This window comes from Rhizobium sp. ZPR4 (assembly GCF_040215725.1).
Taxonomy (GTDB): domain Bacteria; phylum Pseudomonadota; class Alphaproteobacteria; order Rhizobiales; family Rhizobiaceae; genus Rhizobium; species Rhizobium rhizogenes_D.
In genome coordinates, this window is sequence record NZ_CP157969.1 from 346,029 (window position 1) to 401,300 (window position 55,272).

A 55,272-nucleotide genomic window follows, 5' to 3' on the forward strand; every position below is an offset into this window, starting at 1 on the left:
TTCGTTCCTGCCTTCTTCGTCTTCGTTCTGAAGCTCTTCAGGACAAAGCGGCCGGCAGCCGAGGACGAGACGATCAAGTCGACACCTGCCGCAGTCCCCCACGGTATCACGCCTTGACTTCAAACCGACGGGCAACCCCACCCGTCGGCGACCCCATCCCTCTCCCTCGAATCTAGGGATGGGGTCATTTACTTTACGGCTCCGGCAACACGAAGCCTAAACGAAAGGACGACAATGATGGAAGCAATTGGGACAGACGATCCATTCGATCATATTCTTGAGGAACGCACGCTCAGACGCTCCGAGATTGCGCCGCTTGCCGCTACCGGATGCCGCGTGCGGATTGTACGGTGTGACCTCGAAGGGGCTGATCTGACCAGGTTGGCACTGCGGAGGTGGCGATTTGAGGATTGTCGGATGATGCGCACCGAATTTGACGGTAGCACACTCGAAGAGGCCGTCTTTCAATCATGCCGCGGCGGCTTTTCCAGTTTCGTGGGTGCCGATCTCGGGCAGCTCCTCATAGAAGGTGGAGACTTCAACAATGCCAACTTCCGGCGCGCGTCGCTGGGTCACGCACGTCTGGAAAGATGCAAGATGACTGGTGCGGACTTCACTGACACGAAGACGCTCGGTATCCATCTGGAAGAAGTTCTGCTGTCGCTCGCAAAGATGCCCAAAATATCCTTCCGAAAGGCGATCTTGAAGCGGGTGGATTTCAGCGACGCCGACCTTCACGACTGCGATTTCCGAAACGCTGTTTTCGAGGGATCCTCTCTCAGGGACGCGAACCTGGTCGATTGCCGCTTTGAGAACGCCGATCTCCGCGGAGCAGATCTAGGGGGCATTAAATTGAACGATGCCAAGCGCTTCAAGGGGGCAGTCATCTCGCGCACTCAGGCGGCGGACCTCGTCGCGCAGCTAGGCCTTCGAGTTTCCTAGACCACCGATCTTTTCCTGCATAGGCGCCGCGTCCTCAGCCCCGGCCCCTTCTTGTTCGTCCAAGGATCGCTCATCCGCTCCATCGCCAATAGTTCAGACGGATATGCGTCTGATCTCATACACCGATGCGGGAGGGATGTTGCACCACGTCGCGCCGATCCGAACAGCAGCAAGGCCCAGCCTTATCAGGGTCTCCTCCGGACAGAAAGAGCAACAAAAAAATCTTCAAACCGTGATTTTTAGGTCACGATATCAAATTGATAGACACATTTCCTGAAGCTGCCTTATTGCTCGTTTCCGGCTAAGATACCACCAGGATACCACCGAAATTCCGTTGAAGGCGCAGCACCATTATATTCGATAAGACTAATGCAATCTCATGTGGTTGGTAATACTCGCTGAGAAAGCACCACCGTTCGCAGTTTCTTCTAGCCCCGAAAGGGCGCTAGGCGCCATCAACCTAACGGCCTGCGGCTTGTGTGCATGATGAGGCGGCGGCGTTTCATGCACCCTTGGCAAGGGGTCAATGTGAATCGGCACAGTGATTAGAGGCAAATCGGCGTTACAAGGTGTTGATATCTAAAACATTGGCGGGGTCATTGCGCGACGCCGATTCACACTCAGTGCATAGCGGAAGCTCTGCTTGAACTCACGGACAACTATTTGGATACGGTCATAGGTGCCATCGAGATGGATTCGCCTTCGACACAATTGCATTGATCCGGTATCGGCGTTTCGGATCCAGGAACGTTATTCATCCGATAGCGGGATTGTAGTATCGCAGCAATTGCAAAGCGCCCTCAGGTTTCGACGAGCAAGGTGATGACGGCTACGCGGTTGCCCGACGAATCCTCAAGTTCCACTGGCGTGCTCGGAGGTGCTTTCGCGTTGAAGGCAAAGGTGGCTAGCGCCATGGCAACAGCTCTGCAGGCCGTCAATTGATCTTCCTCTTCAATGTGGCTTTTCGCCAAAATACGTTTCGCTTCATCCCGTACCTTGAAATTGTATCGCGCCATTGGCCACCAGAGTTGCGTCGTATCTCCGCAGATATATCGCATATTCTAATGTATTCAATGGTTGTGGCCATCTATTAAGTTGGGCAATATAAAGTGGTAGTCAATAATCGCCTATGCTCGAAGAATCAGGGCATCTTAAACAGCCGACCGCGCCTACGAAGCGCGTCCGCGCCCATCCTTTCGGGCAGCTTAACTAAACCCTCGGTAGATGACAGAGTGTTCTTCGCCGGTTTGGACGCCACCCCCAATTCGGCTCATGCAGTGTCCGACGGCGCTACGCCCCCAATCAAAGCGTCGTCGGACGCTTCAACATCCAATTTCCGCTGCGGCGGCTTTGCGATGCGTTGCACGTCATCGGCTGCCGCTTGCTCCACAATCCCATCGGCACTCCAACATTCACAGTATGGCGCGTAGCCCCGGAACGCGTCGAGCCAGCAATCCGACGACCAGAAAGCTGGCGACCACGCCGACGAGGCTTGCCATCAGGAATTTCCATTGCGGGGCAATGGTCCAATCGTGCATCACGCGGGTCACCGCGATGAGAACAGGGGCGTGCAGAACGTAAACGCCGAAGGCATTCCGGCTGAGGAACCTCGTCACCCGACCCTGATAGTCGAAGAGGTCACGATACAGCACAACTAATCCTAGGCTGAGCGAGGCACAAGTTGCCGATCGCCAAAAGTCCATGCCTGCCGCCTGCCAATGCCAACCACCGCCATAATCAGCCAGCCGACCCTCGAGGGCTCCTCCAAAGACGACGATCGCTGCCCACAGCGCGATGCTCGCAAGCAGCCCTCCTACCAACCAGCGCCGTCCCGCACCGCTCGAAATCTGTCGCAGCCAATCGCCACGCCACGCCGCAACCCCGGCGGCGAACATGAAGGGGTACTGCGGCGCGTCGTGAATGTCGATGTTGAGGATGGTGAGGCCCTCAGGCGCCAGCAGCCCAACCGCGAACGTCACCGTGCTCATCACGATGACAAAGCCTAGCACAGGAGCAAGGCCCGGTACCGACCGGATGGAGGGCTGGCCGATCTGTCGGAAGCAGCAAAACAGGGCAAAGCAGCAGGAAAACAGCAACAGCACCAGGCAGAACCAGAGCGGGCCGGAGCCGTCGAGAAGTTGGCCGTTGGAGAGGTGGTGCAGCCAGTCCTCTGCGAAACATCGGTGCGGCTGCGACCACCATGATCCCGCCACGTAATACTCTGTCAGCGGCCCAATCAGCCCGATGTATAGGAGGAGTGGTATGCCGAGACGATACAGCCGTTCCCGTATGAAGCCGACGACGCCGCGGCGGGCGACTATACCGGCGGCAAAGTATCCGGCGATGCCGAACAGCAGCCCCATCGAGACTGCGTGCTGAAACGACTGGTAGGCCGCAAAGGCCACCTTGGTAACCAAGCCCAGCGGCGGATGCTCGCGGTAGTACCAGCTTCCAAACGGCGAGTAGGTGACGGCGGCGTGCATGACCACAACCATGCTGATCGCCGACCAGCGCAGATTGTCGATATAAATGAGTCTGTGGGTTGTCGGTGAAGCGGGTTCCATCATATTCGCATCTCCTTTGCTGGAGGCGAATATGATGTCCGAGGCCGAACCGGTCGCGCCGAAAGTCGCGATCAGGATCGCCGAAATCTGCAAAATCTGGCCGTTTTCAACAATCGGTGCGTCAGACCGGCTCCGCAAGAGCCCGTTTAAGGGATTCGCTTGGCGTTTCTCCGGTTTGCACGTTGAATGCCCGATTGAACGGACCGATCGACTCGAAGCCGGTATCCACCGCAATCATCAAGAGCGAGAGGCCATACACGAACTGGCGATAGTCTATCGGGAAATGATTGGGAGTGATGATCCGACCGTATCCAGGTTTAATTTCGGCTCGAACGTTGGCGAAGCCGCCGGCCAGAAAGTGTTTCATGCCGATGTTCATCCGATCCCACATCGATCAGGGGAAGTTGAATTGCCACGCAGTCCCTCTGCCCTGTCGACCTCACACGGTACGGAACAGTGCGCCGAGGCGAGACTTGATGTACGTGATCGAGGATGCCACGTCTTTGGCGATACCGTCGGGAACGCCATTAAGGCCCTGCGATAAGGCTTGCATTTGCTGACCGATGAAGCTGCTTGCTTCAAGCGCTGCGCCGGTTGCGCCATTTTGCATATTTGCTGCAAACTCGAGTAGTGCTGCCTGCATTCCGTTTGGCGGTGCTATCCGCGCTTGAGCAACGTCGGCAGGCGACGCGCTGTAGGGTGTGGCATCGAGCCATTCCGGCCCCGGATTGTCTGGAGTCGCGAGGGTCAGAGCAATCGACAAGTCTGGCGCGATCGCATCGCGTTTCGTCAAAGGTAGTCCCAAATTGGGAAAGCGTTTACGCAACGTCGCGATGATGGATGTGTGATCAAAAGGCGTGTCGTTTTGCGGTCGCAGCACCGTACCCTCAGGAACGTAGGGCGAGACAATAACAGCGGGCACACGCACACCATACCGACTAAAATCGAATGCGGCCCCGGGTCGTCTTGGCTCCGGCGGTTGTGCCGGCGGAGGCGGAACGTGGTCATAGCATCCGCCATGTTCGTCATAGGTAATGATGAGAAGTGTTCGCGCCCACTCAGGGCCATTGCGAACCGCGTTATAAACGTCGGCAATCAGCTGCTCGCCAAGAGTTGCCACATGGGGTGGATGCTGATCGTTCGGCAATGATACGTCGGCGAAGTAGCGTGGCTCAATAAACGAGTAGGCAGGCAAATCTCCTGTTTTCGCGTCCGTCAGAAATTCGTCGAAAAGTCGAAAACGATTTAGTGAAAGCGAGAGCTTCTGAAGCGTGATCGATTGCGGCACGTCATGGAAGTAGATGTTCCAACCGCCGGGTAATTGCGCATCGTCGATGCGGTTGTAAATCGTCGGCATCTGGTATGGGAAGTGAACAGGGGAATTGTTCTCATAGCCATTAGCGGTAGCAGTATGCACGAAAAAGCGGTTCGGCCAGGTCTGGCACGGGGCGGAAGCAAACCAGCGATCACATACGGCGAACTGCCGCGCCAGTTTGCTGATCACGGGAACCTGCTCGGGCATGAAATAATGCATCACACTGGCGGGATCATAAACTCCGGGCGAGTGGGCTGCCTGAGCCTGATAATTCTTCACAAAGCCGCTCATATCAGGCTTCGCTCCGGGCCTTGGTAAGCTCATGCCGAACAGCTGCATATTGATGTCAGTCCAACTCTCCCCCGGATCGGGAGCAGGTATGGACATCGTCGCGTCGCTGGAGCCGGCTATATTGTGAACAGCGTATGCAACACCCGCTGCGTCGAGATTGGTTTCGGAACCTGACAAGCCATCAAAACCCGGTGATTTGGGATAGAGTTTGCCGAGCATGCTGTCGAAAGATCGGTTTTCCAGCATGAGAACGACGATATGCTCGATCTGATTGAGTGCGCTCATTGTATGGCCTTTGGACGATAAGGTTGGGAAGGCTATCTCCAGAGTTGCTGGCACGCGCCGGTTTCTCGCCGGTCCGGCGAATACTCATCAATTTAGCCGGAACGTCAAATCAGAACGGGGGCGCCGGGTCGCGAGCATCTTGTCCTGCTCATATGGCGGCACTTCACATTGTGTTTGCACCGCATCCGGGCGGAGCGCAGACTGCCTGGAATTGCCGCCCAGGTCGTCAACTGCGATGTGGTTGCGGTCGCGGAGTCGAACCGCCTGATCCAGCACAGTTGCCGACGAGCGCCCGGCGCTCCTAACCGCATCTCTCCCACTCTAGAAGTCAGTCCCTGAAATCTACTGCGGATACGACGGTTTTTCAGCTGTCTAAATGGCTAAACCACGTGCAACTTTCGTCCAGCCTTCTGCGGTGGGGTCTACGGCAGCGGTTGAGCGGCGATCCCGAGTTCATCAGACAATCGCAAGCCAGTACGCGACTATTTCATGAACGTGACGTTCCCCACGTTCCGCCTTTGGACACAAACTGTATAGTCAGCGACCTCGGCTCGCTCGGAACCTGAGCTACTCCTGGAAGTTATATCCCTGGAAGGAGAAGCTGCCATGATCCGCAAACTAAAATCGGGCGAATATCGTCTTTACTCGCGCAAGGTCGATCCCAAGACGCATAAGCGCAAAAACCTCGGAACCTTCAAGAGCCGAGAGGCGGCCGAGAAGCATGAGCGTGAGGTGCAGTATTTCAAGCACCACTAGCAGATCGGCAAATCCGCATATGGCCATCTGTGAAACAAAATTCGAGCTATCCGGTTTATTGAGTTGGAGAAAAGGAGAGTGGCTATGACGCAGCCTCGCAAATCCAAAATCCTGCCACGAGAAGAGGATTATCGCGACTATCAGGATCGCGACAATCGCGATGGCTGGCCGTATTCGGATGAGAGCGGTTTGAGTTCGCCCGATCCGGAAAAGCGGGGATATGGCACCACCCCGGCAAATTTTGACGAGGAACCCAATTCGGGCGTGATTGGGGATACCGCAGACGCGGACGGGCTCGAAGAAGATACGGCCCACACGATTGGGCCACTTCCACCCAGCCGCATCGATGACGATGAACTGGAAGCGACGATTACCGAGCGGCTCATTGAGAGCAAGGACATCGATGCAGACAGCATTGAGGTTCATGCAGATAGCGGTGTCGTAACATTAGAAGGCAGCGTCGAAACGCAGGCGGTTGCCGAACAGGCGGAAGCTCTCGGGCTGTCTACCCCTGGTGTCGTCAAGGTTCACAATAATCTCAAAACGATCAGCGTTGATTCCCATATTCCGCCAGATGTATGACATGCGGCCTCGCGTGTCATAGAAGTTCGGAAAAATGGTGCCTCCTTCTAGCCCAGCCACTTACTCAAATGTGGAATCGATTTGTGAGGCGGTTCCACATCACCGCAAAGCTTCGTCGGTGCCATTTCGCGTTCAAAAGCTGGCAGTCGAGTGCCTTACCGCTCTTGAAAAACCCAAGTTGTTAGGTTATTTTGGAGCATGGTCACCGTTCTCCGCGAAGCAGGAATGCGATTTGTCATTTACACGGATGACCACGAACCGGCGCACACCCATGTCTATGGAGATGGGGAAGCCCGCATCAATATCCTTGATCTCACCGTGTTATCGAACCGGGGAATGAAGAAGCGGGATTTGAGCGTCGCCCTTGCCATTGTCCAGGCGAACAAGCGCCTGTTCATCGAGAAATGGGAGAGCATCCATGGGTGAAGTTACCTTTGAAGATCGCCACTACCGAGACGCTACCCTGAAGGGGGAGGCGGAACGCGCCCGCGCGCCGATCCCGGCATCAGCCCGATTCGATGAAACATCCGGCCGCATCGTCGTGGATTTCACCAACGGCGCTGCGTTCATGGTGCCCGCCCGATCGATCCAGGGCTTGGAGAATGCGACCGTTGCGCAGTTGGCGGAGGTCGAGCTTCTCGGCGAGACCGGACTGCACTGGGAAAGCCTGGACGTGGATTTCACCATCGCCGGACTGATGAACGGCATCTTCGGGACCGCGAAGTTCATGGACGCGCAGCGCCGAGGCGGCCAATCCCGATCAGCCGCAAAGATCGAGGCAAGCCGTACTAACGGTGCCAAGGGCGGACGCCCCCGGAAGAACGGCTAGGGGCGCTTGCAGGTAAGTGGCTGGTCCTTGTAGCATCGCCATTCGATATCCATCTACTTTTGCGAGAACTACGGCTCCTCTCCTCCGTTGCACTGCAATGGCCGACTAGGCCTTAATCGCCCTGGTCCTTTAAGCGGTCCGTTCTTTGCCCTCCGTTCGATAATGTGACGGGCGTTTCCACTATCCGTTGACTTCAAGGCTGGCCCAAGGGCCGGCTGAGGAGATTCTATTGAACAAACCAAACCTAATTGCCGCGTCCGCGGCGGCGAAACCGCGTGAGCTCGGTGAGGCTGACAAGAGGCCTGACAGCAAAAACTGGAAGCCCTATCCCTGTTTGCTGACCCGCAGCGAGCTTCAAAAGCTGATCGCCGAGCAACTCGGTTGACGACCATCCACTTACCATTGGCGATAATAAGGAGAACAAGATGCTGGTTCTCGTAAGAGACAACAATGTAGAGCAGGCGCTCAAGGTGCTGAAACGAAAGATGCAGCGCGAGGGTCTGTTCCGGGAAATGAAGGAACGGCGCGCCTACGAAAAACCGTCGGAGCGACGTATTCGGGAAAAGGCGCAAGCTGTCAATAGACATCGCAAAGTCATGCGGAAAAGGATGGCGCGCGAGGGCCGCTGATAAGTCAGTCGGACCCCACATTTCTCAAACCGGAAAATTACGACGCAGTGGTTGATACCTGTCAAAGCGGTCTTCGCTGCGGTGAGACTAGCCCGGCATCAGCATGGCCTGATCCTTCTTCACATCAAACCGCACATCCAGCCGAGGATTGCTGTTCAGCAACGGCCTACCGACACCCACGGGACGCGAGCTAGGCCTTCCCTTTCCGACATTGCCGATGATCGGATTCACGGCGCTACCGGAGCAACGCGCCAAACCGTGTTACCGACGTCGTCGGCAATCAACAAAGCGCCGGCTTTCTCGACCGCCAGGCCTACCGGCCTGCCCCTCGCCTCGTTGTCGGCATTCAAAAAGCCGGTCACGACATCTTGCGGAAGGCCTTTGGGTCGACCCTCGGCGAATGGCACGAAGACGACCTTATAGCCGTTGAATTGCTGGCGATTCCAGCTCCCATGCTCCCCGACGAAGGCACCGCCGTGATATGCCTCTGGCAAACTGGTACCGGTATAGAAGGCCATGCCCAGAGGCGCGACATGCGAACTCAGCGCGTAATCCGGAACGATCGCCTTCGCAACCAGATCTGGTCGTTGCGGCATGACCCTCGGATCGACATTCTTGCCAAAATAGCTATAAGGCCAGCCGTAGAAACCGCCCTCCTTCACCGAAGTCATATAATCGGGCACGAGATTGGGACCTAGTTCATCGCGCTCGTTGACGACCGCCCAGAGGGCGTGCGTCTGCGGCTCGAAGGAAAGACCATTCGGATTTCTCAACCCATCTGCGAAGATGCGATGGCGACCCGTTTCTCTGTCAACCTCCCAGATGGAGGCACGGTCCATTTCGGCCTGTATGCCGTTTTCGGTGATATTGCTGTTCGATCCGACACCGACATAAAGCAGCGACCCATCGGGGCTCGCGACAAGGCTCTTGGTCCAATGGTGATCAATCGGACCACCTGGCAAATCGGTAAGTTTTGTTCCCGGATCGGGGATGCTCGTCTCCCCTGTCTTATACGGATAACGCACGATCTTGTCTGTCTCCGCGACATAAAGGTCGCTACCGACAAGAGCAACGCCGAAAGGGGAGTCGAGATGATCAAGAAAAACGCTCTTCGTTTCGGCAACCCCATCCCCATCGGCATCGCGCAACAAGGTTATGCGGTTGCTTCCTTCGTTGTTGCCGGCAGATGTCGCCATCGACTCGATCCAGCCCATGATCAGATCCTTGGGGCGTTTGAACGACGCCGCCGGCGGCGCTATGGATTCCACGGCAAGAACATCGCCGTTCGGCAGCACATAAACCGAACGCGGATGCTTCAATCCCGTCGCCAGCGCCTTGATCTGCAGCCCTTCTGCTACCTGCGGCTTTTCGCCGTTTTGCCAGCCGATCACCTTGGCGACATGCATTGGCGGGATGAGATATTGTGTCTGTGCCGGCAGTATTGGATTTGGTCCGACCTGATCCTTCGGATCCTGTTCGTTCTGACTGCAGCCAGAAAGCGTGAGGATTGTGCCGCAGATAAGCGCAGCGAAGGAGAGAGGCGCAGTTGGTTTACCTGTCCTGATGTTCATCTTTCAACTCCTGGACCTCTGCGGTAAATCAATGCCTGCCTTATCCAGCCGCTAAAAAGGACGAGCACGACCACCAGGGATGAAAGGATAAGGCCGGTCGGAACGACGGAAGTCCATGCATCCCTGCTGTGAACCAGCGCATTGAAGAACGACAGAACAAGGATAAAGGCATTAGAGATCGAATATAGCCAAACTGGCCCGCGCATCGGGGAAAGGCGCCGGCCGAGGGCATCGATGATCATGGCAATTATGGCAAAAAAACCGAACAGAAAGCCAACTGCAAGCAGCCAAGCGGAAGCGTCCGCCCACATCATTTCAGCCGTTCCCCAGTAAGCCAGGTCCGTTGCCAATGTCCCGAGGAAACAAACCATTGGGATTGGAATGATGAGCGAGTGAATGGGGCGATGTGGAAGCGGATCGATAGCCCGAAGATCTTGATCGACCATGTCGGCGTCTCCAATATTTATTCCTGCGAGAGAGCACCCGCCAAACATTTATTGATATGTTTTGTTCCGGGCGAACACCCGGAACGTTGGAGGCCACGGCGAATCCTGAACTCAAACTCCCGACGAGGAATCCAACGGGCCGCCGGTTCAAGCTGGCCCGGGCTGAATTGAGGCATCGGGATTCCGCTCGGCTTCGAAATGAGCGGAAACTCAACCCTAGCTCGCCTATTTGCCACCTTTGCGCTTGGGATCGTGGCTATGATGGCGATCCCGTTCGCCGCCTCCGCCCGAAACCTTGCTGCGGTCTCGCTTGTCGGGCTCGGCCGGCGGCTTAGAAATGTTCAAGGGCGCCTTGGCATTTTCATGGGATGCTCCGGGACCGCCCTGGCGAATGCTGGCTGGTGTTTTGGTCGACGTGGACATTGGCACCTCCCTATCGATCCTGTTGATGGCCCTGGTGGCTGGTGTTGATCCTGCTATTTCCCTGCTGACCCTTCTTGTCGGGATCGACGGACATGTCAGGCTTATGGGGATCGGATATCGATGGTTTGGCATGATCGCCGACACCCTTATCGCTTCGATTTTCCTCGGGAACCGGTGGTGGTCTGCTGTTCATCATTTCCTCCTGTCATCTTTTCGCTGGAAGCTATGGATGATCTACGTCATCAGCGAACCGACAGATCGAACCGCTTCCCGCCCGGAATGTTCCTGCAATGAGCACCTTGGCCGAAATCAAAGGATAGGCTTGCCTCCGGTGACGGCGATGGTGGCGCCGGAAACATAGCTGGAGAGCGGATCGGCGAGCATGACATAGGTCGTCGCCAGTTCAGCCGGTTGACCTGGTCGCTTCATCGGCACCTGTTTTCCAAAATTCTCGACCGCCTCCGACGTCATCGTAGACGGGATCAGTGGCGTCCAGATAGGTCCGGGCGCGACGGCATTGGCGCGAATGTGCTTTTCCGCGAGCAATTGCGCCAGCCCGGCGGTGAAATTCTGGATAGCCCCTTTCGTCGTGGCATAGGCGAGCAAAGTCGGGTTCGGAGTATCCGAGTTGATCGACGCCGTATTGATGATGGCGCTGCCCGGTTTCATGTGCGGTACGGCCGCCTTGGTCAGATAGAACATCGCATGGATATTGACCTTGAAGGTCAGTTCCCACTCCTCGTCAGTGATATCGCCGATATCGTGAAATGTCGCCTGATGCGCGGCATTGTTGACAAGAATGTCGATCCCTCCAAGTTCAGTCACCGCCTTTTCGATGATGTCTCGGCAATGGGTGGGCCCCTGAATATCCCCGGCCACCAATACAGCCTTGCGGCCGGCATCCTCGACCCATTTTTCGGTCTCGCGAGCATCGTCGTCCTCACTCAGATAAGCGATCAGGATATCGGCGCCCTCGCGCGCAAAGGCGATCGCGACCGCGCGGCCGATGCCGCTGTCACCGCCGGTGATGACAGCCTTCTTGCCAGCAAGCCTGCCCGATCCGCGATACGTCCTTTCGCCATGATCGGGCGTCGGGCGCATGGCAGCCGTACAGCCTGGCATGGGCTGCTGCTGTGACGAAAATGGCGGTTTCGGATATGTGGACATGCGTTTCCTCCTTGTCGGGTGGTTTCGCTCGGATCATTTGCCCTCTAACCTTCGCAAGGCCTCACGGTTCCTGTCGCAATGTAGAATTCTCGACCAAGAAGGCATTGTGTCACCCAGCGGAACCTTCGAGCCCCGACTTTGTTTCAACCCGTCGACCTTGCGATGCTTCCTGAGGTCGGCAAATGAATGTGCCGGGGCTGCCATCAACGGCAGGAGCAGCCTCGGCACGCGCAAATCGTGATAGCCAACATGGAGGCGATGCCATGCATCATAAGAAGATCGAACTTCAAAATGGGCAAAGGACCTATGTCGTCGTTCTCGACACGAATGAAGAGGCATTCTCCACGCTTGCCGCATTCGCAACCGAACAGGGTTTGACCGCGGCTTCGATCACCGCAATCGGTGCCTTTGAAAGGGCGACCGTCGGCTGGTTCGATTTTGCCGGTCGCAGCTACCGCAAGATCCCCGTTGCCGAGCAATGCGAGGTACTCAGCCTGATCGGTGATATTGCGATGGGCGATGATGGCAAGGCGAGCCTCCATCTCCATGCTGTCCTCGGCCTCAAGGATGGTTCAACGCTCGGCGGTCACTTCCTCGAAGGCATCGTGCACCCGACCTTGGAAGCAACCATCGTCGAAACGCCAGTTGAGCTGCATCGTCGACATCAAAGCGATCTCGGCATCGCACTGATCGAGCTTTGAGATTGCCGGTCGTCAACCTCCAGACAGCAGGAACATTACGGACCGGGAGAGGTTCGGTCAGCGGTTCCGGCGGCAAAAGGAGGATATCATGGCGACGGAAAAGCGCTTCGAAACTTCACGCGGCAGCGGCGGCGAGACACATCAGCACATCCCCGAAAGCGGTCCTCATGACGGCACGGAGCACCTGACGACCAATCAGGGCATCCGGGTTTCGGACAATCAGAACAGCCTGAAATCCGGTACACGCGGCCCGACGCTGCTTGAAGACTTCATCCTGCGTGAAAAGATCTTCCATTTCGACCACGAGCGCATTCCCGAAAGGATCGTGCATGCCCGCGGTTCGGCCGCGCATGGCTTCTTCGAGCTCTATGAGCCGCTTTCGGACATCACGAGCGCCGATCTTTTTCAGCGCAAAGGCGAAAAAACGCCGGTTTTCGTCCGTTTCTCCACCGTTGCCGGCGGCGCCGGCTCAGTGGACACACCGCGCGATGTCCGCGGCTTTGCGGTGAAGTTCTATACCAAGCACGGCAATTGGGACCTGGTCGGCAACAATATCCCAGTGTTCTTCATTCAGGATGCGATGAAGTTTCCAGACCTCGTCCATGCCGTGAAGATGGAAGCCGACAGAGCCTATCCGCAGGCGGCCTCTGCACATGACACCTTCTGGGACTGGGCGTCGTTGATGTCGGAATCCACACATATGCTGATGTGGGCGATGTCGGATCGCGCCATTCCCCGCTCGCTACGCATGATGCAAGGATTCGGCGTTCACACTTTTCGCTTCGTCAACGAAGCGGGCAAGTCGACATTTGTAAAGTTTCACTGGAGGCCGAAACTCGGGATTCAATCGCTGGTCTGGGACGAGGCGCTGAAGTTGCAGGCGGCCGACAATGACTATCATCGCCGCGATCTCTTCGAGGCGATCGCCGCCGGACATTTCCCGGAATGGGAATTGGGTCTGCAGCTATTCGATGAAGCCTTTGCCGAAAGCCTTCCCTACGATGTTCTGGACCCCACCAAGATCATTCCCGAAGAAGTTCTGCCGCTGAGAATGGTCGGGCGCCTCGTCCTTGATCGCAATCCCGACAATTTCTTTGCCGAGACCGAACAGGTGGCGTTCTGCCCGGCCAACATTGTGCCGGGGGTCGATTTCACCAACGATCCCCTGCTGCAGGGGCGTCTGTTCAGCTATCTCGATACGCAGAAATCCCGTCTCGGGACAGCCAATTTCCATCAGTTGCCGATCAACGCCCCCAAATGCCCCGTCATGAATTTCCAGCGCGATGGGCAGATGCAAATGCAGATCCCGAAAGGCCGCGCCAATTACGAACCGAACAGCCTTGGTGAGAACGGCGAAAACGGCGGACCGCGCGAATGTCCGGTGACGGGTTTCGGTACCTATGAGCATCAGGCAGATGAAAGTGAACACGGCGACAAGCTGCGCGTGCGCGCCGAACTCTTTGCCGATCATTACAGCCAAGCGCGTCTCTTTTGGAAATCTCAGACACCGTCCGAGCAGGCTCACATCGCATCAGCCTTCGTCTTCGAATTGTCAAAGGTACAATTGCAGCATGTGCCGCCACGCATGGTCGGAAACCTGATGAATGTTGACACCAGCCTCGCCGGTCGGGTTGCCGCGGGCCTGGGGCTTGTCGGGCCGACCAGGAACTCGCCGGCGCGCGAACCGATCGAACTCGATGCATCTATGGCCCTCTCCATTCACAGGAACATGAAAGAGACGTTGGAAGGGCGCGAGATCGGAATCCTGATCGCCGCGGGAAGCGACGCCAAGGCGATCTCCGATCTCGTCGTTGCCCTGAACGCTGCCAAGGCAAAACCCTTCATCGTGGCGCCGAAAGTCGGGGAAACGAAACTTTCCGACGGCAATACGATCCGCGCTGACGGTCAATTGCTCGGTTCGCCATCGCAACTTTTCGACGCAATCGCCGTCATCCTTTCCAAGGAAGGAGCAGCGTCCTTGATGAACGAGGGAGCGGCCATACAATGGGTGATGGACGCATTTGGGCACTTGAAGGCGATCGGCCATGACGCGGCAGCCAAACCGCTGTTCGATAAGGCCGGCATTCAACCTGATGCCGGCATCGTGGATCTCGGCTCCTTCATCGGGGCAGCTTCCAAGCGATATTGGGACCGCGAGCCCCGTATTCGAATGCTTGCTTGATTGCCGCGCATCCTTGATGTCGCCGATAATGCCTCCGTCGGCGACCAGGGCGACACCTGCCGAGCCCTCTGATCGGCAGGTGTCGTTCAGCTATGCGGAAGGACGCGGTCTGTCGTCCGGTTCTTGAGCCATCGGTGAACCCGAATTTCCTCCAAATCCATCCACTGCGAAAGCCGTTCGCTCCTTGTCCTAAACTTGAGGACATCACCAAGCACGCCCGCCCTGAAGTCTTCGAAGACCGCCGGGTGGATGTAGGAGGACTTGCAGACGGAACGGGTGTTGACGAGTCTTGAGGCCACCGCATCGGCCGCATCATTGATTTGGCGCGCTATCGCCCGCCCGGAGGCCTCGACGTCGAGGGGAGCCAAAATCGCGACAGCCATGCAGGTCGCGCCCCAGGTCCTGAACTGGCGCGAGCTGAAGTCAGTCCCAACTGTCTCCTGAATGTAGGCGTTGACGTCCTGTGACGAGATCTGGCGGCAGTCGTTTTCATCGCAGATATATTTGAAAAGCTGCTGTCCCGGCAGTTCCTGCAGGCATCGCACGACATTGGCGATGCGGCGGTCGTAGTGGACCAGATTCCATTCCTTGCCGGATTTGCCCTTAAAGCGAAATTTGACTGCTGAACCTTCCACCTGCACATGCCGGCTTTTGAGTGTGGTGAGCCCGTATGATCGATTTGCTTCGGCGTATGCCGCATTGCCGATCCGAATGTAAAGATTGTCCAGCATCCAGACGACGGTCGCCAGAGCCTTTTCCATAGTCAGACCTCGGGAGCGCAAATCTCTATCCACCCGCTGCCGGAGATCCGGAAGGCCGCCCGCGAAATCCACGAGACGGTCGAACTTCGCGCGGTCTCGTTCGGACTGCCAATCCGGATGATAGCGATATTGTTTGCGACCGCGCGCATCCGTTCCAATAGCCTGAAGATGGGACAGAGGATTCGTGGAAATCACGACGTCCGTATAGGCAGGAGGTATCGCCAATGCGTCCAAGCGCGCGACCTCGGAACGGCCCACAATCCGGCGACCGCCAGGCGAATAGTAGAGAAATCCATGCTTTCCCGGCTTTCTGGTAATGCCGACGTCAAGGCAGGGAATGTAAATCAAAGCGGACGTGAGCTTCGCTTCCGCCGCCGCCGCGGCAACACCGACTTTGGATAGCATCCGGTTCATGCTCGAATAACGCCGATTGATGAAGCGGGTTCCGTGGATGCGAAAAGCCCGCTGCGCGCCAACCGAGACAGTCTTTAGTTTGGCGCCTAGCCGCTGCTGCGATTCGGAGCAGCGTCTCTTCCGGCTTTTCGATTATTCAATAACTATCGGCACCCCGGAAGGAAGGCGCTGAGCGCTTGCCTCAAAGTACCTTTGACGACACCGCTCTCCTCGGGGTCTCCTTTCAACAAGGCAGCACTCAGATTGCGCATCTGCTCAAAGGTGATGTGCGGCGGCATCGGTGGCGCCTCCGGATCGGTCTTGACCTCGAGCACGACGGGCCGCTCCGAAGCGAGCGCCTCGTCCCACGCTGGCCCCAACGCCTCTGGTCGATCGACAAATATGCCATGCAGGCCGATCATATCGGCAAAGCGATGATAGGGAACGTCGGGAATACGCTGCGATGCTTCGAATTTAGGATCGCCTTCCATGACGCGTTGCTCCCATGTCACCTGATTGAGATCCTCGTTGTTGAAGACGCAGACGATCATTCGGGGATCGGGCCAGCTCCGCCAGTATTTCGTCACGGTGATCAGCTCCGCCATATTGTTCATCTGCATCGCCCCATCGCCAACGAGAGCGATGACGGCACGATCGGGATGGGCCACCTTGGCGGCGATCGCGTAAGGGACCGCCGCTCCCATGGACGCAAGGCCGCCGGAAAGCGACGCCATCATGCCACGCCGCAATCGAAGATCGCGGGCATACCAGTTGGCGCACGAGCCGGAATCACTGGTGACGATGACCCCGTCGGGAAGACGGGGTGACAGTTCCCAGACGACGCACTGCGGATTGACGGGATTGGCTTCGACATGGGCTCTCGCCTCCAGCGTCCGCCACCATTCGCCGACCCTTTCCTCGATCTCCTTGCGCCATGAAAGATCCTGCTTCTGCTCAAGGAGTGGCAGGAGAGCCTGCAAGGTTTCCCGCGCATCGCCGACAAGGTTCACGTCCATGGGATAGCGCAGCGAAAGCATGTCGGGCCGGATATCGATCTGAACGCCGTGTGCATCGCCTTCTTCCGGCAGGAATTCCGAATAGGGAAACCCGGAACCAACCATCAGCAGCGTATCGCAGTCCCGCATCAAATCCCAGGACGGTTCGGTGCCCAGAAGTCCGATTGAGCCGGTGACCCAGGCGAGATCATCCGGCAGGACCGCCTTGCCGAGCAGGGCTTTCGCCACCCCTGCCCCCAATCGATCGGCAACCGCGATCACCTCTTCGGTGGCACCGAGGGCGCCGGCACCAACGAGCATCGCAACCCTCTTTCCGGCATTCAAGACCGACGCGGCACGTTTCAGATCGATCTCATGTGGCACGGTTCTAGGCGCGACATAGCCAATGCCTGACATGACCGAGCCATGTTTGCGCGGCGGCGTCTCATAACGGATTTCCTGAAGGTCATTCGGCAGGATGACAGCGGTGACGGTTTTGTTTGCAAGGGCGATGCGTGCTGCCCGGTCGATCAGGTGACGCACCTGCGAGGGGGCAGACGCCTGATCGACGAAATCGCCCGCGACGTCCTTGAAAAGCGAGGCAAGATCCACCTCTTGCTGGTAGTGGCCGCCGATCGCGCGACGAGCCTGCTGGCCAACGAGCGCCAGCACGGGCTGATGATCCAGTCTTGCATCATAAAGGCCAGTCACCAGGTGAGTGGCGCCGGGCCCGGAGGTCGCGATGCATACGCCGAGCTCGCCCGAGAACTTGGCATAGGCCGATGCCATGAAGGCGGCCATTTCCTCATGACGGGCCTGAATGAACTCTATTTTGCCGTTGGCCCGGTTCAATGCGCCAAAGAGACCGTTGATGCCGTCTCCGGGATAACCGAAAATGCGCCGCACGCCCCAATCGTAAAGGCGCTGCACAATGAAATCGCCAACTGTCTTTGCCATGATCCATCTCCGCTTGTTGGGCGTCATCAGGACGCGTGGCGATCCAACAAGCAGATACGTTTTATGTTCCCGCTACCGTGCTCGACGATAGGGGAGCCCGGCAGCGGAGCAGCCAATACATCGACTCATTGCTAGAAATGCCGAAGCCGAATACGCTACTGCGATCTTTAGTCGTCACGATATATCTTCGAACCGGATTTTCTGACCGTCGAGGTAGCCATGCTCGTAAGCCTTGGCCTGTTCGCTATTCTCGGGATAAGGGTTCTTTCTGTTTTCCGCTTCGCATTTTCCAGCCTCGACTCCCTGTTCATACGCCTTCTTTTCGCTCTCTGAAGCCGGAAGACGTGGCGATTGCTCGGGATAGTATTGTATCGGATTCGGTAGCCCAAGCGCAGGTGCGAAGACTGAGCCTGTGATCGGCGTTTGCGGGCACATAATAAATTCCTCCTGACTTTGAAACGCTATTTGCGGTCGACGGTTCCCTGAACCATCACACAATCTGTCGACAGGACGCGTTCATCATTCGAACGGTGAAACTTTTTGAATTTTGGCCCGTTTTTGTGCTTATGACTGATGCTAAATCCAGTCCGAAATTGGCCGACGATACCAAGTCGGCTGATGTAGAGAGGTCGCCCCAAGAGAAGAGTTCGACTGCCGAGGTCGAGCTGCCGCCAGATATAGTCGAACCCGACCCCGATTTGACCCCCGAGGAAACCGAGCGGGCACGGAAAAGCTATCTTCTCACGCGTTTCTGGATCAGCGCGCGCGGCTATTGGAGCCGCCGTGGCGACCGCCTTGCCTGGCCTTGCTCGATCGGACTGCTTTCGTTAATCGCCCTCAACGTATGCTTTCAATATGGGATCAATATCTGGAACCGCTCGATTTTTGACGCCATCGAGCAGCGCAACGCTCATACGGTCTATTTCCTAAGTGTCGTGTTCCCACCGCTGGTGCTCGGCAGTGTCGCGCTCGTGACGATACAGGTCTACGTTCGCATGATGATCCAAAGACGATGGCGTTTCTGGCTCACGACCGCTCTCATCGCCAGATGGCTCGACAACGGCCGTTATTATCAACTGAATCTCATCGGCGGTGACGACCACAAGAACCCCGAGGCACGTCTCTCTGAGGATTTACGGATCGCCACGGAATCCCCGGTCGATTTCATCGCCGGCGTTATCTCCGCCTTCGTGTCAGCTACGACCTTCATCGTGGTGCTTTGGACCATCGGCGGCGCGCTGACCTTCCAGATCGCCGGTTCAGTTTTTACAATCCCAGGCTTTCTCGTCGTCACCGCGGTCCTCTACGCCGTCATCACGTCCACCTCGATGGCTGTCATCGGCCGCCATTTCGTCGAAGTTTCCGAGGTCAAGAACCAGGTGGAAGCCGAATTTCGCTACACGCTGACGCATGTCCGCGAAAACGGTGAGAGCATCGCATTGCTCGGCGGTGAAGAGGAGGAGCGCAATGACCTCGAGCGGACCTTCGGCAATGTCCTGAAACAGTGGGCGCTGCTCGCCCACCAATATATGCGCACGACCCTTGTGTCGCAGGTGTCCATGTTGATTGCACCTGTTGTGCCCATCCTGCTTTGCGCGCCGAAATTTCTCGAAGGCAGCATGACGCTCGGTCAGGTCATGCAGGCTGCCTCCGCCTTCGCCATCGTTCAGACCGCATTCGGATGGCTGGTCGACAACTATCCGCGCCTTGCCGACTGGAACGCGTCGGCGCACCGCGTCGCCTCGCTCATGACGTCGCTTGACGGATTGGAGCGCGCTGAAAAGAGCGATTCCCTCGGACGCATCAAACACGGTGAAACCGAAGGCGAAGCGATGCTACGCCTCAACGATCTCTCCGTAACGCTGGACGACGGCACCTCCGTGGTCAAGGAAACGGAGGTAGAGATCGATCCGGGCGAACGTGTTTTGGTTGCCGGAGAGTCTGGCACGGGCAAAAGCACGCTGATACGGGCAATTTCCGGTCTCTGGCCGTGGGGTCATGGCAACGTCAACGTCCATCCCGATAGCCGATTGTTCATGTTGCCCCAGCGGCCTTATATACCGTCGGGCACGCTTCGCCGGGCCGTCGCCTATCCACGTGCGGCCGAAGACTGGACGCTGGACGAGATCAAGTCCGCCGTTGAGAAGGTCGGTCTCGACTATCTGAACGATAAGATCGAGGAAGACGCGCCGTGGGACCAGACGCTGTCGGGTGGCGAAAAGCAAAGGCTCGCCTTTGCGCGTCTTCTGCTACACGATCCCGATATCATCGTGCTGGATGAGGCAACTTCAGCCCTCGATGAGAAGAGCCAGGACAAGATGATGGAGATGGTGATCCGCGAATTGCCCAAGGTCACCATTATCAGCGTCGCACATCGAGCCGAGTTGGAAGCTTTCCATAGCCGCAAGATTACGCTGGAGCGCCATGAAGGTGGCGCAAAGCTTGTCAGCGATATCGATCTTGTTCATCGCCAGAAAAAAGGGAACCTGCTTTTGCGGCTGTTGGAGGACAGTAGACCATACCGAAAGGCAACTTGACCTCTGATAAAGAGGGCGGCCCCAAGATCGGCCGATGTTGCGCTACTTGGCAATTGTGGAGCACCGTGAGCATGGGCGCCCTTTCGCGTAGTTTCCTGAATTCGTGGCCGGCGTCCAAATCACGCGCAGCAAAGCAGCAAAAGCCTGCTACTATCCGCTCATAGATCATATATGCGCGAACGACGATCTTGTGCTTGTTCGCACCGACGAAGCGCGTCTATCTATGACGATAGGGATCGCCGGGCTTTCGTTTGCCATGGCCTATGGCGGGAGGGACCAAATGCGCCGCTATCATCACCTTGTCGAGGGCATTCTTCGGCCAGAGGAAATCGACAGTCTACAAAGAATTTTCGATGTCGTGATCGCTCAGCCGTGGTTCAACTTCAACGAAGTGAACCGTGAAGCCTTTGCGGCGGAGCTTATCAAGCTTTACCGAAGCGGTGTGATCGACTTTGTCAAACTTCATCAGCTTGCCGCCGTAACCGCCATCGGCTCTTTTAGCCGTGACATGCCTGAGGAAGAACGGAGGGCTCTCAGCCTTTTTTATGAAGGGCAAATTGATTGGGCTGATGGCAAAGAGCCTTTTGCGCAGAGCGCAGCACCAAGAAAGATCAACGACAACCCGAATGAGAAATAAGTTTCCGTTGAGGTGTGCGAAGCGACCATAGTTCGGTCGCTGGAAGGCCAACTTCGATCAAGGCTGCAACTGGAGCCAGAAATACCCATAGGGCTGAAACATAATCGGATAGTCAAGTTTGCCCACGGCTGGAAATGTCGCTTTCCCGAACAACTCCCTGGGAGTTCTACCGGTATATTGACGCAGGTCGAGCATGGCGGCCTGCGCAATATTCGAAAGGTTCGCAACGCAAAGAATGCGTTCCCCGCGATGCTCTCTGACATACGCGATAACGGCAGGGTTGTCGCTGCAGACAAAGTGAATCGCTCCCTTTGCGAAGGCATGATGCCCCGACCGGATCGCCAGGATGCGACGGACCCAATTCAGAAGGGAATGCGGATCGTTCTCCTGTGCGGCGACGTTGATCACCTGCAAACCGAACCGGGCATCCTCGATGGGCGGTAGCGCAAGAGTCTTTGGATTACCGCTGGAAAATCCGGCATTCCTGCCGCTGGACCATTGCATCGGCGTGCGAACACCATCTCGATCGCCCAAATCGATATTGTCGCCCATGCCGATCTCGTCGCCATAGTAGAGCACCGGACTGCCCGGCAAGGAAAACAACAGCATGTGCAGAAGCTCGACGCGACGCCGGTCCTGATCCATCAGCGGCGACAGGCGACGCCTGATGCCGAGATTCAGCCGGGCGCGCTTATCGGAGGCATACGTATCCCACAGAAAATTGCGCTCGTCTTCGGTGACCATTTCCAAGGTCAGCTCGTCATGGTTTCGGAGAAAGATGGCCCACTGGCAATCCTCAGGGATGCCATGCGTTTGCTGCACCATGGTAATGATCGGCTCGGAATTTCGTGTCGCAACCGCCATGAATATCCGCGGCATCAGTGGGAAGTGGAACGCCATATGGCATTCGTCCCCGGCTCCGAAATAGTCCCGAGCCTGGTCTGGCCATTGGTTCGCCTCCGCAAGGAGAATGATACCTGGATAGCTGATTTCGAGCGTTTTTCTGATCCGCTTGAGCAGCCTGTGTGTTTCAGGAAGGTTCTCGTTACTGGTGTTCTCTCGCTCAACCAGATACGGGACGGCATCGAGGCGAAACCCATCGACCCCGAGATCCAGCCAGAAGCGCATGATATCCAAAACCGCTTCGATGACCGCTGGGTTGTGATAGTTCAGATCCGGCTGATGGCAGTAGAAGCGATGCCAGAAATAGGCGTCTGCAACCGGGTCCCAGGTCCAGTTGGATCGCTCGCTATCGACGAAAATGATCCGCGTTTCGGCGAACTTGTCGTCCGTCTCGGACCAGACGTAGAAATCCCGCTCCGGCGACCCGGCCGGTGCGTGTCTGGCACGCTGAAACCAGGGATGCTGATCGGAGGTATGGTTGAGGACCAGTTCGGTAATGACGCGCACCTTGCGGGCATGGGCGGCATCCACAAAACTCTTGAAATCGTCAAGGGTGCCGAATTCCGGGCTGATGCTCTCATAGTCGAGCACGTCATAGCCGTCGTCGCGGCGAGGAGATGGATAGAACGGCAGGAGCCAGATCGTATTGACGCCAAGCGATACCAGATAATCCAACTTCTGCGTCAAACCGGCGAAATCGCCAAATCCATCCCCATTGGCGTCGAAGAACGACTTCACATGGAGTTGGTAGATGACCGCATCCTTATGCCAGGACGCATAGCGAAGCTCATATTCGGTTTCGCTCAATCGGCAGCTCCCTCGGCAACCATTGTTTCGGTCGGGCGCGACAGGTTCTGGGCACAAAACTAATGTTGCCTGTCGTCTCTTCAAGATTGTCCGAGGGAAATGTACGGCTCGATGTCGACGTTTGCGCCCGTGACCTGGAACATGAGGGCAACTCGCTTGTTCGGATTTCAACCGGCAAACATAGCCTCTCGGGGTTGTCGATAATGCCGCGAATTTCAACAAGGAGCGCAGCAATGCCTAAAGGCAAATCGAAGAAATGGTCACAACATGTCACTGAGAACAGCGATGCCATGGACCTGAGGGAAGGTATATTCAATGAGCGCAGCGCCAAAAAAATCGCCGATTCACTCAAGGAATCCGCCGAAAACAGCAACCGCCGCAAATCCAGCCCGTTTCGATCCGCCATGTCGATGTTGAACTTCTATATCAACCGTGCCGGGGATCAGCTTTCGAAATCCCGTCGTGCAACACTGGAAAAGGCAAAGATCGAACTCCGGAAGGATTTCGGTCGCGATCCTTGAATGTCGCAAGCGGTTCGCTCTCGGGATCGGAAGCCGAGCTGCCGCCGAAGACGACCTCCTATTTTCTGCTCGTCATTTCGATGAGGATGTCCAAGCCGTGCCGATATTTTGCGGCACCCTTTCCAATCCGCTGGCTTTGCCAAAGGTTGTCCTCGAGGTCGGCCCGCTTGACGACCAGAGCCAGCGCATTCGTTGCCGCGCGATGGATGAATTGATCGTCTGCTTCGTCCGGCCGCCGGGTCAAAGCGTCGACAGCCGATAGAATTCTTGTCGGGAAACCCTCCTCTTTCAGACGGTCGAGCGTCCAGCCCCTTCCTTTCTCAACGATATCGGTCCCAAAGCGGACAACGATGTCGCGCTGGGACAGTGCGAGCGCCTAAAATATCTAGCAAGTGGCTCTTCACGGTCTCGTCCCGGCTATCCGACCGCGTGGTCGCTACCTCTATGCGCGGCGATGAACATGGCGACGGCCGACCGGCAATAGGATTCGATTTCGTTGTCGTCCTCTGCTCTCGAATCATCGAAGCGTGCGACAATCAGGAGATCGCATCCTTTGAAAAGCGCGGCAAACAAGCGGGCGGACCGGAGAGGATCGGGCACGTTCAGAACCGCCTTCGCGTGCAACTGACACAGCAAGGCCTCGATTTGGGCGACGATATGGGCGGGGCCGGCTTCGTAATGGACCTTGCTCAACGACTTTTGGCTCGGCGTGTCGGCCATGACCATGGCTTCGACGTTGCGGACGTCTGGGCGCAGCAGCGTGCGAAGCAGCGATGATCCCACCGCCATAAGCTGATCCTCGGCCGAGCCATCGACGCCCTCAAAAAGGGCCTGTGGGATTAACTGCTGGCAGCGGGCCGCAAAGGCCGCGCCAAACAGCGCCTCTTTGTTCTCGAAGTGCCTGTAAATGCTGAGCTTCGATATCTTCGCTCGCTGGGCGACCTTGTCCAATGTCGTCGCTTGAAAACCCAATTCTGCAAAGAGTTCGCCTGCGGTGTCGACAATGGTTTGGCCAAGCGCCTCATTGGCGGGCCGGCCACGCCGGCTCCGACTATTTTCGGTCATCTCAATTACAGTCCTTGACGGTATCGTTATTCATGAATTACGATACTACGCAGTTTCATAAATTCCAAGAGTGGATTTTATCGTGTCCTCCAAATCAGGATTGCCTTGGCCGCCCACCGATATCGAATGCGCATCTCTGGACGATTCTACGCGCCAGGCTCAGCCCAACCCGCTTCATCCGCAACACGGAGCCCATCACCATGGATGACGTCATCATTATCGGCGGCAGCTTTGCCGGCCTTGCCGCCGCCCTGCAACTCGGCCGTGCCCGCCGCAAGGTCACCGTTTTCGACACTGGCCTGCCGCGCAACCGCTTCGCCGGCCACTCGCATGGTATGCTTGGTCACGATCACAAGCCGCCGCTGGACATCCTGACCGAAGCGCGCCGGCAGTTGGCACGTTATCCTGCGATCAGTCTGGTCAACGCTCGGGCCGACAGCGTCTCCGGCGCTATCGACGATTTCTCCGTCCTCACTGCCGATGGCGAAAGCCTTGGGGCGCGCCGCGTGATCCTGAGCTATGGCATTACGGACCAAATGCCCGATGTGCCGGGCTTTGCCGAAGGCTGGGGCACGTCCATCGTGCCCTGTCCCTATTGCGACGGCTTTGAAGTCGCCGGCCAACATTGGGGCCTCGTCTGGTCCGGACCGCAGTCGCACAATCAGGTCAGGCTATTCCACGATTGGACTGACAGGTTGACGGTCTTCGCCGATGGTCACGACATTCCTCCCGATATCCGGGCCGATCTGGAGCGTCGCAACACACCTGTCATCGACGGCAGGATCACTGAAATCACCCGTCATGGCGGCCGTAATCCCATCCTCAAGCTCGATTCCGGCCGTGATGTCGCTGTCGACATCCTGTTCGCGCATCCGCGCAACAAGCCGTCCACCGGCCTGCATGAATCACTGGGCCTCGCCACGGCCGCTACGCCCCTTGGCATCGTCCTCAAGGTTGACGAGCGCCGCGAAACCAGCATGCCCGGCATCTACGCCGCGGGCGACCTCACTAACCCCATGATCCCCTCGGTCACCACGGCATCATGGCAAGGCACGATGGCGGGCATCTTCGCCCAGCAGTCGATGCTGACTTGAGAGCACAGATTCCGTCCCGGAGGAGATCGATCAGAAGATCCGAGACCCGATCTTGGGATCAAAGAGTTGAGAAAGAAAACGATGTCGAACGTATCAACGAATAGCTTCGCCGGAAAATGGGCTCTGATCACTGGAGCATCAAGTGGCCTCGGCCTTGAATTCGCAGACCTACTGGCTGCGCAGAAAGTCAATCTCGTATTAGCGGCCCGGCGGCAGGAACCGATGGAAAAGCTTGCCTTCGATCTCCGCCGCAAATACGGGGTGGATGTGCTGGTCGAGGCGATCGATCTTGCCTCGCCGGGCGCGGCCGACCGCTTGAAATGCAGTCTCGACACCAAGTCGGTGACCGTCGACATCTTGTTGAACAATGCCGGATACGGCTTGCACGGCAATTTAATAGAAATGCCGATCGAGCGCACAGCGAACATGATCCAGCTCAACATCACGACGCTCACAGAGCTGACCTATCTCTTCGGCCGCGATATGGCCAAGCGGCGATCTGGACATATACTTCTCGTCTCCAGCCTCATGGCCTTCCAAGCGGTTCCCAGCTACGCGGCCTATGCGGCGACCAAGGCGTATGTCCTCGCCCTTGGCGAGGCCCTGCACAACGAACTCCGCCCGCATGATGTGGTTGTTACCACGCTCTGCCCGGGGCACACTGCGACGGGCTTCGATGAGGCGGCCGGCGCAACCCCGTCGGCCCTGCTGCGCCTCCTCACCATGAAACCTCGTCCGGTCGCCGCAAGCGGTATTCGGGCGTTGTTGCGAGGAAAGGCCATGGTGATCGCAGGCCTATCGAACAAGATGGTGGCCTTTTCCAATCGTCTGACGCCGCGATCAATGCAACGGTCCACTATGAAAAAAATAGTGGATGCTTAGTAGGAAGCAAACCAGATAGGACATGCCATGACAGAGCAAAGTGGCGCTCAGGTCGAGTGGAATGACCAAAGCGGGGAGCGCTGGGTCGCCCATCAGGCGCGGCTCGACGCCATGCTGGCCTTGTTCGGCCAGGCCGCGATCGAAGCCGCCGCGCCCGTGACGGGCGAGCGCGTGCTTGATGTGGGCTGCGGCGCGGGCGCGTCAAGTCAGGCACTGGCCACCCTCGTCGGCCCGAGGGGCCAAGTATTGGGCGTGGACATATCCGAATCGTTGATCGAAAGAGCGCGCGCGCTTACGGCACTGGATATGCCAGTCGTGTTCGCAGTGGCCGACGCCAGCAGCGCTGAGTTGCCAGAGCGCGCGTTCGACATCCTATTCTCGCGATTCGGGGTGATGTTCTTCGATAATCCGACAGGAGCCTTCGCGCATATGCGCCGCGCGCTCCGGCCGGGCGGACGGGTCGCTTTCGTCTGCTGGCGCGGCGTGGCCGAGAACGATTGGATTCGCCTGCCGATGAGCGCAATCAAGGACATCGTCCCGCCGACCGCGCCGCCCGATCCCGAAGCGCCCGGCCCGTTCTCGTTCGGTGACCGCGGACGGGTGGCTCGCATCCTGACGGCGGCCGGCTTCACCGATATCGCTATCGCGCCCTTCGATGCTTCCGTCCCGTTCGGCGAGGGCGCGACGCGGGAGGCGGCGGTCGACGACGCGGTGCAGATGGCGCTCGAGGTCGGCCCGCTGTCGCGCGCGCTCGCTCGTCAGCCCGACGACACACGCGCCCGCGCCTCGGCTGCGGTTCGTGCCGCCTTCGCCGACCGCCCCGGCGAGCGATCGGTGATGATCAATGGTGCGGCATGGATCGTCACCGCACGCAATCCGGTATGACCGCTTATGACGCATTCGTGCGATCAATGTCGCAGCGGTAGCGTTCTGCCTATCGCGCTTGGTCAATGTGCAAGGATGTTTGCGGGGCATCGGGATGGCACAAACTTGCAGATCTCAATCGGGCGAGACAGCGAAGGAACACGGCTCAGAACGGATTGTTCCTCCTTCGGGGAACGGAAGTACATTAGAAACCCAATCCTTCCGTCATATTTTCAGTCCTGCCATGCTGACGCCTGATTTTTCTGGTGTCTGTCGGGCTTACTTTCGAAGGGCGCAACATGGAATTCGTCAATCGGTACATCGATCGTCCGCTGCTTGGCGGCGGATCAGCAGCTATGCGGTTGTGGCACAGTCGGACGGGCCATTCTCCGCAGAAGCTCGGCCCGCTGTTGAATCTTGTCGTCATCCTTGCCCTTCTGTCGACAAGCGGCCTGCTTCTGAATGGTCCGATCTATCTTTTTGCCGTCGGCACGCTCTTCTTGCTTGCCGTTCCGTCACTGCGCTTATTGGCGCGTGGTTGGACAGGGCAGAGTTACGATATACGAAGCTACCAGGCGCTGGCGGCCGCAGCCGCTCGCAAACGTGACGCTGAATGGGCGACACGCCTGACGGTTTTGCTCACCGCCACCGTCTTTCCCTTCTGTGTCTCCGTGGACGATCCAGCGGCGAGCATATTCCTGCTTGGCGCCAGTCTTTGGTTCGTGCTTACAGCGCCGGTGAAGATGTATCTGGACGCCGCCGAACCGCCCCCGCCGGACAGCGGCGGCAAGAAGGCCTTGAGGAGACAGGCGACAATGGCGGCATGACGCTGTCGTCATCTGAGGAACAAAGCACTCCCAGTTCCGTTCTCCTTCCAGCAACCAATGGAGAGCGAAATGCTTTATTATGCATTGATATTTCTCGTCGTGGCTTTGATCGCGGGTGCCCTTGGCTTCGGCGGCATAGCGGGCGCGTCCGCGTCCATCGCACAGGTCCTGTTCTTTATCTTCCTTATTTTCTTCGTCGTTTCACTCATCATGAACGTGATGAGACGCTAAGGCAGAAGACGAAAGAGGACACGATCATCGAGACCAGCCGCGTCGTTGTCGCCTTGTGACACCGGGCTGGTCTCCGCGAGCACACTCATCGCTACCGACAGCCAATGCGCGCAAATGGCTCTGGAACGTTTCGGCCCTTTCGAAGTTCGAAGACGCAAGAAAGGAGAACGCCATGAAACGCTCAATCATTACTGCAGGAATTCTACTCCTGGCCACCACGGCATTTGCCCAATCAGCCGCGGAAAAGACAGGCGTCAATTCTCTCGTAGGCGCCGCGCCGACGACGCAGGATTTCGTCAACGAGGCTGCAAGCAGCGACATGTTCGAAATCGAAGCCAGCAAGCTTGCTCTACAGCGTGGCGATGCCCAGGCAAAAACTTTTGCCCAGCAAATGGTCAACGACCATCAAAAAACGACCATGCAGTTGAAGGATCTGGTGACCGGCGGCAAGGCGAATGCGACGCTTCCCACCGAAATGACGTCCAGTCAGAAAAAGATGCTGACCAGACTCCAAAAGCTACAAGGAAAGGAATTCGACCAGCGATATGATTCCGACCAGCGCTCGGCTCACGCCAATGCCGTCGACCTTTTCAAGCGATATGGAGAAAAGGGAGACAACGCTGCATTGAAAGCATGGGCGGCCAATACGACACCCACGCTCCAGCATCACCTGGAGATGGCCAAGCAACTGGGAAAATAAAGCCTGGTCAGGCTCGCAAGTCGAGGCTTCCTATCTGATCAAAAGGACTTTCCATCTGGTTCCTGCCCCGCGAGCTTCACCTGGCGCGCGGGGGCCTATGCGACCTATTCGGCAAGGCTGTGAAGACGAGGCCATATTGCTTGCCCGAGCCCTGCCAAATCTGGAAAATTCGACTGGTCCGCCTACCTATAGATTGTTTCGCCAGGATATCTTCAAACGTTCACGGTTAGCCAATGGCGAAGTAAGCTTCGGAGGAAACCCATGTCGACCCAGAGGGTTGCGGAGGCGCGGCCCGCTATTTTTCAGAATGCGCCCTCCCGCACTGCACAAACCAGGAATACGTTGCTGGAGCAGCTTGGATCCAACGCTCCCACCGCTCAGGCTTTCCTTGCGGCAATCGTCGAGAATTCGGACGACGCAATCATCAGCAAATCCATCAATGGCATCATTACGAGCTGGAACAGGAGTGCCGAGCGGTTGTTCGGATACACCGCCGAAGAGGCGATTGGCGAGCATATTACGATCATCATTCCCGAGGATCGACTTCTCGAGGAAGAAACGATCATCTCGGCAATCAGGGCGGGAGAAAAGATCGATCACTACGAGACGATCCGACGCCGAAAGGATGGCACCCTGGTAGAGATCTCGTTGACCGCGTCCCCTGTCCGCGACGATCTGGGGAACATCATCGGAGCGTCGAAGGTGGCGCGCGACATTTCCGAGCGCAAGCGTGTTGCCGAGGGCCAGGAGCTGCTACTGCGGGAAATGAACCACCGCACCAAGAATATCTTCGCGGTTATCGGCGCTGTAGTCGGATTAAGTGAGCGCACGTCGACTTCGATCCAAGAATTCGCAGGGGATCTGAGAGCCCGTGTAAACGCGCTTGCGATCGCCCATGAATTGACCTTGCCAGGCGCAAGTGGCGCGAGCGTCCAGTCACACGATACGACACTCTTTACTCTGATCAAGGCGCTGTTCGCCCCTCACCAGGATGGGGGTACCGACCGCGTCTCCATAAATGGCCGAGATGTTCCCGTTAGAGGTACAATTCTGACGTCGCTCGCCCTCTTGCTGCACGAATTCGCGACAAATGCGGTGAAGTATGGAGCCCTCTCCAGTCCGGAGGGTAGGATCGCGATCAACATAGGTTGCGACGACGATTTTGTCCTGACGTGGACTGAACTCGGAGGACCTCCGACCGCCCGGCCTGAAGGTCCCGGAGGATTCGGCTCACAGCTTGAGCGCGCGACGATCAGCTCTCTGCATGGAGCCATTGACCGCGAGTGGAATCCATCCGGATTGAAGATCCTGCTGCGAATCCCGTCGCATATCCTGCAGGACGAGCGAGGTTCGGGCACTGCTTGAATGAAAACGCAACGCAATCCATGACTGTACTTTCGTTGAGAACAGTCCACACCGCCTAGGCTGCGGCTGTCGGCCTCGTGTGCTCCAAAGAAAAGCGCATCAATAGTCCCTTGAGTTCCGGTTCCCGAACACGGCGCACGGCTTCCTCGGGCACCATCCATTCGATCATCCGCTGGCCGCTTTCGGGAAATTTCTGACACTGTTTGCGGACTTCAAGAAGGTGCACTTCGACGACCGACGGTATCGTCTCACCATCATCAAGCACCTTCAAATAGGTGAAATAGCCAAACGTGTTTTTTTTGACCTTGCCCTTGACGCCTGCTTCCTCCCAAGCCTCGCGCTCGGCCACCTGGCCACCGGTAAGTCCCTTGATCGCCCATCCCTTCGGGGTCATCCATCGCCTGGTTTCCCGCGTCGTAATGAGCAACACCTTCAAGACATTTTCCTTGCTATATTGAAAGCATAGAGCGCCATATTGCTCGGCCATATCTCCGGCGGCGATGGTCTCGATATGCGGCGCAAGTCGCGCAAGATGGGGGCGATGTTTGGACATGGCACCTCTTAACTATCTCACCGGCCGGTTTCGAGCGGAGCCGAGCTGCGCGCTCGAAATTTGCCGATCCTTCCGGGCAACTGTTGCGAATCGCTCTATCGCAGATATTCACTATCTTGCGTCGTAAAGTAGGAAATTTTCATATTCAAACTCTAACGGTGCGCCGCCTTCGCAACGCACCGAAATATGGAAACCAGGTGCGCTTTATGCCGCTTTCTTCGCCTTTGCATTCGCCGCGGTTTCCGCAAGCTTCGTCAGCTTCTGATCCGTGGCCTTTTCCTCGCTCAAGGTCTGCTGCAGAAGAGATACGGCGTCCTTGAGCCCAAGCTGCTTTGCCCATTCGATGAGGGTGCCGTAGCGGGCGATTTCATAATGCTCGACGGCCTGGGCCGAGGAAATGAGGCCTGCATCGAGCGCCGGGGCGCCCTTGAATTCCTCCATGATCTCGTCGGCCTCTGCGATGATGCCCTGGATTGCTTCGCAAGTCTTTCCGCGCGCCGGCTTTCCCAGCATCTCGAACACCTGCTCCAGACGTTCGACATGACCCTGGGTCTCATCGCGATGATGAAGAAAGCCCTGTTTGCCTTCTTCAGCCTGGGCCGCGCGCGCCATCTTCGGCAATGCCCGAAGAATTTGCTTCTCGGCGTAATAGATGTCTTTCAACGTTTCGAGAAAGAGATCGTTCAAAGTCTTCTCGGATGCCATTGGGGTCCTCCATCAGGTATGGGCGAGATCGTTTAATTGTGAGACTCCTCGGTCTCGCTTCCCCGAACAGACAGTCTGAAGTTTGGTTCCCGCTTGGCCTCAGAAAAATGCGGTCACGGCCATGCCGATCACGGCAGCAAACATTGTGGCGCAGGAGATCCATCCAAGTGCTTTCAATCCGCCGCGGATAACAAACTGCTTCATCACCTTGGGATTGGAGGCGATCAGCATGAGGATCGCCATGACGGGAACGGCGACTATACCGTTGATCACTGCGCTCCAGAACAGGGCCTTCATCGGCGGAATGGGCGTGAAGTTCAGCAACATGCCCACCATGGTCGCAAGTCCTACCGTCGTGTAGAAAGCCTTCGCCTCGCTCGGCTCGCGCGACAGCCCAACCTTCCATCGGGCCGCCTCCCCGACCGCATAGGCCGCAGAACCGGCGAGAACCGGCACGGCCAGAAGACCGGTTCCTATAATCCCGGTGGCAAAGACGATCTTGGCGAAGTGTCCGGCCAAAGGTTCAATCGCCTTCGCGGCATCGACGGAGCTCTCGATATTCGCGGCACCAGCCTTGTTAAGCGTGGCTGCGGTCGTCGTGATGATTGCCAGCGCGACTATATTGGATGCCGCCATGCCGATGAGCGTATCCAGTGTGATGCGAGCGTCCGCCCTTTTCGCTTCCCGCGGATGCTTCACCAGCGCTTCCTGCCGGGGTTTTTCCTTCAGGTCCTCGGCTTCCTGAGATGCCTGCCAGAAAAACAGATAGGGGCTGATCGTCGTTCCAAAGATCGCAACGATCATCGACCAGTAGTTCGGGTCCGCCTTGAACGTCGGCAGCAGTAGCCCGCGGGTGAAGCTCGACCAATCGACGTGCACCACGAACAGGGTCGCGATGTAGGACAAAAGCGCCAGGCTCAACCATTTCAGGACGGCCACGTAGCGCTTGTATTTGAGGAGAACCTGCAAAAGGATGCAGATCACGCCGAAGCCTGCGACATAAATCAGTGAATTGCCGTTCAACAGCAAATGAGCCGCGTCTCCCATCGCACCGAGATCCGCGCCCAGATTGATGATATTGGCAACCAGGAGCGGGACAGTAACGCTCACTCCAACCCAGCGGGGATAACATTTCGCCATGCTGCCCGCCAAACCCCGGCCCGTGGTTCGGCCGATACGGGCACTGATCATCTGCACGGCAACCATCAGCGGATAGGTGAGGACGAGCGTCCAACTCGCCATATAACCGAATTGCGCTCCGGCCTGCGAATAGGTCGCAATCCCGCTCGGATCGTCGTCTGAGGCACCGGTGACCAGACCAGGCCCAAGGATTTCCAGTATCCGTGGTTTTGAAGGCTCAACGACCGCACTTTTGTCATCCACCTGATAGTCGCTCATCGTCGCCTCCCAGCAAATGCCGGAACTCGAACATTTTCTGTAAGTCGCGGCCGATGCGAGTGAACTGTACTTCCCGCCTGTTTGTTCCGAAAAAGCATGCGACGCTAAATCGGTACAACTTCAGGGACTTGGCTACTATTCCCGCTCAATCGTTGAGGCTCCTTCGCAGATCGCTGGCCATCGGCAGTGGCGCAGGTTTGGCTCGCCGTTCGAGACCAGCATGGACCGGGGATTCACGACTTATGGGATTGAATGCTGCCGATGACGTGTCTGCGCCAAGACAGAAGATTCCCCGAGCCGTGGATGGGCAGACAGTTTCAAGAGGAGGTCTGCTGGCAAGTTCAGCAATGTCGGGAACATCGGCGGGTTGGCAATGTTAGACCACTATATCGATGGGCTCGCAGGAGCGACCATCGGATGGAAACTTGGATACGAACAAGCCAACTTTGTCGATTTCGTCCGTTCCTGCATCGTGGCCACGATGGAAGGTCTTAGTTTTCGCGCCTACCGACAGGGAAGATAAATATGGCGAATCTATTTACCCCAATGGTCTTGAACGGCCTTGCACTTCCCAACCGCATCTGGATGTCAGCGATGACCCGCACGCGCGCAACAGCCGAGAACGTGCCGACATCCTTGATGGGCGAATACTTTGCGCAGCGAGCGGCGGCCGGTCTGATCGTGACAGATTGCACAGCGGTGTCGGAGCAAGGCAAGGGCATAATTAACGGCCCCGGCATCTGGCGCGACGATCAGATCGAAGGATGGAAGGTGGTTACCAATGCGGTTCATGCCGCCGGGGGCCGAATCTATTGCCAACTCTGGCATTGCGGCCGCGTCGCACATCCGCAAATGCGGGGCGGAGAATTGCCGGTCGCGCCCTCCCCTCTGCCGGCGAAGGGCAAGTACAAGTTTCCCGACCACGAGGCGGAGTTCCCAATTCCACATGAACTCGCTGCTGCCGAGATTCCGAAAATTATCGAGGACTTCGCACAGGCGACCCGCAATGCCCGCATCGCAGGGTTCGATGGTGTCGAGTTGCATGGCGCCAATGGATACCTGCATGATCAATTCCTGCAGGACGTCAGCAATAGACGCACCGATCGTTGGGGCGGCGCGATCGAGAACCGTTCATTGTTTATGCTTGAGACAATCGAAGCAATGGCAAACGCATGGTCAACCGACCGGATAGGCATCCGCCTCGGGCCATCGACTTCACTCTATGGGATGGGCGACAGCGATCCGCTCAAAACGTTTGGCTATCTCGTCAAACAGCTTGATCGTCGCAAAATCGGCTATCTGACGATGCTGGAGCCGAACAGAAAGGAATTGGAGTCGGGTGTCCAGGTTTCGCATGTGGCCCAGACTTTTCGACCGATGACGACAGTGCCATTCATCGCCAATACGGGATTCGACAAGGCCAGCGGAATGGATGCTATCGCTTCAGGTAATGTCGATGCCGTGGCCTATGGCACTTTGTTTCTGGCCAATCCTGATCTGGTGGCGCGCTTTGCTTCGGGAGACCGCGAATTTAACAAGCCTGATCCCAAAACTTTCTACGGTACCGGGCCAAATGGTTACACGAATTATCCGTTGCGTCGCGGGGAACCTTGAGCACGCCGCCCGTCTGACGATCACGCCTCAAATATCTCGACGCCACTTTCTTCGAGCGCGGCGAGGAATGCGGCTCTCGCTACAAGCGCCTCTACATGGCCTTCATGCGCGCTAATCAATGTGCGCTTCGCGTTTTTGAAGGCAATTCCGTGCGACTTTGCCGGCCAGCTTCGCAAAAGATAATAGGTGGCGGCCTCGGTGTTGACAATCGTCAAGCGCTGACCGGGCTTGCTCGTTTCGACCGTGATTGGCTTGCTCCACAATTGTTGTGTCATGGTTGTCCTCCTCCAGCAAGAACGGCACCACAACCCGAATGTTCCACGGGAGAATCCTTCGCGAACAATACCCAAACCGGAACAATGGGAACCTAATCTCGTTTGACTCCCATCGTCTACATGGAGCCCGCCTATGAGCCCGCGTGCGCAATGGAAAGGATATTTGAAAGTCGGAGAGGTCAGTTGCGCGGTCGCACTCTATACGGCCACGTCGACTTCGGAGCGGATTTCCTTCCACACGCTAAACCGCGAAACCGGCAACCGGGTCAGACGCGAATTCATCGATAGCGAGACCGGAAAGCCGGTGCCACGCGAAGATCAAGTTAAGGGATATGAGCTTAATAAGGATGACTACATCGTCCTCGAGCCTGAGGAAGTCGCCACAGCGGTGCCGGAAAGCGACAAGATCCTGCATATCCTAGCTTTCCTGCCATGTTCCGATATCGATGACGTCTATTTCGACCGGCCCTACTATCTGGCCCCCTCCAAGCATGCCGGTGAGGAGGCATTCGCGCTCATCCGTGAGGGCATGCGTACCCGGAAGGTCGCTGCCATTGCCCAGACCGTTCTTTTTCGCCGTCTGCGAACGATGATGATCCGCGCTCATGGCAAAGGATTGATCGCCACCACATTGAACTTCGATTACGAGGTTCGCCCGGCAAAGGAAGCCTTTGAAGATGTCCCGGACATGAAGATCACGGGCGAGATGCTCGATCTTGCCAAACACATCATAGACACGAAGCAAGGCAGTTTCGATGCCAGCGAGTTCGACGATCGCTATGAGGCGGCACTTGCCGATCTCGTGAAAGCCAAGATCGAGGGCAAGGCGATGCCACAGCGCAAGCCGGCGAAACCTGCCAAGGTTACCGATCTCATGGAAGCCCTGCGCCAGAGCGCCAGGCTGGATGGCAAGAGCAAGGCAAGGGCGAAGTCAGGCCCCAGGCCCAGAAAAGCAGCAAAAACGCGCGCATCTTCGCGCACGCAACGCAAGGCGAGCTGACCATGGTATTGGAAACCTACCACCGTAAGCGTGACTTTACCAAAACGTCAGAGCCGAAGGGTCGCGCAAAGAGAAAAAAAGCGGCTGCGGCCGGCGGCAGCTTCGTCATCCAGAAGCACGATGCACGCCGCCTCCACTATGATTTTCGTCTTGAACTCGACGGCGTGCTGAAGAGCTGGGCCGTGACCAGGGGACCGAGCCTCATGACCGGCGAAAAGCGGCTCGCGGTGCAGACCGAAGACCATCCTCTCGAATATGGCGACTTCGAAGGCACGATCCCGAAGGGCGAGTACGGTGGCGGCACGGTCCTCGTCTGGGATAAAGGCTCCTGGACGCCGATTGGCGATCCGCACAAAGGACTGACCAAGGGACATCTCGAATTTGAACTCCACGGCAAAAAACTCGGCGGGCGCTGGCACCTGATCCGGATGGCAGGAAAACCGCGTGAGAAACGCGAGAATTGGCTGCTGATCAAGGGGGAAGACAATGCGGCTCGCCCGGAAGGAGCGCCCGACATCCTGGAAGAAAGGCCGGAATCGGCGAAAACGGGACGGATGATCAATGAGGTCGAGCGCGAGAGGCCGGGCTGGTCCTCCAAGACGGGAAAGCTCGATCGCAGAACGACGAGACCGAAGAATGGCTCGATTGAGATAAAATCGGGCAAGACCGAACCAGAACTCGATACAGAGCCTGTCGATCCCTCTTTCTTGAGGGGCGCCAGGAAGGCAGCGCTGCCGGCCTTTGTCGAGCCGGCCCTGGCGACCCTCGTATCCAAGCCGCCCGCGGGTAAGCGTTGGCTCCACGAAATCAAATTCGACGGCTATAGGCTCGAGGTCCGCATCGAGGCGGGCCGCATCAAGCTGCTGACGCGTAGCGGTCTCGACTGGACGCAAAAATTCGGCAAGGAGATTCTCGCCGCCTTCCGGGATCTTCCGGTCGGCACGGCCGTCATCGATGGCGAACTGGTCGTCGAGCCCGCGGCCGGAGCTTCCGACTTCTCGGCCCTCCAGGCCGACCTTAGCGAAGGGCGCAGCGACCGCTTCGTTTTCTACGCATTCGATCTTATCTATCTCGACGGCTACGACCTGACCGCCTGTCCGTTGATCGGCCGCAAGGAATTGCTGCAGAAGATTATTCCATCCGAAACCGGGATCCTTCGCTTCAGCAGTCATTTTGATGAAAACGGTAACCTGCTGCTGAGCCATGCCTGTCGGTTGAGCCTGGAAGGGATCGTATCCAAGGTCGCCAGCGACCCCTATCGCTCCGGTCGCGGCAAGACATGGGTCAAATCGAAATGCTCGTCACGGCAGGAATTCGTCATCGGAGGCTTTGTGCCCTCGACGACATCTCGAAAGGCGATCGGCTCGTTGGTTCTCGGTGTCTACGAGGACGGCAAGCTGGAGCATGTCGGTCGCGTCGGCACGGGCTATACGCACACCGTCGCCGAGCAGCTCTTCCAGAAGCTGACCCGCATGAAGGCGGCGGAAAACCCCTTTGCCACAAAGCTGACCGCGGAGGAAAATCGCGGCGTCCGCTATGTGCGGCCGGATCTCGTGGCGGAAGTCGAGTTTCGCGCCTGGACCGCCGACGGCCACCTGCGCCATGCCTCTTTTCGAGGCCTTAGAGAAGACAAGAACCCGCGCGACATCGTTCGGGAGACGCTGAAATCTCCGACGAAAGCTTCAACCCAAAAGCCTCCCAGAAGCAGCGTATCCCTCACCCACCCGGATCGCCTCTATTGGCCGGACGAAGGCGTGACCAAGGCCGGCCTTGCCGACTACTATAGCGAGGTCTGGCACTATATGGGTCCTTTCGTCGTGGGACGGCCGCTCGCGCTGGTGCGCTGCCCGAACGGGATCGGCGGCCAGCACTTCTTCCAGAAACATGCCTGGAAGGGCATGAACAAGAATATCGCGCTGGCAAAGGACCCGCAGGACGACGAGCCCTATGTTGGTATCGATGACCTGAGCGGCCTGATCGGCCTCGTGCAGGCCGCGGTCCTCGAAATCCATCCCTGGGGATCGATGGTCGGCGATTGGGAAAGGCCCGACATGATCGTCATGGACCTCGATCCCGGTCCGGACGTCGCATGGCGCGAGGTCATCGTCGCGGCCGAGGAAACAGCCGAACGGCTGAGACAGGCGGGCCTCGTCCCTTTCGTCAAGACATCGGGAGGCAAAGGATTGCACGTCGTCTGCCCGCTGGTCGCCAAGGCAGAATGGCCGGCCGTCAAGGCCTTTACCAAGGGTATCGCCGATGCGATGGCGGCAGATACCCACGATCGCTACGTCTCGACGATCACCAAGTCGAAACGGCGCGGCAAGATCCTCATCGATTATCTCAGAAACCAGCGCGGCTCGACCGCCGTCGCACCCTATTCGACCCGCGCGCGTCCGGGAGCCGCCGTCTCCATGCCCTTATCCTGGGAGGAGTTGAGCCCGGCAATCGGTCCGGACTATTTCACCGTGCTCAACGTGCCGACACGGCTTGGGGCGCTCAGATCGGACCCCTGGGCCGACTTCAGGCGAGCCGCCGAACCGTTGCGTCAGCCTGACGGGAAGCGCAAGCGCGGTTCGTGACAAACGCCCGATGGAAGTCCTGCCACGTTGACTATCGTTTCCTGGCGCCCTTTTCCCGCGAAAGGCTCTTTCGGAGCGCATCCATGATGTTGATGACGTTGTCTGGCGCAGAGGTCTCGTCCATCTTCGCCTTCGAGGGATGCTTGCGACCTTTCTTCTTGGAAGCGATGATATCGAGAAGCTTGTCCTGGACGGGATCGGAGACCATTTCAGGATCCCATGGCTTGGTACGCTCTTCTATCAGTTCTTCGACAAGCTTCATCAGCTTGGCATCGACCGGTTTCGCGTCGATATCCTCGAAATAATCCTTTTCGTCCCGGACCTCGTCGCCAAATCGCAAGGTCCAAAGGACAATCCCCCTGTCTCGCGGTTCCAGCATGACGGCCCGTTCGCGGCGATACATGACGAGCCTGGAGATGCCAACCATATCGCTCGCGGCCATCGCGTCGCGGATGACGCAATAGGCCTCCTCGCCAACGGCATCGTCCGGTGTCAGATAATGCGGCGTATCGAACCAGACCCATTCGAGACTGTCGCGCGACACAAACATGTCGATATCGATCGTCCGGGTGCTATCAAGCGCGACCGCATCGAGTTCGTCATCCTCGAGCATCACATAGTCATCCTCGCCGCGCTCATATCCCTTCACCTCGTCGTCTTCGTCGACCACGCTGCCCGTGACGGAATCGACATAGCGGCTGACCACGCGGTTGCCTGTCTTTCTGTTCAGCGTGTGGAAGCGAATCTTCTCATTGTCGGTGATCGCAGGCGTCATGGCGACGGGACACGTCACGAGAGACAGTTTGAGGTAGCCTTTCCAAAATGACCGCGGCGCCATAAGCTCTCCTCCAATAGGAAAGGAACGATCACCGAGAGGCATGGTTCCACGGAGAGGACAGTCGTTAGCTCAGGATCAATGCACGCCGCCACCGCCGCCCTCCTTGAGATCGACATTGCTGAGGATCAGGGCGAGCGGGATGGCGCAAAGCACGATCAGCATCAACACATGGAACACATCGATATAGGCAAGAAAACTCGCCTGGGTCTGCACCTGTTGTCCGATCCAGGCGGTCGCTTGCGACTTCGCATCCGGCATCGTCGCACTCCTCTCGGCGAAATAGCGCGTCATGATCTGCAGTGTCTCATGATAGGCGGGTGCGGACGGCGTGATGTGCTCGACCAGGTGGCTTTGATGCCATTGTTCACGATGCGCGAGCACATTTGAGGCAATGCACACGCCGATCGAACCACCAATATTACGGGCGGCGTTGATCATGGCCGACGCCTGGTTGGTCTGATCCGGTCTTAAGCCATAATAGGAGGCCGACGTGATCGGAATGAAGATCAGCGGTAGGCCGAGCCCAATATAGAGACGCGACCAGACGAAGAAACCGAAGTTCAGGCCGGGATAGAGCCGCGTCAGCTGCCACATCGATACGGCGATGATCGCCGCGCCGATGGCGATCAGATATTTCGGCTGAACCAGGGAATTCACGCGGCCGGCAACGAACATCATGACCATGGTCACAAGACCGCCCGGCGAAAGTGCCAGGCCGGCCCAGGTCGCCGTATATCCGTAGTTCTGCTGCACGACCTCTGGAAGGAACTGCGTCGTTGCGATCAGGATCGCACCGGTCGCCATCATGACGATGAAACAGGATCCAAATTGCCGGGTGCCGAGCAGCCATCCGTCGATAATGGGGTTCGCCCTTGTCAGAACCCATGGAATGGCGAGAGCGAAGGCCAGCACACATATCCCGGTCATTGCGATGATGAATGTGGAACCGAACCAGTCATCCGTCTGGCCTCGATCCAGGACGAGCTCCAACGATCCGAGAAAAGTCGCGACGAGGAGGAAGCCGATAATGTCGAAGCGCACTCCTTCTCGGCGAAACTCCTCGCGCTTGCGCCGCGTCTGTGACGATTCCTTCAGCAGCGCATAGACTAACACAAACGCGAATATGCCAACGGGACCGTTGATGAGAAAACACCAGTGCCACGACAGATTGTCGGAGAGATAGCCGCCCAAGGTCGGCCCGATAACCGGGGCGACGACAACGGCGACACCGAAGAGGGCAAAGGCCTGACCGCGCTTTGACGAAGGAAATGCGTCGGCAAGAATAGCTTGCGACGTCGGCACCATGCCGCCACCGGCGAAGCCCTGGATCATCCGGAAAATCAGCAATGTCTCCAGATTCCAGGATAGGCCGCACAGAACCGAAGCAATCGTGAAGGTGGCAAGGCACAGAAGATAGAAGCGCCGTCGCCCGAAGCGCTCGGAAAAGTAGCTGCTGGCAACGAGCACGATCGCATTCGAGACGAGATAGGTCGTCACCACCCAGGAGGCCTCATCGGAGCTGACGGCAAGGCCTCCGGAAATATAGCGCAGCGCCACATTGGCGATCGTCGTGTCGAGCACCTCCATGAAGGTCGCCAGCGATACGACAATGGCGATCAGCCAGGGATTCGTTGCGCCTGTGGAGGATGCTCCGGCTCCGCCGGCCGTTGCGCTTGCCCCGCTCATGTCAATGTCTCGGGCGCACGGTCACGGTCGGCACCACGGACATGCCGGGACCGATGGCGACATCTGCTGGCCATCTGTCGACGACAATCTTCACCGGCACGCGCTGCGTGACCTTGACGTAATTGCCAGTCGCATTCTCGGCCGGCAGCAGCGAGAAGGCCGTGCCTGAACCTGGCTGGACAGACGCAACCTTGCCGCGGAGCGTATGATCCGGATAGGCGTCGATCGTCAGATCCACCGGCTGGTCCGGCCGCATGTCGGTGAGCTGCGTCTCCTTGAAGTTCGCCGTGATCCAGACCTCGTCGGGAACGAAGGTCGAGATTGCCTGCCCCGCATCGATAAACTGCCCCTTGGCGCCGGTGAGACGAACAACGCGGCCCGGCTGGGCGGCGGTTATCCTCGTATAGTTCAGATTCTGCTGCGCCTCTTCCACCTGCGCCTGCGCCTGTTTCAGGCTTGCGAGCGCACTGGATTTCTGGGCTTCCGAAACCGCCTTGTTCTTTAGCGCCGAGGTTATATTCGCCTGCATCTGGGCAAGGCTCGCCTGATCCTGCTGCAGGGTTGCCGCCGCCTGCTGCACTGCCTGCACGCTGCCGGAACCGGTCTTGACCAGTTGTTGCTGGCGATTGGATTCCTGCTGCGCAAATTGCAGAGCCGCGCTCGCGGAATTCTGCTGCGCCCTTGCGACGTCGACGGAGGCGCTCGCCGCTTCGATCTGCGCGCTGGCGCTATCAATGGAGGCCTTTGCCACCTCCACCTGTCCGTTCGCCTGATCGAGCGCGATCTGATAATCGCGCGGATCGATCCTCAGGATGACATCGCCCGTTTTGACGTGCTGGTTATCCGTCACAGGGACCTCGGCCACGTAGCCGGAAACCTTGGCGGCGACTGCGAAACTGCGAGCGTCGATAAAGGCATCATCCGTCGTTTCATAGGGATAGAAATAGATCTTCCAGACGATCCATGAAGCGACGATCAGGGCTATCAATACCGCAACGCCGAACACGATCCACCATGGATGGCGGCGAAGGAGAGAAGCTCGCTTGGGCTCTCGCTCCGTCTCCTTTCGACGATCAGTCTCGTCAAAAGCCTGCTGTCTCGGCCTATCCGGCCGCTGATCCATAGTCGAGGGTTGATTGTCAGCCATGACATGACCTTTGCATGTTGTCCTCGTAGCGCTGGCGTCCGATGGCCGGCAGAGAGGGTTTCAGTGGCGCAGAAAGCGCCGGATCTTTTTCAGATCCTGAACGAAGGCGAGTCGGTTCTTTTCCCTTTCGTCCACTTCCCTCATCCGCAAAAGCGCTGAGGGATGGATGGTGACGAGAACGTCGAACTTCGTAGACGGATGCAGGATACGGCCGCGGTCGCGCAGGACCCGCACCTTCGAGCCGAGCAGCGAGGATACGGCCGTTGCGCCGAGTGCGACCACCAGCTTCGGCTTCAGGAGTTCGAGTTCCGCGCCGAGCCACCAGGCGCAACGCTGCACTTCCCCGGCATTCGGCCTTGCGTGCAGGCGCTTCTTGCCGCGCATCTGGTACTTGAAATGCTTGACGGCGTTGGTGACGTAGCAACGCTCCCTATCCACGCCCGCCTCTTCAAGGCAGCGATCGAGTAACTGGCCTGCCGGGCCGACGAAAGGCCGGGCGGCATGATCTTCCTTGTCGCCGGGCTGCTCCCCAACCAACACGATGTCGGCCGTGTCGGGTCCCTCGCCAAAGACGAGATGAGTGGCGTTGCGATAAAGTTCGCATCGCTTGCATGATTGCGCATTCTCACGCAGCTCACCGAGTCTATCGGCATCTGCGTGTTCGTACGCTAGCGAAGGGCCTGCGCCCGTCGAAGGAAGGTTTTCGAGCATTGGGGGGCTCGCAATGGTTTCAGCATCTCCGACGATCAACTAACCGCCGTTCTGTTTGTTCCATGCATTGCAAGCTCGCGACTCGGGGAACTCACCACCTTGGCATTCGTTAGGGCAATAGGAACACCGAAAAGGAAAGATCGTGATGACCAGCGAAAGCAAACTCGGCTCCTTCGCGCTCAGCGCATTCTTCGACGACGAATATGATGCGGAGGCCGCCGCCCAGGCACTGATGGAGGCCGGCATCCCCAGGGATGCGATCACCATGACGCCAGGCAATCGACCAGATACCGCCCCAATCGATCACATCGGTTTTCTGGACGCCCTAACGGGCATGTTCTTCCATGAAGAACAGCGCGCAGCTTATGCGGCCGCTCTGGAACGCGGGGGAACGCTGGTGACCGTGCAAGAGATGAACGAGGCGCAGCATAATATCGCCCTGCCGATCCTGGCCGAAAAAGGCCAGATCGAACTCAACGAGAGGGAACGCAGCGGCTGATATCGGCAAGCATTCACGTTCGACGATCACGGAAAACCGGTGTGCCCCCGTTGTTCGGGAGGTTGCCGGGCAATGACCGCCAACCAATGGAGGATGCCATGGCACAGACTGAGATTCACGACATGTTCGTCATCGGCCTTCGCAATGCCTATGCGATGGAAAATCAGGCATTGGGGATAATGAGACCGCAACTGTCACGCCTGGAACATTATCCGGAGGTGGCGGCAAAGATTGAGCAGCATATCGACGAGACGGAAGATCAAATCAGCCGACTTGAGCACATCCTCAAGGATATGGACGCGAATTATCTCGACCTCAAGGACATGATCCTGTCCTACACCACGCCGACGACGGTGATGAGCTATACTGGCTCGGGCGACGCGGTATTGAAGGACGCATTTGGCGACTTCGCGTTCGAGAACTACGAGATCGCCACGTATAAATCGTTACTGACGATCGCCGATGCCGGAAATTTTGGCGAGGCAAAAAGCGCGCTGCAGGATAGCCTTGTCGAAGAGCAGGCCATGGCCAAATGGCTCGATGACAATCTACCGGCCGTCACGCGAAAGTTTCTGCTGATGTGGGAGCAAGACGCGCCACTCGCGCATCGAGCGTAGAATGCGTGCTGCACCCCGGCGATCGGACCCTGTTAGTCTGACGGATGGCCAGGCACGTGCTGATCGCTGCGGATCTTTTGCGCATCCATAAATCCATGCGCCCATTGATCGCAGCGATGATCATCCTTTGGAAATGGGTTGTGGTCACTGCTCGCTCCCTTTTCAAAGGCCTTCCGGCCGAGCTCGTAGGCGTCCTCTTCTGAAATCGCATCATCGTTGCTCGTCTTCACGACGGCCTCCTTCCCGGCATCAAGCGCGCGTCGAGGCAGGCAATCACAAAAGCGGCTCGCGATGCCTCGACGGGGATTTTGTGCGAAACCGCCGCAATGCATCTTTCTGTCGCACGCGCGTAGGAAGTACTCCGCTCGCAAGGCCATCGCCGTGACAGGAAATGGATCGCGTCCTCCGGCCCCTGGATCAGACAGTTGTCTCGACTGCTGGTCGCAAGGCAGACTGGCATCGACCAGAGCATTTTGAATTCCACATCAATCACATTATGCATCTGGCCCTCCCGTGTCGTGGATGCCCCTCTCCTGGGCTCGAACCATATGCGCTGCTGTTTGTTCCCGAAACCGACCCTGTCCGGGACTGCTTTCCAGGAATTATCGCATCAAATCTGGAAACCTTTGCCGACGGCATTTGTTCGTATCTGAGGGTAAGGATTTCCTCTCATTCCTGCTCACCTAAGGCCCCTCTTGATGAGCTTACAAAGCCAGCCGTTGCCGCACGCGAGCCATGGTTCACGTTCGGTTCACGCGCCGACGCCTATAAGCAGGGCTCAATCCGGATCGAGAAATGGACGGTTCAGCACCTCTCTTTTGTCAGATGTTTTCGGGGAAACGGCTCCTGGTGGCAGAGAGCGGTTACTTTCTAGCCGACGAGGTGCGCCAAAAACTGCGTGAGCTCGGGGCAATGATAGTTGGTCCAATCCATAATCTCGAATATGCGTCCGATCTCATCGAGGCGAATGACGTGGACGCGGCGATACTCGACCTGAATCTCGAGCCGGAACAGGTATTTCCCCTGGTTGAACGGCTCGACAGGCAAAAGATTCCCTATCTCTTCGCTCTTGGCGGAGAGCCAATCGATGCAAGCATGAAATTTACGGGTTTTGTATTATCCAAGAGGCCAGTCGCCCTCGAGCATATTGCCAAGGCACTGTTCGGCACCCCAGACAAGGATACCTAGCGCCGCGCATTGCGACGCAGTACAATGAGGAGAAGGGCGGGCCTCATCAATGCCTGTCTTCATCAAGGTGGGCTGCTAACTGCTGCCGAGCTCGACTGAGCCGGCTTTTTACCGTCCCGATCGCACAGCCAAATTTCTCGGCGGCAGCATCATAGGAGCGTCCTTCGATGACCACATATTCGAGCACGACGCGATAAGGCTCCGGCAGCAGATTACACGCCTCTTCCATTTCCTTGGCTCTTATGGTCCATTCCTGCGATGGCGGGGCCGCCCCAGCGCCGGAAACGCATTTCTTGATACCGGGAGCCTCGCGCTTGGCGATGCGGAATTTCGTACAGAACGTATTGCGCATGATCGTAAACAGCCAGGACTTCAGTCGAGTGCCCTGATCGAATTGATTGAGATTGGCCAGCGCCTTCGCAAGGGTTTCCTGGACCAGATCATCGGCGTCGTTGGCGTTTCTATGAAATGTGCGCGCGAATGCGCGAAGGGCCGGAATAAGCTCCACTATTTCGTTTTGCAGACCGGCTGTGCTCGGGCTATCGGTCACAACTTTTCTCCTTGAAAAACGCGCGCAACGACACTGCCCGCATTGATGCGCAATGCGTGGTTCGGCTGCCGCCAAACGCACTAGACCGACACCGGTGCCCTACGGGCGTCGGAGAGAGCCTTGATTGATTTTGATGTAAGCAGACTTGTTGTCAGCCATACCGATTGCGATGCCGGGATGCTTCCTAGCGATCTCGGGGTTTAGATGTTCTTTGCATCTCGTAAGGGAACGGCTGCACCCTGAGCTTGTTCCATGAAAACCTAAATAAGCATGGAAGCGTAACCAGAGTGAGATCTGCCAGTATTGGTCTATCGCTCGATCGTGCCGTTGCGGCGAATTTTGCGCTGGAGGAGGAAAATGCCATAAAGCAGCGCCTCGGCGGTTGGCGGACAGCCGGGCACATAGATATCGATGGGGATGATCCGATCGCAGCCACGCACCACCGAATAGGAATAGTGATAATAACCGCCGCCATTGGCGCATGAGCCCATCGAGATCACATAACGCGGCTCGGGCATCTGATCATAAACCTTGCGCAACGCCGGCGCCATCTTATTGCAAAGGGTGCCCGCGACGATCATCAGATCTGACTGCCGCGGACTGCCTCTCGGCGCGGCGCCAATACGTTCCACGTCATAGCGCGGCATGGACATCTGCATCATCTCGATGGCGCAGCAGGCAAGGCCGAACGTCATCCACATCAGCGAGCCGGTGCGCGCCCAACTGACGAACTCGTCCGTGCTTGTGACGAGAAAGCCCTTGTCTGCAAGTTCATTGTTGATCGTTCCCATGAACGAGTCCCCACCGGGGGCCTCGCCTGGATATTGAAAGTCGCTGATGACAGGACGATCCTTGTAAGAAGACATGGTTAGCTCTCTGATGGAAAAGACACCCAACTTGCGGGGGATCAGCTTGTTCCCGCAGGGGCATCTTTCGATACGGCTGATCCCTTCGAGAACAAAAATCCAAAAAGCTTGGAAACAACCGCTCCATTGCCGAGTTCGAAGACGGCAAACTGAAGAGAGGAATGTTTCGTGTTGATGAAAATGATCGCAGTCTGTGCCTTGTCGATCGGCATGACCACGGCCGTCATGGCGCAGCAGTCCGGCTCAGGCGGCACGGACACCGGCGGCTCCGGCAGCGGCCATGGTGCCGGTACGGGTTCGCAGAACGGCGGCACGTCCAACGGAAATGGCGGCACCACGAACAACGGCTCGACCGGTACGAACGGCGCCCCGAATTCCAACGGCCAGTCGCAGGATTGCAACGCCATGAAAACCGGTAAGAACACGACACAGGGCAATGGCATGCAGGGCAGTCAGTCGAGCGACAACACGACGAACAAAAACTGTCAACAATAACGAAACTTACACGGCTCTCGGGCCGTGTCGGCCTACACGGGCCAATCGAGGAGCACGGTCATGAAGAACAACGCACAGGAGCTTGCAAACGAATATCTTCGGCTCGGCGGGCACAGGCTTTTGGTCATGGACGACAATATCCTGTCGACTCAAAGCTGGGAGCAGGACTCACCCGAAGCCGAGACCTTCTGGAAACAGGAAATCGAGATATTGGCACCACGGCGACGCAACGAAGTCATGTCCTTCCTGCCGTCCATCAACGTTACCTAATTTGGGCGGGCGGGATCGGAGCGTCGTTATAATAATACGAAATCTCGACGATGATTGACCTCATCAATGCATGGATCTGCAGTTCAAGGCATTGGCTTTTCATGCCAATCGAGGATCGATGCAGGCTGTCCAAACACTTCGATACCTTCAAAGCGAAACCAATCAAACCGCCCTGCGTTTGCTTCCGAGAGGAAACGTCATGCAATCGCAGACACAGCACGATACGCCACACTCGAAGTTTTACCCCGCCTCCCTCACCGTTCTTTGCCTGGGCGTGATCGTTGCGCAAGTCGACACATCGGTTGTCAACCTGGCGGTTCAGCCGATCGGCAAGAGCCTTCAGGCTTCGGTGACACAATTGCAATGGGTCGTCGATGCCTACAACCTTGTCTACGCCGCCCTCCTCATCAGCGGCGGCCTACTTGCCGACCTTTACGGACGCCGCCTGATTTTCATGATCGGCTGCATCGTCTTCACAATCGCAAGCCTTGGATGCGCCTTGGCTTCAACGACCGCTATCCTGATCGGCGCCAGAGCGGTAACGGGCTTGGGTTCGGCCCTCCTGATACCAGCCTCGCTTTCGCTCATTCGAGTGATCTATCCTGACGAGCGGATTCGAGGCCGAGCGTTGGGTATCTGGGCCGGCTGCAATGGCATGTCGCTTGCCATCGGGCCAAGCCTTGGCGGGTATCTGATCCACAGTTTCGGATGGCGCGCTGTCTTCCTCGTCGTCGTCCCGATCGGTGTGATGGCCGCTATCGGTGCATTGCTTTGGGTTCCGGAAAGTGCGGACCGGGAGGGAAGAACCTTCGATGCGCCTGGGCAGTTGTTGGGCATAGTCTCCCTGGCAGGCATCACGCTTGCAGCAATTCAGTCCTCGCATTTTCCGGTCGTCTGGACCATCCTGCTGGCGCTTTGCGGCTTCGGTTTGCTGGCGCTCTTCGTTGTGGTGGAACGGCGCCTGGGTCAGCAAGCTCTCATGCCGGTATCGATGTTTTCCACTGGGCAGTTCAACGGTGCGATGGCCGGAACGGCCGCAATGACGTTCGGCATGTATGGGACTCTTTTTCTGTTCCCACTCGCGTCCCTCAGTCTGGGGCGGCTGGCTCCAACCGGGGTCGGACTGGCACTCCTGCCGATGGCGCTCAGTTTTGTGGCGATCGCACCTTTCTCCGGCTTGTTTTCAGAATATCTGGGAAAAAGGCACACTATTAGCATCGGGCTGGCGACAATAGGATTGGGGAACATAGCGCTCGGTATCGCGTTTGCCGACAGCCTGTTGATCGCCGAGGAATTCGGTTTGCTTCTGACCGGTATCGGAATGGGGATGGCGACCGGACCTCTTACCGCAGTTGCAGTTTCCAGCGTCGCCCGTGAACGCGCCGGAACAGCAAGCGCACTGATCAACGTCGCTCGCATGGTCGGCGCAACGATCGGCGTGGCAGCGCTTGGATCGGTCTACGCATTCCTCCGAGAACCCACCCTCGGCTTCATCATTGCCATGCTTTGCGGCGGTAGCATTCAGCTCTTTGGCAGCATCGCAACCTGGCGATATCTCAAGCGGGCGTGATGTCCGTCGATGGCGCAACGCCGCTTCGTAGCTTCCTCGACTCCGTGACTACTTTTCCGTTCGTTGCAAAAGAATACGCATCTCTTCGAACCGTCGCTTGCGGTCGGCATCGCTGTCATTAGGCGCATAACAGATGGTTGATATGCAGAACTTAGCAAGATTATGAGGTTTGTCGGGCTTGTCGAATTCGCATTCGAACGTGTCGGTCATTTCCGCAGGCGACGTTCCCTGACGAGTAGAATAGGCCATCCGCACACCAGGCGGCTTCAGTTCCGGAAAGGATTGGATGGCGCCAATTGTAAGGCTCTCCGACAGGAAGAAGTTTTTAGCCACGATTTTGCAGGTTGCTTCAAGATCGGCAGATTGCGCGAAAGCCGCCGTCGGCATCAACGCAAGGCCGAATAAAATGAGGGGTTTGATCACAGTGATCTCCTTCAACGGGATTCCAGACTGTTTCAGGACGCAAACAACAAAGAAAGGAATGCCGATCACGTTGCAAAGTTCCTCCAAACAGCCCGCTTGGAATGATCAAAAGTTGCACCCGGACGACAAAGTCAGCGGAAGTTTCGCTACAGGAGAGACTGCGCTGCAGAACGCTGGAAGCCCACGGCAGGCCTTCAGTCGCATGCCCATGCGACTGAAGGCCCAACGCCGGAACACGAGGCCTGTTATCTTGTTCGTCCTATAGCGGCGGAAACACGCCGCCCTCCGCTCAACAGCAAAAAGAGAGAAAATCATGAAGACGACGAACAGACTTGCCGCTCTGATGACGGCCCTTTCCATCAACGTTTCCTTCGCGGCTATTACACCGCAAGCGCGCAGGATACTCAAGTCATCCCCAAGGGCGGTACGACGCGCGACAGCAAGCCGTCGGCCGGCGATGTCACGTTGTTGATGGCTTAAGGGTTGGCGGATAGTTGGGCGGGATGAGCCAACCGACGATCAGTTACAAGAACCACCGTTTTCCACGTCAGATCATCGCTCATGCGGTCTGGCTGTATTTCCGGTTCCCCTTGAGCTTGCGGCTGGTCGAGGAAATGTTGTTGGAGCGCGGCATCGTCGTTTCTTATGAAACGATCCGGCGATGGGGTCGCAAATTCGGTGCGGCTTACGCGAAGCGGCTGCGCCGAAAGAAGCCGTCGCGAGAGGACATCTGGCATCTGGACGAGGTGGTGATCTCCATCGGCGGCCGGAAACATTGGCTTTGGCGCGCCGTTGACCAGGACGGCTATGTTCTCGACGAGATTGTCCAGACTCGTCGCGATACCAAGGCTGCCAAGCGATTGCTGCTTAGGCTGATGAAGAAACAGGGCCTTTCGCCGAAGCGCATCGTCACGGATAAACTGTGCTCGTACGGATCGGCAAGACGGGATATGATGCCCGGCGTCGAACATCGATCGCACAAAGGCCTGAACAATTGCGCTGAGAATTCTCACGTGCCCCCTTCGAAAACGAGAGCGGATAATGCAGCGATTTCGATTGGTCGGCGGCTTGCAACGTTTCATCGCGGTCTTTTCCGCAGTCAGAAATGTCTTCGTGCCGCCGCGTCAGCAACGCTCCGCTCTCGCCACCCACATTCATCGCATCCGCGCAATGGCGCAGTGGAAAGCCGTAACCGGCGCAACGGCGTAAGTTCGCTGACAGATGTCTCGTCTGGCTCCGGTAAAACAGCGTGACATCGCCTCGCAAACATATCAACGTCAGCCATTTGTCGCCGGCGAAGGTGCAGAGCGATGCGATGTCAGAGGTGAAAGATTTGGTAGCTTCAGCAAAAGCTTGGGGACGCGCCCGTCACTTGCCGAAGCCGAATGTCTTGCGCAAACTCTTATCGACCGCGTTCGCCGGCATGAATCTGCGCAAGCGGCTGAGAAGCGTCGCTTGACCGCCCGCCGGTTGACGCATGCGATACGGACCGTTGATGGCCGCTAGGATTTTTGCAGCTACCGCCTGCGGTGACGGTGCTGACTTGATCTGCGCCTGAACCGTCTCGATGGTCGCATAGGCCTGTGTTTCATAGACGCCCAAGGGGGCCTCCGTATGTGCCGCGTTGACGTCGAGCTTCGTGTTGGTGAAGGTGGGCTCGAGCAGCACGACCCTGACGTTGAACTCGCGGATTTCGTGGTCCAGCGACTCCGACAGCCCCTCAAGCGCATGCTTGCTGCTGGCATATAGTCCCATGAACGGTGCAGGCAGGAAGCCCAAAACCGAGCTGACATTGATGATGAGTCCACTCCGGAGAGCTCGCATGGATGGCAAAACGGCCCGGATCATGCGTAAAGGGCCGAATACGTTGGTATCGAATACCCTTTGGGCTTCCGCAGTTGAGGTGTTCTCGACGGGGCCGACCAGCGAAACGCCGGCATTGTTGATCAGAATGTCGATCTTACCTGCTTCGGACAGAACCCATTCCACAAAGTTCGTAACCGATGTGTCATCGTTGACGTCAACGGTTCCGAAGCGCACGCCGGGGATTGAATTGACACGGTTCGGGTTGCGTACGCCCCCGAACACCGTGAAGCCATTTTGTGCGAGAAGGCGCGCCGTGGCCTCGCCTATTCCGGATGATGCGCCGGTGATTACGACGACTTTCTGATTGGACATGCATGCTCCTGAGGTTTGCGCGAACGAGTGCAGGGAAGCTTTCAACGAGGCCCGATTTTTTGTTTTTTTGTCAGATCGGGGTTTCACATTTTGCTTTGCACAACATTCCGATTAGATTTCGATCGCAATCTAACTTGATTTTGGATGTCGATCAACATATAAATTGAGGCGCCGGCTGTTTTTGGGTGCATTTTCATTGAAGTGATGCGTTCGAGCGTGCCGGTTGCGGCTGCAACGGTCGGAGGTGCGCGTGCAGAGCCGTTGTTCGGTTGATTAATGACCGCCCCCGACATTGCAACATGCTTAGCGCCATCGCGTCGCATTGTGTTCGAGGCCGCTACGAGGTGGGCGCGCTATGATTGACGATCGAGCAAACGAGGAGAGGTTCCTTGCCTGGCACTACGCTGATGAATGGTTTCGAGTTTGTGACCGGCCTTTCACAGGGAACCCTCCCTCGACCGCCGATGGCGGATCTGTTGCCGTTCACACTTCTTCCGCCGGACGAAGGTCACGTTGAGCTTCTCGCCAGACCGGAGGCGCGTTTTCTCAATATGATGAATACCGTCCACGGCGGATGGATCATGACGATGCTCGACACTGCCATGTCGCTTGCCGCGCAAACTACCTTGGCATCCGGTGAGGTTTGCCCTTCGCAAGAAACCTCGGCTAAATTTGTACGTCCAATTTCTGCCGACTGCGGCGAATTGAGGATCACCGGAAAGGTGATCTCTCGCGGTCGGACAGTCATCACTTTGGACGGCAGGATCGAGAACCCGCAAGGCAAGCTCTATGCGCACGGCACGTCGACCTGCCTGATCGTTCGACCCGGAACGTGATGTTCGTGTAGCTGGTTTCGGAACTGACTTGCGATTTGGCGGCAGCAAGCGGCAGGCCGAAGCCCGCTACTTGAATCCTTTCACGTATAGCGAATCAGGATCCATGGGACGAGCCTAGGCGGTTAGCCCTTCCTCCGAAGCCTCGGCACGCCGCCAATCCGATGTGCCGAGAGCTCGCATGATGAAGCGGATTTGCGCATGCACTGCATCCGCCATGTCCTCCCCCTCCTGAACGCGCTGCTCAAGCAAAACCGGATGGAAGAACGGCAGGAATGCGGTGATCACTCCACGGGTAGCATGGTCGGCATCGTCCACCCGGAACTCACCCGTTTGCAGACCCTGGCGGATAATCGCTTCCGTGATTGCCCGGATGCGCTCACCATGTGCATTCATCGTTCCCCAATTTTCGCTGGCAGCAGCGACAAGCAGCTCGTGAATGGGTCTTTCTTCCATCAGCGTCATTCTGCTATGCCGATGAAGGATGTTCAAAAGCTCAGCGAGCTTTTTGCTCGCCGGCGCGTCCGCTCGTGCGACGACAAAGGCAGTTTCAGCAACCTCTTTGATGATACGCCCACAGACAGAACTGTCGATCGCCGCCCTCGTGGGAAAGAAGCGATAGACGTTCGCTCGGCTTGTACCCAGGTCGGACGCGATATCCGCAACGGTCGTCTTGCGATGGCCGATACGGCGAATGTGTCTTTCCGCAACATCCAGGATGCGGTCACGTCCTTGCGCCAAGGTTGCTTCATCCAAAGCTGAGGAATAAGGCCCTTGTTCCTGAAATTCCGGTTCCTGTCGATCAGGCCCCCAACCGGCATCCCGGACCATCGATGCTGAACGGTTCGTTTTGTCCTTCGCGTTAGCGGCGGTCGCGTCAGTACACATCCTAAACATGATGTCACTCCGCGGCCATAGCGCGTTGCAGTTCCGGAGCATTTTGCTCCGTATGATGTGTTGCTCCCTCAGTCGGCTTGATGCGGAACCAGGTGGCATAGAGAGCGGGAAGGAACAGCAGGATCATGACCGTCCCGACCGCCGTGCCGCCAATCAGCGTGTAGGCCATCGACCCCCAGAATACCGAGTGGGTGAGAGGGATGAAGGCAAGGACGGCCGCGAGTGCCGTCAGCATGACGGGACGTGTCCGCTGCACCGTCGCCTCGATGACGGCGTGATAGTCGTCGAGACCGGCCGCCTGGTTTTCCTTGATCTGCTCGGTCAGGATCAAGGTGTTGCGCATGAGAATTCCCGCAAGCCCGATCAGCCCGAGAATGGCATTGAAGCCGAACGGCTGATGGAAGATCAGCAAGACCGGAACAACACCAGCAAGCCCGAGTGGTCCCGTCAGCATCACCATGGTCATCGTCGACAAGCTGCGGACCTGCAGGACAATGACGATCAGCATAGCGGCAATCATCGCCGGGAAGATCTGGACGAGGGCAACGTTGGCCTTCAAGGATTCCTCGATGTTTCCGCCCATCTCGATACGATATCCGGCCGGAAGCGAGCCGATCAGCGGCTGAAGCGCCTTCAGAATCTGTTGCGAGACTTCCGGAGGCTGTGTCGCCTCGTTGATGTCCGAGCGGACTGTAATGACAGGCGTTCGATCACGCCTTTTTAGGATCGGCTCTTCAAACCGGATTTCGGAATGACCGATCTGATCGAGTGGAACCTGTCTGCCATCCCGGCTCATCAGCGAGAAGTCTGCCAGTCGTGACGGATCAAGCCTGTTTTCGCCGGCACTGCGCGCGATGACGGGCACAGTGCGAATATTCTCGCGAACCTGCGTGATCGGAATGCCGCTCAACAGCAACTGCATCTGCTGGGCTGCCTCCGCCGGCGAAAGGCCGATCAGGTTCAGCCGGTCCTGATCAGGAACGAAGCGCAGCACTGGCGTGCGGTTGCCCCAATCGCGATTGGCCTGACGGACGTCCGGCACGCCCTTCATGATCTCGAGGGCTTTCTCGGATATCTCATACAATTTCTTGGGATCAGGTCCCATGACGCGAAACTCGACCGGGAATGGTGTGTAGGGACCGAATACGAGCTGGGTGACACGCACATAGGCTTCAGGAGCGAGCCCCTCCGAAACTGCGGCGCGGAGGCGCTGCTTCAGCGCTTCGCGCGTCTCGGCGTCCGGCGTCAGCACGACGATCTTGGCAAAGGACGGGTCCGGCAATTCCGGCGCCATCGCGAAAAAGAAGCGAGGAGCGCCCTGCCCTATATAGCTCGTGACGGTCTTTGCCTCGGGCTGCTTCTGCAGCCATCCTTCGAGCTTCTCGACTGTCGCCGTGGTCGTCTCGATACTGGTGCCCTCGGGTAAGCGGACCTCCACCAATACTTCGGGACGGTCCGATGTCGGGAAGAACTGTTGCTTGACCGCTCCCATGCCAACGACGGACACACCCATAGCGATGCCGACCACCGCGCAGGTGACGAACTTGTGTCGCACCGCAAATGCGATCATCCCACGAAGGCGGCGATAGTTCGGCGTGTCGTAGATGGCATGATGGCCACCATCGATCGGCTTGATCGCCGGCAGCATCTTCACTCCGAGGTAGGGTGTGAAGACCACGGCGACGATCCAGGAGACAATGAGGGCAAAGCCCACCACCCAGAAGATGTTGCCGGCATATTCGCCGGCGGTCGAACGGGCGAAGCCGACCGGCATCAGCCCGATGATCGTCACCAGCGTACCGGACAGCATGGGGGCAGCGGTATGGCTCCACGCATAGGCGGCCGCCTTGATGCGGTCCATCCCTTCTTCCATCTTCACCACCATCACCTCGATGGCGATGATGGCATCGTCGACCAGAAGACCGAGCGCCAGGATGAGCGCGCCGAGTGTGATACGGTCGAAAAATCTGCCAGTCTCCAACATGATGAGGAAGACAACCGCAAGTGTGAGGGGCACAGCCAGAGCGACGACGATACCAACGCGCCAGCCGAGGCTGATGAGGCTCACAAACAGCACGACGCCGAGAGCCATGGCGAATTTCAGCATGAACTCGCCGACGGCTTCCTGGATGTTGACGGCCTGGTCGCTGACCTTGGC

General features: G+C 57.5%; 59 protein-coding genes and 4 pseudogenes (2 of these 63 running past the window's edge). 31 read left to right on the forward strand and 32 right to left on the reverse strand.

The window, feature by feature from the left end; translation table 11 throughout:
- Together ABOK31_RS29410 and ABOK31_RS29415 are read left to right on the forward strand one after the other, a co-directional pair.
- Positions 1-117: the end of a multidrug efflux RND transporter permease subunit gene (locus ABOK31_RS29410; RefSeq protein WP_349962445.1), read on the forward strand. 3,039 nt of this gene lie to the left of the window's left edge; the window shows 117 of its 3,156 coding nt (coding positions 3,040-3,156); the start codon falls outside the window, past its left edge; its stop codon occupies positions 115-117.
- A gap of 120 nt (positions 118-237) precedes the next feature.
- On the forward strand, positions 238-942 hold the full coding sequence (locus ABOK31_RS29415) for a pentapeptide repeat-containing protein (RefSeq protein ID WP_349962814.1): 705 nt from the start codon (positions 238-240) through the stop codon (positions 940-942).
- A gap of 105 nt (positions 943-1,047) precedes the next feature.
- Here ABOK31_RS29415 and ABOK31_RS29420 read toward each other — a convergent pair.
- From ABOK31_RS29420 to ABOK31_RS29440, 5 genes and pseudogenes are all read right to left on the reverse strand, one after another.
- Positions 1,048-1,131: pseudogene (locus ABOK31_RS29420) on the reverse strand (phospholipid methyltransferase); the annotation flags it as partial.
- A 611-nt stretch (positions 1,132-1,742) separates the two neighbouring features.
- A complete protein-coding gene (locus ABOK31_RS29425; protein WP_350019315.1) occupies positions 1,743-2,000 on the reverse strand; it encodes a hypothetical protein in 258 nt (85 codons plus the stop codon).
- Between the two features lie 354 nt (positions 2,001-2,354).
- Positions 2,355-3,599 (reverse strand): acyltransferase, encoded by a 1,245-nt coding sequence (locus ABOK31_RS29430; protein WP_349962448.1) that lies wholly within the window; start codon positions 3,597-3,599, stop codon positions 2,355-2,357.
- 28 nt (positions 3,600-3,627) lie between these two features.
- Entirely contained in the window at positions 3,628-3,873 is a 246-nt protein-coding gene (locus tag ABOK31_RS29435; protein WP_349962449.1) for a hypothetical protein, read from the reverse strand.
- A gap of 72 nt (positions 3,874-3,945) precedes the next feature.
- Positions 3,946-5,397 carry an alkaline phosphatase family protein gene (locus ABOK31_RS29440; protein ID WP_349962450.1) on the reverse strand — a complete coding sequence of 484 codons (1,452 nt, stop codon included), beginning with the start codon at positions 5,395-5,397 and terminating at the stop codon, positions 3,946-3,948.
- Positions 5,398-6,003: 606 nt separating this feature from the next.
- Here ABOK31_RS29440 and ABOK31_RS29445 point away from each other — a divergent pair.
- The 6 genes from ABOK31_RS29445 (at position 6,004) to rpsU (ending at position 8,193) form a co-directional block, all read left to right on the forward strand.
- Positions 6,004-6,153 carry a hypothetical protein gene (locus ABOK31_RS29445; protein ID WP_016553206.1) on the forward strand — a complete coding sequence of 50 codons (150 nt, stop codon included), beginning with the start codon at positions 6,004-6,006 and terminating at the stop codon, positions 6,151-6,153.
- A gap of 84 nt (positions 6,154-6,237) precedes the next feature.
- Positions 6,238-6,735 (forward strand): BON domain-containing protein, encoded by a 498-nt coding sequence (locus ABOK31_RS29450; protein ID WP_349962452.1) that lies wholly within the window; start codon positions 6,238-6,240, stop codon positions 6,733-6,735.
- Positions 6,736-6,933: 198 nt separating this feature from the next.
- Positions 6,934-7,161: a DUF4160 domain-containing protein gene (locus ABOK31_RS29455; RefSeq protein WP_349962454.1), complete on the forward strand. Its 228-nt coding sequence runs from the start codon at positions 6,934-6,936 to the stop codon at positions 7,159-7,161.
- Positions 7,154-7,564 carry a DUF2442 domain-containing protein gene (locus ABOK31_RS29460; protein ID WP_349962456.1) on the forward strand — a complete coding sequence of 137 codons (411 nt, stop codon included), beginning with the start codon at positions 7,154-7,156 and terminating at the stop codon, positions 7,562-7,564. Before ABOK31_RS29455 ends, ABOK31_RS29460 begins: the two co-directional genes overlap by 8 nt.
- A 229-nt stretch (positions 7,565-7,793) precedes the next feature.
- Positions 7,794-7,949 (forward strand): hypothetical protein, encoded by a 156-nt coding sequence (locus ABOK31_RS29465; RefSeq protein ID WP_350019316.1) that lies wholly within the window; start codon positions 7,794-7,796, stop codon positions 7,947-7,949.
- Between the two features lie 40 nt (positions 7,950-7,989).
- Entirely contained in the window at positions 7,990-8,193 is a 204-nt protein-coding gene (gene rpsU, locus ABOK31_RS29470; protein ID WP_349962458.1) for a 30S ribosomal protein S21, read from the forward strand.
- Positions 8,194-8,420: 227 nt separating this feature from the next.
- Here rpsU and ABOK31_RS29475 read toward each other — a convergent pair whose 3' ends face one another.
- From ABOK31_RS29475 to ABOK31_RS29495, 5 genes are all read right to left on the reverse strand, one after another.
- Entirely contained in the window at positions 8,421-9,764 is a 1,344-nt protein-coding gene (locus tag ABOK31_RS29475; protein WP_349962459.1) for a sorbosone dehydrogenase family protein, read from the reverse strand.
- The gene (locus ABOK31_RS29480; protein ID WP_349962461.1) at positions 9,761-10,210 is read right to left on the reverse strand and encodes a DUF2231 domain-containing protein; all 450 of its coding nucleotides are present in this window, start codon (positions 10,208-10,210) and stop codon (positions 9,761-9,763) included. The genes ABOK31_RS29475 and ABOK31_RS29480 overlap by 4 nt, the downstream gene beginning before the upstream one ends.
- Before the next feature lie 225 nt (positions 10,211-10,435).
- Positions 10,436-10,633, reverse strand: coding sequence for a hypothetical protein (locus ABOK31_RS29485; protein ID WP_174172252.1), 198 nt, complete (start codon positions 10,631-10,633; stop codon positions 10,436-10,438).
- Positions 10,634-10,643: 10 nt separating this feature from the next.
- Complete coding sequence (locus ABOK31_RS29490) at positions 10,644-10,826, reverse strand: hypothetical protein (RefSeq protein WP_234910211.1); 183 nt, start codon at positions 10,824-10,826, stop codon at positions 10,644-10,646.
- 116 nt (positions 10,827-10,942) lie between these two features.
- Positions 10,943-11,800: an SDR family oxidoreductase gene (locus ABOK31_RS29495; RefSeq protein WP_349962463.1), complete on the reverse strand. Its 858-nt coding sequence runs from the start codon at positions 11,798-11,800 to the stop codon at positions 10,943-10,945.
- Positions 11,801-12,063: 263 nt separating this feature from the next.
- Here ABOK31_RS29495 and ABOK31_RS29500 point away from each other — a divergent pair, with 263 nt between their 5' ends.
- Positions 12,064-12,501, forward strand: coding sequence for a PPC domain-containing DNA-binding protein (locus tag ABOK31_RS29500; RefSeq protein WP_349962465.1), 438 nt, complete (start codon positions 12,064-12,066; stop codon positions 12,499-12,501).
- Between the two features lie 88 nt (positions 12,502-12,589).
- Complete coding sequence (locus ABOK31_RS29505) at positions 12,590-14,683, forward strand: catalase (RefSeq protein ID WP_349962467.1); 2,094 nt, start codon at positions 12,590-12,592, stop codon at positions 14,681-14,683.
- Between the two features lie 86 nt (positions 14,684-14,769).
- Here ABOK31_RS29505 and ABOK31_RS29510 read toward each other — a convergent pair whose 3' ends face one another.
- The 3 genes from ABOK31_RS29510 to ABOK31_RS29520 form a co-directional block, all read right to left on the reverse strand.
- Positions 14,770-15,858 carry a DNA topoisomerase IB gene (locus ABOK31_RS29510; protein WP_349962469.1) on the reverse strand — a complete coding sequence of 363 codons (1,089 nt, stop codon included), beginning with the start codon at positions 15,856-15,858 and terminating at the stop codon, positions 14,770-14,772.
- Between the two features lie 143 nt (positions 15,859-16,001).
- Positions 16,002-17,789, reverse strand: coding sequence for a thiamine pyrophosphate-requiring protein (locus tag ABOK31_RS29515; protein WP_349962470.1), 1,788 nt, complete (start codon positions 17,787-17,789; stop codon positions 16,002-16,004).
- A 174-nt stretch (positions 17,790-17,963) separates the two neighbouring features.
- A complete protein-coding gene (locus ABOK31_RS29520) occupies positions 17,964-18,224 on the reverse strand; it encodes a hypothetical protein (RefSeq protein ID WP_174172246.1) in 261 nt (86 codons plus the stop codon).
- Between the two features lie 131 nt (positions 18,225-18,355).
- Here ABOK31_RS29520 and ABOK31_RS29525 point away from each other — a divergent pair, with 131 nt between their 5' ends.
- Positions 18,356-20,326 (forward strand): ABC transporter ATP-binding protein/permease, encoded by a 1,971-nt coding sequence (locus tag ABOK31_RS29525; RefSeq protein ID WP_349962472.1) that lies wholly within the window; start codon positions 18,356-18,358, stop codon positions 20,324-20,326.
- Between the two features lie 280 nt (positions 20,327-20,606).
- Entirely contained in the window at positions 20,607-20,963 is a 357-nt protein-coding gene (locus ABOK31_RS29530) for a hypothetical protein (RefSeq protein ID WP_349962474.1), read from the forward strand.
- A 63-nt stretch (positions 20,964-21,026) separates the two neighbouring features.
- Here ABOK31_RS29530 and treS read toward each other — a convergent pair.
- A pseudogene (gene treS / locus ABOK31_RS29535) lies at positions 21,027-22,673 on the reverse strand (maltose alpha-D-glucosyltransferase); the annotation flags it as partial.
- A 233-nt stretch (positions 22,674-22,906) separates the two neighbouring features.
- Between treS and ABOK31_RS29540 the strand changes: the two are divergent.
- Positions 22,907-23,194: a DUF3175 domain-containing protein gene (locus ABOK31_RS29540; RefSeq protein WP_349962476.1), complete on the forward strand. Its 288-nt coding sequence runs from the start codon at positions 22,907-22,909 to the stop codon at positions 23,192-23,194.
- Between the two features lie 58 nt (positions 23,195-23,252).
- Here ABOK31_RS29540 and ABOK31_RS29545 read toward each other — a convergent pair.
- Both ABOK31_RS29545 and ABOK31_RS29550 read right to left on the reverse strand, forming a co-directional pair.
- Positions 23,253-23,525 (reverse strand): annotated as a pseudogene (locus ABOK31_RS29545) (metal-dependent phosphohydrolase); the annotation flags it as partial.
- Positions 23,526-23,611: 86 nt separating this feature from the next.
- Positions 23,612-24,259 (reverse strand): TetR/AcrR family transcriptional regulator, encoded by a 648-nt coding sequence (locus tag ABOK31_RS29550; protein WP_349962478.1) that lies wholly within the window; start codon positions 24,257-24,259, stop codon positions 23,612-23,614.
- A gap of 200 nt (positions 24,260-24,459) precedes the next feature.
- On the opposite strand from ABOK31_RS29550, the gene ABOK31_RS29555 reads away from it, so the two are divergent.
- From ABOK31_RS29555 to ABOK31_RS29585, 7 genes are all read left to right on the forward strand, one after another.
- Positions 24,460-25,353 carry an NAD(P)/FAD-dependent oxidoreductase gene (locus ABOK31_RS29555; protein ID WP_349962479.1) on the forward strand — a complete coding sequence of 298 codons (894 nt, stop codon included), beginning with the start codon at positions 24,460-24,462 and terminating at the stop codon, positions 25,351-25,353.
- Positions 25,354-25,434: 81 nt separating this feature from the next.
- Positions 25,435-26,235: an SDR family oxidoreductase gene (locus ABOK31_RS29560; RefSeq protein ID WP_349962481.1), complete on the forward strand. Its 801-nt coding sequence runs from the start codon at positions 25,435-25,437 to the stop codon at positions 26,233-26,235.
- 27 nt (positions 26,236-26,262) lie between these two features.
- Positions 26,263-27,120 (forward strand): class I SAM-dependent methyltransferase, encoded by an 858-nt coding sequence (locus ABOK31_RS29565; RefSeq protein WP_349962483.1) that lies wholly within the window; start codon positions 26,263-26,265, stop codon positions 27,118-27,120.
- A gap of 278 nt (positions 27,121-27,398) precedes the next feature.
- Positions 27,399-27,926, forward strand: coding sequence for a hypothetical protein (locus ABOK31_RS29570; protein ID WP_349962484.1), 528 nt, complete (start codon positions 27,399-27,401; stop codon positions 27,924-27,926).
- Between the two features lie 69 nt (positions 27,927-27,995).
- Positions 27,996-28,157, forward strand: coding sequence for a DUF1328 domain-containing protein (locus ABOK31_RS29575; protein WP_095437579.1), 162 nt, complete (start codon positions 27,996-27,998; stop codon positions 28,155-28,157).
- A gap of 172 nt (positions 28,158-28,329) precedes the next feature.
- A complete protein-coding gene (locus ABOK31_RS29580) occupies positions 28,330-28,857 on the forward strand; it encodes a DUF4142 domain-containing protein (protein WP_349962485.1) in 528 nt (175 codons plus the stop codon).
- Positions 28,858-29,118: 261 nt separating this feature from the next.
- Positions 29,119-30,222 (forward strand): PAS domain S-box protein, encoded by a 1,104-nt coding sequence (locus ABOK31_RS29585; protein ID WP_349962487.1) that lies wholly within the window; start codon positions 29,119-29,121, stop codon positions 30,220-30,222.
- Positions 30,223-30,277: 55 nt separating this feature from the next.
- Here ABOK31_RS29585 and ABOK31_RS29590 read toward each other — a convergent pair whose 3' ends face one another.
- The 3 genes from ABOK31_RS29590 to ABOK31_RS29600 all read right to left on the reverse strand — a co-directional run bounded on the left by ABOK31_RS29590 (position 30,278) and on the right by ABOK31_RS29600 (position 32,878).
- A complete protein-coding gene (locus tag ABOK31_RS29590; RefSeq protein ID WP_349962489.1) occupies positions 30,278-30,775 on the reverse strand; it encodes an NUDIX hydrolase in 498 nt (165 codons plus the stop codon).
- A 204-nt stretch (positions 30,776-30,979) separates the two neighbouring features.
- The gene (locus ABOK31_RS29595) at positions 30,980-31,480 is read right to left on the reverse strand and encodes a ferritin-like domain-containing protein (protein WP_349962491.1); all 501 of its coding nucleotides are present in this window, start codon (positions 31,478-31,480) and stop codon (positions 30,980-30,982) included.
- A 99-nt stretch (positions 31,481-31,579) separates the two neighbouring features.
- On the reverse strand, positions 31,580-32,878 hold the full coding sequence (locus ABOK31_RS29600; protein ID WP_349962493.1) for a divalent metal cation transporter: 1,299 nt from the start codon (positions 32,876-32,878) through the stop codon (positions 31,580-31,582).
- Between the two features lie 525 nt (positions 32,879-33,403).
- On the opposite strand from ABOK31_RS29600, the gene ABOK31_RS29605 reads away from it, so the two are divergent.
- Positions 33,404-34,492: an alkene reductase gene (locus ABOK31_RS29605; RefSeq protein WP_349962495.1), complete on the forward strand. Its 1,089-nt coding sequence runs from the start codon at positions 33,404-33,406 to the stop codon at positions 34,490-34,492.
- A 20-nt stretch (positions 34,493-34,512) separates the two neighbouring features.
- Here the strand turns inward: ABOK31_RS29605 and ABOK31_RS29610 are convergent, their stop codons facing one another.
- Entirely contained in the window at positions 34,513-34,767 is a 255-nt protein-coding gene (locus tag ABOK31_RS29610; RefSeq protein WP_349962497.1) for a DUF982 domain-containing protein, read from the reverse strand.
- 133 nt (positions 34,768-34,900) lie between these two features.
- Between ABOK31_RS29610 and ABOK31_RS29615 the strand changes: the two genes are divergently transcribed.
- Both ABOK31_RS29615 and ligD read left to right on the forward strand, forming a co-directional pair.
- Positions 34,901-35,767, forward strand: coding sequence for a Ku protein (locus tag ABOK31_RS29615; RefSeq protein WP_349962499.1), 867 nt, complete (start codon positions 34,901-34,903; stop codon positions 35,765-35,767).
- A 2-nt stretch (positions 35,768-35,769) separates the two neighbouring features.
- Positions 35,770-38,346 (forward strand): DNA ligase D, encoded by a 2,577-nt coding sequence (gene ligD / locus ABOK31_RS29620; RefSeq protein ID WP_349962500.1) that lies wholly within the window; start codon positions 35,770-35,772, stop codon positions 38,344-38,346.
- A 31-nt stretch (positions 38,347-38,377) separates the two neighbouring features.
- On the opposite strand, the gene ABOK31_RS29625 is transcribed toward ligD, so the two are convergent.
- The 4 genes from ABOK31_RS29625 to ABOK31_RS29640 form a co-directional block, all read right to left on the reverse strand.
- Positions 38,378-39,184, reverse strand: a complete 807-nt coding sequence (locus tag ABOK31_RS29625; protein ID WP_349962502.1) for a Ku protein — start codon at positions 39,182-39,184, stop codon at positions 38,378-38,380.
- A 75-nt stretch (positions 39,185-39,259) separates the two neighbouring features.
- Positions 39,260-40,870, reverse strand: coding sequence for a DHA2 family efflux MFS transporter permease subunit (locus ABOK31_RS29630; protein ID WP_349962504.1), 1,611 nt, complete (start codon positions 40,868-40,870; stop codon positions 39,260-39,262).
- 1 nt (position 40,871) lies between these two features.
- On the reverse strand, positions 40,872-42,017 hold the full coding sequence (locus tag ABOK31_RS29635) for an HlyD family secretion protein (protein WP_349962505.1): 1,146 nt from the start codon (positions 42,015-42,017) through the stop codon (positions 40,872-40,874).
- A gap of 60 nt (positions 42,018-42,077) precedes the next feature.
- Positions 42,078-42,728, reverse strand: coding sequence for a UdgX family uracil-DNA binding protein (locus ABOK31_RS29640; RefSeq protein WP_349962506.1), 651 nt, complete (start codon positions 42,726-42,728; stop codon positions 42,078-42,080).
- A gap of 145 nt (positions 42,729-42,873) precedes the next feature.
- On the opposite strand from ABOK31_RS29640, the gene ABOK31_RS29645 reads away from it, so the two are divergent.
- On the forward strand, positions 42,874-43,227 hold the full coding sequence (locus ABOK31_RS29645; RefSeq protein ID WP_174173403.1) for a hypothetical protein: 354 nt from the start codon (positions 42,874-42,876) through the stop codon (positions 43,225-43,227).
- 122 nt (positions 43,228-43,349) lie between these two features.
- Positions 43,350-43,844: a ferritin-like domain-containing protein gene (locus ABOK31_RS29650; RefSeq protein WP_349962508.1), complete on the forward strand. Its 495-nt coding sequence runs from the start codon at positions 43,350-43,352 to the stop codon at positions 43,842-43,844.
- Between the two features lie 32 nt (positions 43,845-43,876).
- Here the strand turns inward: ABOK31_RS29650 and ABOK31_RS29655 are convergent, their stop codons facing one another.
- Together ABOK31_RS29655 and ABOK31_RS29660 are read right to left on the reverse strand one after the other, a co-directional pair.
- Positions 43,877-44,074, reverse strand: a complete 198-nt coding sequence (locus ABOK31_RS29655; RefSeq protein WP_349962510.1) for a hypothetical protein — start codon at positions 44,072-44,074, stop codon at positions 43,877-43,879.
- Positions 44,071-44,346, reverse strand: coding sequence for a DUF982 domain-containing protein (locus ABOK31_RS29660; RefSeq protein ID WP_349962512.1), 276 nt, complete (start codon positions 44,344-44,346; stop codon positions 44,071-44,073). The genes ABOK31_RS29655 and ABOK31_RS29660 overlap by 4 nt, the downstream gene beginning before the upstream one ends.
- Positions 44,347-44,639: 293 nt before the next feature.
- Here ABOK31_RS29660 and ABOK31_RS29665 point away from each other — a divergent pair, with 293 nt between their 5' ends.
- Positions 44,640-45,032 carry a response regulator gene (locus tag ABOK31_RS29665; RefSeq protein ID WP_349962514.1) on the forward strand — a complete coding sequence of 131 codons (393 nt, stop codon included), beginning with the start codon at positions 44,640-44,642 and terminating at the stop codon, positions 45,030-45,032.
- A 46-nt stretch (positions 45,033-45,078) separates the two neighbouring features.
- Here ABOK31_RS29665 and ABOK31_RS29670 read toward each other — a convergent pair whose 3' ends face one another.
- Entirely contained in the window at positions 45,079-45,663 is a 585-nt protein-coding gene (locus ABOK31_RS29670) for a sigma-70 family RNA polymerase sigma factor (RefSeq protein WP_349962515.1), read from the reverse strand.
- Between the two features lie 227 nt (positions 45,664-45,890).
- Positions 45,891-46,448, reverse strand: a complete 558-nt coding sequence (locus ABOK31_RS29675) for an NADH-quinone oxidoreductase subunit B (protein WP_349962517.1) — start codon at positions 46,446-46,448, stop codon at positions 45,891-45,893.
- A gap of 174 nt (positions 46,449-46,622) precedes the next feature.
- Between ABOK31_RS29675 and ABOK31_RS29680 the strand changes: the two genes are divergently transcribed.
- The 3 genes from ABOK31_RS29680 (at position 46,623) to ABOK31_RS29690 (ending at position 48,783) form a co-directional block, all read left to right on the forward strand.
- The gene (locus tag ABOK31_RS29680) at positions 46,623-46,943 is read left to right on the forward strand and encodes an oxidoreductase (RefSeq protein WP_349962519.1); all 321 of its coding nucleotides are present in this window, start codon (positions 46,623-46,625) and stop codon (positions 46,941-46,943) included.
- 60 nt (positions 46,944-47,003) lie between these two features.
- Positions 47,004-47,213 carry a hypothetical protein gene (locus ABOK31_RS29685; RefSeq protein WP_174173410.1) on the forward strand — a complete coding sequence of 70 codons (210 nt, stop codon included), beginning with the start codon at positions 47,004-47,006 and terminating at the stop codon, positions 47,211-47,213.
- 199 nt (positions 47,214-47,412) lie between these two features.
- Complete coding sequence (locus ABOK31_RS29690; protein ID WP_349962521.1) at positions 47,413-48,783, forward strand: MFS transporter; 1,371 nt, start codon at positions 47,413-47,415, stop codon at positions 48,781-48,783.
- A gap of 48 nt (positions 48,784-48,831) precedes the next feature.
- Here ABOK31_RS29690 and ABOK31_RS29695 read toward each other — a convergent pair whose 3' ends face one another.
- On the reverse strand, positions 48,832-49,206 hold the full coding sequence (locus ABOK31_RS29695) for a hypothetical protein (protein WP_349962816.1): 375 nt from the start codon (positions 49,204-49,206) through the stop codon (positions 48,832-48,834).
- Positions 49,207-49,696: 490 nt separating this feature from the next.
- Between ABOK31_RS29695 and ABOK31_RS29700 the strand changes: the two are divergent.
- Positions 49,697-50,415: pseudogene (locus ABOK31_RS29700) on the forward strand (IS6 family transposase).
- Between the two features lie 159 nt (positions 50,416-50,574).
- On the opposite strand, the gene ABOK31_RS29705 reads toward ABOK31_RS29700, so the two are convergent.
- On the reverse strand, positions 50,575-51,384 hold the full coding sequence (locus tag ABOK31_RS29705) for an oxidoreductase (RefSeq protein ID WP_349962522.1): 810 nt from the start codon (positions 51,382-51,384) through the stop codon (positions 50,575-50,577).
- Positions 51,385-51,773: 389 nt separating this feature from the next.
- On the opposite strand from ABOK31_RS29705, the gene ABOK31_RS29710 reads away from it, so the two are divergent.
- Complete coding sequence (locus ABOK31_RS29710) at positions 51,774-52,220, forward strand: PaaI family thioesterase (RefSeq protein ID WP_349962524.1); 447 nt, start codon at positions 51,774-51,776, stop codon at positions 52,218-52,220.
- A gap of 114 nt (positions 52,221-52,334) precedes the next feature.
- On the opposite strand, the gene ABOK31_RS29715 is transcribed toward ABOK31_RS29710, so the two are convergent.
- Positions 52,335-53,156, reverse strand: a complete 822-nt coding sequence (locus ABOK31_RS29715) for a TetR/AcrR family transcriptional regulator (protein WP_349962525.1) — start codon at positions 53,154-53,156, stop codon at positions 52,335-52,337.
- Positions 53,119-55,272 carry the 3' portion of an efflux RND transporter permease subunit gene (locus ABOK31_RS29720; protein ID WP_349962527.1) on the reverse strand. Its footprint extends 957 nt past the window's final position, so 2,154 of the gene's 3,111 nt are visible here — the last part of the coding sequence; its start codon lies off the right edge, out of view; its stop codon occupies positions 53,119-53,121. Before ABOK31_RS29720 ends, ABOK31_RS29715 begins: the two co-directional genes overlap by 38 nt.

What these genes read in the sequence shown, in the direction of transcription:
- ABOK31_RS29455 (WP_349962454.1), top strand. Translation starts at nt 6,934, where the DNA reads ATGGTCACCGTTCTCCGCGAAGCAGGAATGCGATTTGTCATTTACACG.
- ABOK31_RS29580 (WP_349962485.1), top strand. Translation starts at nt 28,330, where the DNA reads ATGAAACGCTCAATCATTACTGCAGGAATTCTACTCCTGGCCACCACG.
- ABOK31_RS29480 (WP_349962461.1), bottom strand. Translation starts at nt 10,210, where the DNA reads ATGGTCGATCAAGATCTTCGGGCTATCGATCCGCTTCCACATCGCCCC.
- ABOK31_RS29630 (WP_349962504.1), bottom strand. Translation starts at nt 40,870, where the DNA reads ATGAGCGGGGCAAGCGCAACGGCCGGCGGAGCCGGAGCATCCTCCACA.
- ABOK31_RS29440 (WP_349962450.1), bottom strand. Translation starts at nt 5,397, where the DNA reads ATGAGCGCACTCAATCAGATCGAGCATATCGTCGTTCTCATGCTGGAA.
- ABOK31_RS29685 (WP_174173410.1), top strand. Translation starts at nt 47,004, where the DNA reads ATGAAGAACAACGCACAGGAGCTTGCAAACGAATATCTTCGGCTCGGC.
- ABOK31_RS29690 (WP_349962521.1), top strand. Translation starts at nt 47,413, where the DNA reads ATGCAATCGCAGACACAGCACGATACGCCACACTCGAAGTTTTACCCC.
- ABOK31_RS29645 (WP_174173403.1), top strand. Translation starts at nt 42,874, where the DNA reads ATGACCAGCGAAAGCAAACTCGGCTCCTTCGCGCTCAGCGCATTCTTC.
- ABOK31_RS29500 (WP_349962465.1), top strand. Translation starts at nt 12,064, where the DNA reads ATGCATCATAAGAAGATCGAACTTCAAAATGGGCAAAGGACCTATGTC.
- ABOK31_RS29540 (WP_349962476.1), top strand. Translation starts at nt 22,907, where the DNA reads ATGCCTAAAGGCAAATCGAAGAAATGGTCACAACATGTCACTGAGAAC.
- ABOK31_RS29565 (WP_349962483.1), top strand. Translation starts at nt 26,263, where the DNA reads ATGACAGAGCAAAGTGGCGCTCAGGTCGAGTGGAATGACCAAAGCGGG.
- ABOK31_RS29570 (WP_349962484.1), top strand. Translation starts at nt 27,399, where the DNA reads ATGGAATTCGTCAATCGGTACATCGATCGTCCGCTGCTTGGCGGCGGA.
- ABOK31_RS29485 (WP_174172252.1), bottom strand. Translation starts at nt 10,633, where the DNA reads ATGTCCACGTCGACCAAAACACCAGCCAGCATTCGCCAGGGCGGTCCC.
- ABOK31_RS29640 (WP_349962506.1), bottom strand. Translation starts at nt 42,728, where the DNA reads ATGCTCGAAAACCTTCCTTCGACGGGCGCAGGCCCTTCGCTAGCGTAC.
- ABOK31_RS29610 (WP_349962497.1), bottom strand. Translation starts at nt 34,767, where the DNA reads ATGACACAACAATTGTGGAGCAAGCCAATCACGGTCGAAACGAGCAAG.
- ABOK31_RS29450 (WP_349962452.1), top strand. Translation starts at nt 6,238, where the DNA reads ATGACGCAGCCTCGCAAATCCAAAATCCTGCCACGAGAAGAGGATTAT.
- ABOK31_RS29650 (WP_349962508.1), top strand. Translation starts at nt 43,350, where the DNA reads ATGTTCGTCATCGGCCTTCGCAATGCCTATGCGATGGAAAATCAGGCA.
- ABOK31_RS29560 (WP_349962481.1), top strand. Translation starts at nt 25,435, where the DNA reads ATGTCGAACGTATCAACGAATAGCTTCGCCGGAAAATGGGCTCTGATC.
- ABOK31_RS29435 (WP_349962449.1), bottom strand. Translation starts at nt 3,873, where the DNA reads ATGAAACACTTTCTGGCCGGCGGCTTCGCCAACGTTCGAGCCGAAATT.
- ABOK31_RS29705 (WP_349962522.1), bottom strand. Translation starts at nt 51,384, where the DNA reads ATGTCCAATCAGAAAGTCGTCGTAATCACCGGCGCATCATCCGGAATA.
- ABOK31_RS29660 (WP_349962512.1), bottom strand. Translation starts at nt 44,346, where the DNA reads ATGCATAATGTGATTGATGTGGAATTCAAAATGCTCTGGTCGATGCCA.
- ABOK31_RS29475 (WP_349962459.1), bottom strand. Translation starts at nt 9,764, where the DNA reads ATGAACATCAGGACAGGTAAACCAACTGCGCCTCTCTCCTTCGCTGCG.
- ABOK31_RS29525 (WP_349962472.1), top strand. Translation starts at nt 18,356, where the DNA reads ATGACTGATGCTAAATCCAGTCCGAAATTGGCCGACGATACCAAGTCG.
- ABOK31_RS29530 (WP_349962474.1), top strand. Translation starts at nt 20,607, where the DNA reads ATGCGCCGCTATCATCACCTTGTCGAGGGCATTCTTCGGCCAGAGGAA.
- ABOK31_RS29585 (WP_349962487.1), top strand. Translation starts at nt 29,119, where the DNA reads ATGTCGACCCAGAGGGTTGCGGAGGCGCGGCCCGCTATTTTTCAGAAT.
- ABOK31_RS29495 (WP_349962463.1), bottom strand. Translation starts at nt 11,800, where the DNA reads ATGTCCACATATCCGAAACCGCCATTTTCGTCACAGCAGCAGCCCATG.
- ABOK31_RS29445 (WP_016553206.1), top strand. Translation starts at nt 6,004, where the DNA reads ATGATCCGCAAACTAAAATCGGGCGAATATCGTCTTTACTCGCGCAAG.
- ABOK31_RS29605 (WP_349962495.1), top strand. Translation starts at nt 33,404, where the DNA reads ATGGCGAATCTATTTACCCCAATGGTCTTGAACGGCCTTGCACTTCCC.
- ABOK31_RS29600 (WP_349962493.1), bottom strand. Translation starts at nt 32,878, where the DNA reads ATGAGCGACTATCAGGTGGATGACAAAAGTGCGGTCGTTGAGCCTTCA.
- ABOK31_RS29675 (WP_349962517.1), bottom strand. Translation starts at nt 46,448, where the DNA reads ATGTCTTCTTACAAGGATCGTCCTGTCATCAGCGACTTTCAATATCCA.
- ABOK31_RS29595 (WP_349962491.1), bottom strand. Translation starts at nt 31,480, where the DNA reads ATGGCATCCGAGAAGACTTTGAACGATCTCTTTCTCGAAACGTTGAAA.
- ABOK31_RS29520 (WP_174172246.1), bottom strand. Translation starts at nt 18,224, where the DNA reads ATGTGCCCGCAAACGCCGATCACAGGCTCAGTCTTCGCACCTGCGCTT.
- ABOK31_RS29490 (WP_234910211.1), bottom strand. Translation starts at nt 10,826, where the DNA reads ATGAACAGCAGACCACCACCGGTTCCCGAGGAAAATCGAAGCGATAAG.
- ABOK31_RS29555 (WP_349962479.1), top strand. Translation starts at nt 24,460, where the DNA reads ATGGATGACGTCATCATTATCGGCGGCAGCTTTGCCGGCCTTGCCGCC.
- ABOK31_RS29625 (WP_349962502.1), bottom strand. Translation starts at nt 39,184, where the DNA reads ATGGCGCCGCGGTCATTTTGGAAAGGCTACCTCAAACTGTCTCTCGTG.
- ABOK31_RS29550 (WP_349962478.1), bottom strand. Translation starts at nt 24,259, where the DNA reads ATGACCGAAAATAGTCGGAGCCGGCGTGGCCGGCCCGCCAATGAGGCG.
- ABOK31_RS29665 (WP_349962514.1), top strand. Translation starts at nt 44,640, where the DNA reads ATGGACGGTTCAGCACCTCTCTTTTGTCAGATGTTTTCGGGGAAACGG.
- ABOK31_RS29590 (WP_349962489.1), bottom strand. Translation starts at nt 30,775, where the DNA reads ATGTCCAAACATCGCCCCCATCTTGCGCGACTTGCGCCGCATATCGAG.
- ABOK31_RS29635 (WP_349962505.1), bottom strand. Translation starts at nt 42,017, where the DNA reads ATGGCTGACAATCAACCCTCGACTATGGATCAGCGGCCGGATAGGCCG.
- ABOK31_RS29425 (WP_350019315.1), bottom strand. Translation starts at nt 2,000, where the DNA reads ATGCGATATATCTGCGGAGATACGACGCAACTCTGGTGGCCAATGGCG.
- ABOK31_RS29460 (WP_349962456.1), top strand. Translation starts at nt 7,154, where the DNA reads ATGGGTGAAGTTACCTTTGAAGATCGCCACTACCGAGACGCTACCCTG.
- rpsU (WP_349962458.1), top strand. Translation starts at nt 7,990, where the DNA reads ATGCTGGTTCTCGTAAGAGACAACAATGTAGAGCAGGCGCTCAAGGTG.
- ABOK31_RS29505 (WP_349962467.1), top strand. Translation starts at nt 12,590, where the DNA reads ATGGCGACGGAAAAGCGCTTCGAAACTTCACGCGGCAGCGGCGGCGAG.
- ABOK31_RS29575 (WP_095437579.1), top strand. Translation starts at nt 27,996, where the DNA reads ATGCTTTATTATGCATTGATATTTCTCGTCGTGGCTTTGATCGCGGGT.
- ABOK31_RS29415 (WP_349962814.1), top strand. Translation starts at nt 238, where the DNA reads ATGGAAGCAATTGGGACAGACGATCCATTCGATCATATTCTTGAGGAA.
- ligD (WP_349962500.1), top strand. Translation starts at nt 35,770, where the DNA reads ATGGTATTGGAAACCTACCACCGTAAGCGTGACTTTACCAAAACGTCA.
- ABOK31_RS29680 (WP_349962519.1), top strand. Translation starts at nt 46,623, where the DNA reads ATGAAAATGATCGCAGTCTGTGCCTTGTCGATCGGCATGACCACGGCC.
- ABOK31_RS29515 (WP_349962470.1), bottom strand. Translation starts at nt 17,789, where the DNA reads ATGGCAAAGACAGTTGGCGATTTCATTGTGCAGCGCCTTTACGATTGG.
- ABOK31_RS29510 (WP_349962469.1), bottom strand. Translation starts at nt 15,858, where the DNA reads ATGAACCGGATGCTATCCAAAGTCGGTGTTGCCGCGGCGGCGGCGGAA.
- ABOK31_RS29715 (WP_349962525.1), bottom strand. Translation starts at nt 53,156, where the DNA reads ATGCTCCGGAACTGCAACGCGCTATGGCCGCGGAGTGACATCATGTTT.
- ABOK31_RS29615 (WP_349962499.1), top strand. Translation starts at nt 34,901, where the DNA reads ATGAGCCCGCGTGCGCAATGGAAAGGATATTTGAAAGTCGGAGAGGTC.